Origin of the sequence: Streptomyces composti (assembly GCF_012034205.1) — a bacterium.
Classification (GTDB): domain Bacteria; phylum Actinomycetota; class Actinomycetes; order Streptomycetales; family Streptomycetaceae; genus Streptomyces; species Streptomyces composti.
This window is the reverse complement of sequence record NZ_JAATEM010000002.1, coordinates 1-56,943: the sequence shown is the minus strand read 5'-3', so window position 1 is coordinate 56,943 and position 56,943 is coordinate 1. Positions and strand designations below refer to the sequence as shown.

Genomic DNA, 56,943 nt, shown 5'->3' with positions numbered 1-56,943 from the left:
GGGCTCCACGATCCGCCCGTCCCGGCCGAGCCGCAGCGCCAGCCGGCGCAGGGACGCCGGATCGGGGGTGCGCAGGGTGATCCGCAGACCGCCGTCGGGCAGCTCCTCGGCGCTGTCGTGCGGGTAGTACTCGGCGACCCAGCGCCCGCCGGGGCCGACCTCCACCACCACCTCCGGGTCCTCCGCGGCCGGCTGCACCAGCCCCGCCGAGAGGTCCCGCAGCTCGATCTCGGGCGGCTGTGACGGCTCGTCCAGAATCTTGATCTCGGCGACCCGGTCGAGCCGGAAGGTGCGGCGCGCCTCGGAGCGGCGGCACCACGCCTCCACATACGTGTGGCCGACGCTGACCAGGCGGATGGGGTCGATCTCCCGCTCGGTGACCTCGTCGCGGGCGGGCGAGTAGTAGCGGATCCACAGTCTGCGCCGCTCGGAGATGGCCCGGTCCACGTCGGCGAAGACGCCGCCCTCGGACTCGAAGGTCACCGACAGCCGGGAGCTGGCGCCTGCCGCCTCGCCGGCCGCCGCCTCCACCTTGGCGGTGGCCCGCAGCAGCGCCTGGCGGTCGCTCTCCCTGAGGCCGGGCAGTGTGGCGACGGCGCGGGCGGCGACCAGCAGGGCGGTGGCCTCGTCGGCGGCGAGCCGCAGCGGCTCGGCCGTCTCCGCGCCGAGGGCGGCGGGGTTGTGCCACCAGATGCGCTCGCCGTCGGTGTCGATGTCCAGCAGATCGCCGCCGCGGAAGCTGGTGCCGCACATGGGCAGCACGTCGAGGTCGGAGACCAGCTCGTCCTCGGTGATGCCGAAGGCGCGCGCCACGTCCTCGATCCGGGCGCCGGGCCGCTCCCTGAGGTAGGTCACCAGGGACAGCATCCGCCGGGTCTGGTCGATGGCGTTCACGGTCCTGGCCGGTTTGCCTGCCACGTCTCTTTCCGCTCCCCCTCAGCCCTTGGCGACGGCGCGCAGCCGGTCCACCACGTCGGCCCGCAGCTCGGCCGGCTCCAGGACCACCACATCGGGGCCGAACTCCACCAGCCAGGCGTCCAGGCCGTGCCCGTACGGAATCTCCAACTCGTCCCAGCCGTCGCCGCGTTCCCGCACCGCGGTGGCCTTCGCCCGAAGGGGGTAGCCGGCGCCGGAGCGCAGCAGGATCCGCGCGGAGCGGTCGGCGATCTCCCCCGCCCAGCTCGCCACCGTCTCGCGCACGGTGACGACGTCGGGCACCGGGGCGGTGAAGCGGCCGGTGCGGGAGCGGACCTTGCCGGTGATCCTGGAGAGCCGGAAGACCCGCTCGGCCCCCCGGTCGCGGTCCCAGCCGGCCAGGTACCAGTGGCCGCGCCAGCACTCCAGCGCCCAGGGCTCCACATGCCGCTGCTCCGGCTGGGCGGCGGTGGCCTTGCGGTAGTCGAAGACGACCGGGCGGCGGTCGCGGCAGGCCAGCATCAGCGGTTCGAACGCGGCCTCGTGCACCGGGATGCGCGGCTCCAGGGCGCTGTGCGCGCCGTACGGGTCGACGTCCTCGGGGAGTCCGGCGGCGCGCAGCTTCTGCAGGGCGCCGCTGGCCGCTCCGGCCAGCCGGGCCTGCTGCCACACCTTGGCGGCGAGTCCGAGGGCGGCGGCCTCCTCGGCGTCCAGGGTGATGGGCGGCAGCCGGTTGCTGTCGCGGCGGGCCAGGTAGCCGGCCTCGCCGTCGAGGTTCTCCACAATCTCGATGACCAGCCCGAGTTCGCGCAGATCGTCCTTGTCGCGCTCGAACATGCGGTTGAAGGACTCGTCGCTGCCCGCCTCGAGATAGGCCTCGATGGACTCACGCAGCTCGCGCTTGGTGAGCGGTCGCCGCGTCCCGAGCAGACACAGCGCCAGGTTCATCAGCCGCTCGGCCTTGGCAATGGCCATCGACGCCCTTCTCCCTATGGTGCTTACGACCGATGACCGTACCGCTCCGCGGTGTCGCGGCAAAAGCGGAGGGCCCATGCCCGATCAGGCATGGGCCCCGGATGATCGGCTTCGATCAGACTCCGAGCAGATCCACCACGAAGATCAGCGTCTCACCAGGCTTGATCGCCGGGGTGGGGCTCTGGTTGCCGTAGGCGAGGTGCGCCGGGATGGTCAGCTGGCGGCGGCCTCCGACCTTCATGCCCTGCACGCCCTGGTCCCAGCCCTTGATGACCCGGCCCGCGCCCAGCGGGAAACGGAAGGGCGTGCCGCGGTTCCAGCTGGCGTCGAACTCCTCGCCGGTGCTGAAGGCGACGCCCACGTAGTGCACGGTGACCGTGTGGCCCGCCTGCGCGACCTCTCCGTCGCCCTCCCAGATGTCCTTGATCTCGAGGTCCGCCGGGGGCTCGCCGCCCGGGAAGTCGATCTCGGGCTTGTCGATGCTCACGTCAATAGCTCCTGCTTGTCTGCGGAAAGGCGAACACACCCAGTCTTGCATCCCGCCGGGGTCAGAGCTTGGCGAGGATGTCCACGGTGAAGACCAGCGTGGAGTCCTTCTTGATCCCGCTGCCCTGCGGCGGGTTGTCGCCGTAGCCCAGCTTCGGCGGGATGACGATCAGGACCCGGCTGCCGACCTTCTTGCCGGTCAGGCCCTGCGACCAGCCCTTGACGACCTGCTGCAGCGAGAACGAGGTGAGCTGTCCGCGCTTGTACGTGGAGTCGAACTCCTTGCCGCCGTCCCACAGCACGCCCTTGTACTGCACCAGCACGCTGTCCTGGGCGCCGACCTTCTCCCCGTCGCCCTCGATGACGTAGTTCGCCACGAGCTCCTCGGGCGCGGCGGCGTCGGGCACCTTGATGGAGGGGGCCTTGCCGTCGGTGTTGGTACCGACCTTGGGCAGGCCGATGTCGTCCTGGGCCACCTCCGAGCCCTCGGCGCTGCTCCTGGCGTTGAAGGTGCCCTGCACGTCCACCACGAACACCAGCGTGTCGGTGCCCTTGATGCCGGCCTGCGGGTTGCCCTGCTTGCCGTAGCCCCAGGTGGGCGGGACGGCCATCTCGACCCGGCTGCCGGCCTTCTTGCCGATCAGGCCGTAGCGCCAGCCGTCGATGATCTGGCCCTGGGTGAGCGGGAGGGCGAGGCGGGCTCCGCGGTCGTAGGAGTTGTCGAAGACCTTGCCGGTGGCCCAGATCTGGCCGAGGTAGTTGGCCACCACGTAGTCGTTCTCGGCGACCGTGCGGCCGTTGCCGGCGATGACGGTCTTCACCGCGAGGTCCTTGGACGGCTCTCCGCTGCCCTTGGCCACGGTCGGCTTCTCGTCGAACCCCGTGCCGGCGGTGATGGCGGGCAGCGGGCCGTCCACGATCTTCGGCGGGGGCGCGGCCGAGGTCTCGGGCGCCGACGGCTCGGCGCTATCGCTGGCCTTGCCCGAATCACCCTTGTCGTCGCCGCAGGCGGCGAGGGTGACCAGTCCGGCGGGAACGGCAATGAGGAGTGAGCGTCGGCGCACGGTGGGGGCCTCGTAATCGTCGATCTTGTCAGTGGCGTGCGCGCAACTCTACGCAGTGAGAAGGGCGCCGCACGGTGTAACGAACGGCGCCCCTGTCACGTTCCGGAGATTTTCGTCTCCCTTGACGCTCCTGTCCCACGTGGGTCCGACGTGTGTCCCACGAGCGGGTGACGCACGTCCCTGCGTCTCACACGCCGGTGCCTCACATGCCGGCGATCAGCTTCTCCACCCGGTCGTCCACCGCGCGGAACGGGTCCTTGCACAGCACGGTCCGCTGTGCCTGGTCGTTGAGCTTGAGATGCACCCAGTCGACCGTGAAGTCGCGGCGCTGCTCCTGGGCGCGGCGGATGAAGTCGCCGCGCAGCCGGGCCCGGGTGGTCTGCGGGGGCACCGATTTGGCCTCGAAGATCTTCAGATCGTTGCAGATCCTGGCGGCCTGGCCCTTCTTCTCCAGCAGGTAGTACAGGCCACGACGGCGGTGGATGTCGTGGTAGGCGAGGTCTATCTGGGCGACCCGCGGATGCGACATGGTCATGTTGTGCTTGGCGCGGTAGCGCTCGAGCAGCTTGTACTTCATGACCCAGTCGATCTCGGTGTCGATCCGGTCCAGGTCCTCGGTCTCGATCGCCTCCAGGGTGCGTCCCCACAGCTCCAGCACCCGCTCGACGGTGCCGGTGCGGATGCCGCGGCGCTCGCAGAAGTCCAGCGCCTTCTCGTAGTACTCGCGCTGCACCTCGAGCGCGCTGGCCTCGCGTCCGCTGGCCAGGCGCACCTTGCGCCGGCCGGTGATGTCGTGGCTGACCTCGCGGATCGCCCGGATCGGGTTCTCCAGGGTGAGGTCCCGCATCACCGTACCCGCCTCGATCATGCGCAGCACCAGGTCGGTGGCGCCGACCTTGAGCAGCATGGTCGTCTCGGACATGTTCGAGTCGCCGACGATGACGTGCAGCCGGCGGTAGCGCTCGGCGTCCGCGTGCGGCTCGTCGCGGGTGTTGATGATCGGCCTGGACCGGGTCGTCGCCGAGGAGACGCCCTCCCAGATGTGCTCCGCCCGCTGGCTGACGCAGTACACCGCGCCGCGCGGCGTCTGCAGCACCTTGCCGGCGCCGCACAGCAGCTGCCGGGTGACCAGGAACGGGATGAGGATGTCCGCGAGCCGGGAGAACTCCCCGTGCCGGGCCACCAGGTAGTTCTCGTGGCAGCCGTAGGAGTTGCCCGCCGAGTCGGTGTTGTTCTTGAAGAGGTAGACGTCGCCCGCGATTCCCTCCTCGTGCAGGCGTCGTTCGGCGTCCACCAGGAGTCCTTCGAGAATGCGCTCGCCGGCCTTGTCGTGGGTGACCAGTTCGGTCACGTTGTCACACTCGGGTGTGGCGTATTCCGGGTGTGACCCCACGTCGAGATAGAGGCGGGCGCCGTTGCGCAGAAAGACATTGCTGCTTCGGCCCCATGACACGACACGGCGGAAGAGGTACCGCGCCACCTCGTCAGGCGACAGGCGGCGCTGTCCCCTGAACGTGCACGTGACGCCGTACTCGTTCTCCAGCCCGAAAATGCGGCGGTCCATGATGGAACATTACGCCCGATCCCCCGAACTGAAACGGGGTTCGGCGGCTCGGTTCGGATCATTTTCCGAACCGGCGGCCACCACCGCTCCCCTGGCGGGACCTGCCAATACCCTCCTGGTGACGGCCAAAACCAGCGAGGACACGCCACCCGCGGCGGCCGGCAGGGCGAAGCCCCACTGGGCGCCGCCCGCCTCCACGACGGGCCCGGCGAGGCCGGTGCCGGCCGAGGCGCCGACCGTGAAGGTGGTCACCAGCCAGGAGAACGCCTCCGTCACCGTGCCGCGCGGCGCGTGCCGGTCGACCAGCACGAAGGCACAGGCGATGGCGGGCGCGAGGAACAGACCGGCGACCACGGCGAGCAGCGTCATGGCCACCGCGCCGGGCATCAGAGTCAGCGGCAGGTAACAGACCGTCAGCATCGCGACCAGGATCTGCAGTCGCCGTCCGGGCGGACCACTCCACTGCCGGGCCCCGTACGCCATGCCGCCGATCAGCGCGCCCAGGCCGATTCCGGCCATCAGCCAGCCGTACACCCGGTCCCCGCCGTGCTCGTCCGCGTACGGCACCGAGGCGACCGTGATGGACCCCAGGGCCATCCCCACGCAGAGGAAGGCCCCGAGCAGCGCCAGCAGCCCCGGAGAGCGCAGGGCGCCCAGCCAGTGGGCCTCACGGGGTGCCGAGCGCCAGGTGCGGGAGGGCGGCGAGACGACCACGGAGAGCGCGCCGAGCACGCCGACGGCGTTGATCAGCAGCAGGGCGGCCTGGGCGGACCACAGGGAGACGCACAGGGTGACCAGGAGCGGTCCCACGGTGAACATCACCTCCTGGGCCACGGCGTCCATCGCGTAGGCGCGGTGCACCTGCTCCTCGCGGGGCAGCACCGAGGACCACAGGGCGCGCAGGCCGCCCTCCAGGGGCGGCGTGAACAGCCCGGCGGCGGCCACGGCGGCGTAGGCGAGGGCCTGCGGCTGGATGCCCGCCCAGGCGAAGACCGCCATCGCCAGGGCCGAGAGCACGGCCGCGGGCAGCTGCACGCGTGGCTGGCCGCGCAGGTCGACCAGGCGGCCGAGGACCGGCTGGCCGACGGCGTTGAACAGGCCGTAGACCGCGGCCAGCGCGCCGGCGAGGCTGTACGAGCCGCCCTCCGCGCGCACGAAGAGCACGACGGCGATGGCGGCGGTCGCGTTCGGCAGGCGGCCGACGAGCGTGCCCACCAGCAGCCGGGTGGCGTGCCGTGCCCGGAGGACGTCCAGGTATCCCGTGGCCATGCCGGCCCTCCGCTCACCAGGTTTTACGTATAACTTCCGTCTCCATACGTACCATGGCGCCTGTTCGCCAGTCCATACGAGAGCAGCCCTTCAAGAGCACCCTCTTCGAGAGCAGCCCTTGCGAGGTACGAGAGAGAGCGGCCCGACGGTGCCACGAGCCAGTACGCGCCCCACCAGCCGGGATGTCGCCCGGGCCGCGGGTGTCTCGCAGGCCGCGGTGAGCCTGGTGCTCGGCGGCAAGTGGAAGGGCAGGGTCTCGGCGGCCACCGCGGAGCGGGTGCGGGCGGCCGCGGCGGAGCTGGGGTACCGGCCCAATCTCGCGGCGCGGAACCTGCGGCTGGGGCGGACGCGGACGGTGCTGCTGGTGGTGCCCGCGCTCACCACGGAGTTCTTCGCCGGTGTATACACCGGGGCGGCGCGGGTCGCCGCGCGGCACGGGTTCGGGGTGGTGCTGTATCCCTCACCGGAGGGCATCGGGCCGGCGCGGGACCCCTTCGCGTCGGCGCAGGCCGCTCTGGACGGGGTGATCGCCTCCTCGATGGCGGCGGATGCGGTGAGCGCCCTCCGCGGGGATCACGGGCGCGGGGGCGGCGGGGGCGGGGACCAGCTGCCGCTGGTGATGCTGGACAGCGACCCGGAAGGGCCGGGGACGGCGACGGTCAATCTCGACATCGCGGACGGGGTGCGGCAGGTCGCGGAGCATCTGCTGGGGCTCGGCCACCGGGACTTCCTGCATCTGGCGGCCGATGTGCCCTCGTGGACGTTCGAGGTGCGGGCGCGGGAACTGGCGGCGCGGCTGGCGGAAGTGCCGGGGACGCGGCTGCGGACGGTGCGGTCGCCGATCTCCATCAAGGGGGCGGAGGCGGCGGTACGGGGTGCCCTGGAGGGCGCGGAGCGGCCCACGGCGGTGGTGTGCGACGACGATCAGCTGGCGGCGGGGACGTACAAGGCCGCGCGGCGGGTGGGGTTGCGGATCCCGGAGGATCTGTCGGTCACGGGCATCGATGATCTGGCGGTGGCCACGGCCATCGATCCCGAGCTGACGACGGTGCGGCTGGATGCGGAACTGTTCGGGGAGCGGGGGATGCGGGCGCTGCTGGCGGTCCTGGAGGGCGAGGAGCCCGAGCAGGGGGACATTCCGGTGAGGCTCATCGTGAGGGGGTCCACGGCGCCGGTACGGGCCTGAAGAGGCGCATGCCGGTCAGCGCCTCGCCCCGCCGGCGCCGGCCGATGAAGCCGGCGAGCCCGCTCACTCCGTGGGCGGGGTGGGCGGGCTCGCGGGGTCAGGGGTCACTCGGAGGAGTCGCCCTTGCCGGGAGAGGCGGAGTCCGAGGAGGAGGGGGCGCCCTCTTCCAGGAGGCGGACGAGCTGGCGGCCGGTGATGCGGCGGAACTTGCGCTTCTGGGGGCGGGTGCGGTCGAGGACCGCCACTTCCAGGCGCTCGGCGGGGATCTCCCGCTCGCTGCCGTTGGTGTCGCGGGACAGGGCCTGGACGGCGAGGTGCAGGGCCTCCGCCAGGGTCATGCCGTCGCGGTGGCGCTGGTCCAGGTAGCTGCTGATCTGCTCCGCGTTGCCGCCCACCGCCACCGAGCCGTGCTCGTCGACGATGGAGCCGTCGTGCGGCAGGCGGTAGATCTGGTCCTGCTCGGGGGTCTCCCCCACCTCGGCCACGACCAGCTCGACCTCGTAGGGCTTCTCCCCCGCGCTGGAGAAGATGGTGCCCAGGGTCTGGGCGTAGACGTTCGCCAGGCCGCGGGCCGTCACATCGGCCCGGTCGTAGGTGTAGCCCCGCAGGTCGGCGTAGCGGACACCGCCGATGCGGAGGTTCTCGTACTCGTTGTACTTGCCGGCCGCGGCGAAGCCGATCCGGTCGTAGATCTCGCTGAACTTGTGCAGCGCGCGGGACGGATTCTCGCCGACGAAGACGATTCCGTCGGCGTACTGCAGCACCACCAGGCTGCGTCCCCGGGCGATGCCCTTGCGGGCGTACTCCGCCCGGTCGGCCATCGCCTGCTGAGGTGAGACATAGAACGGCGTCGACACCGGTTACCCGTCCCTTTCTGTCGAAGTCACTGGATCACCCACACCACACGGACGTCGCGGCCGGCTACAGCAGCGCCGCCCTCGGCCCGTCCGGCTGCTCCAGCCGCCGCTCCAGCACGGACCGGGCGATCTCGGAGGACTCGTCCTCGGTCAGCCGGCGGAAGCCGTCCTCGGTGATCACGGTGACGATCGGATAGATCCGGCGGGCGACATCGGGACCACCGGTCGCCGAGTCGTCGTCGGCCGCGTCGTACAGGGCCTGCACCACCAGCGTGGTGGCCTCGTTCTCGCTGAGATCGTCCCGGTAGAGCTTCTTCATCGCGCCGCGGGCGAAGATCGAACCCGAGCCGGTCGCCGCGAAGCCGTGCTCCTCGGAGCGGCCGCCGGTGACGTCGTAGGAGAAGATCCGCCCCTTCTCCCGGTCCACGTCGTACCCGGCGAACAGCGGGACCACGGCCAGGCCCTGCATGGCCATGCCCAGATTGGAGCGGATCATGGTCGACAGCCGGTTCGCCTTGCCCTCGAGGGACAGCTGCACGCCCTCGACCTTCTCGAAGTGCTCCAGCTCCAGCTGGAACAGCTTCACCATCTCCACGGCGATGCCCGCGGTGCCGGCGATGCCCACCGCGGAGTACTCGTCGGCCGGGAACACCTTCTCGATGTCCCGCTGCGCGATCACATTGCCCATGGTCGCCCGCCGGTCACCGGCGAGGACCACGCCGCCGGGGAACGTCACGGCGACGATCGTCGTGCCGTGCGGCGCCTCGAGGGCGCCCTGAACCGGCGGCAGCGACCTCCTGCCCGGCAGCAGCTCCGGCTGGTGCTCGGAGAGGAAGTCCATGAAGGAGGAAGACCCTGGCGTCAGGAAGGCAGCTGGCAGACGCCCGGTGTCACGAGAGTTGGCTTCCACGCGATTCCTTCCACGTAGCGGCAGCCCGCCTGATGGCATCGGGCCGGTCCTGAACTGCCCCAGCGCGGCCTGCTGCTGAAGCACAGTACGCCACGGACCCTACCCCTCTCCTGGCAGTGATCCACATGCGCTGCGGGCGCTGACAAACATATGCAACTACCGCCCGCCCAGGGGCGGTCGGTCCCTCACATCCGGCACATCCGGTCCCGGCGGGCACGGCGAGAGGCCGGTGCCGGCAGCGCGCGGACCCGAAGCCCGCCGCGCACTGCCGGCACCGCACCCGAGGCCCGCCACCCACTCCATGCCCCCGTGTCTTGGTTTCGAAGGTGAAGTGAGCCGCCGACCTTTACTGTCCGCCCTTTTGCACGAAGGAGCGCACGAAGTCCTCGGCGTTCTCCTCGAGCACGTCGTCGATCTCGTCCAGCACGGAGTCCACGTCGTCGGAGAGCTTCTCCTGCCGCTCCTTGAGGTCCTCGGAGGCCTGCGTCTCCGCAGCCTGCTCCTCGACCTCCTCCGTGGACCGCGTGGCCTTCTGCTGTCCGCCGCCGGTGTCCTTGGTCGCCATCACCCTCACCCCGCTCGGTTAGCCCGACACAGTTGCTCGGTCAAGATCAGACCCTACAAGCCGGGTCCGACAACGGCCCCGTAGTTGCTCCAACGTACGGGGACCACCTCGATGATTCCCGGACGGGGGTGTTTCCACCCTGTCCGGCCGGACCTTCCGGGGAGCCCGGGTACCCAGGATTCCCCCCGGGCCGCCGTCTCACCCCCCGGACAACACCCTGACCAGGTCCTCGGCCGTGCGGCAACGGTCCAGCAGCTCCTTGACGTGATTACGCGTTCCGCGAAGCGGCTCCAGGGTCGGCACCCGCTGCAGCGAGTCCCGTCCCGGCAGATCGAAGATCACCGAGTCCCAGGAGGCCGCCGCCACGTCGTCCGCGTACTGCTCCAGACAGCGCCCGCGGAAGTACGCCCGGGTGTCCTCCGGAGGCTTCGTACGGGCCCTGTCCACCTCGCTCTCGTCCAGCAGCCGCTTCATCCGCCCGCGGGCCACCAGACGGTTGTACAGGCCCTTGTCGGGCCGTACGTCGGCGTACTGCAGGTCGACCAGATGCAGCCGCGCCGCGTCCCAGTCCAGGTTGTCCCGGCGCCGGTAGCCCTCCATCAGCTCCCGCTTGGCGACCCAGTCCAGCTCGCCGGCCAGGCTCATCGGGTCGTTCTCCAGGCGCGTGAGGGTGTCCTCCCAGCGGGCCAGGACGTCCTTGGTCTGCTCGTCGGCGTCGTCCCCGAAGCGCTCCTCGACGTACTTGCGGGACAGCTCGTAGTACTCCATCTGGAGCTGCACCGCGGTGAGTGTGCGCCCGCTGCGCAGCGTGACCAGGCGCTTGAGCGTCGGGTCGTGCGAGACCTGGTGCAGGGTGCGCACCGGCTGGTCCACGGCCAGGTCGACCGCGATGAAGCCGTCCTCGATCATGGACAGCACCAGCGCCGTGGTGCCGAGCTTGAGGTAGGTCGAGATCTCGGAGAGGTTCGCGTCGCCGATGATCACATGCAGCCTGCGGTACTTCTCGGCGTCCGCGTGCGGCTCGTCGCGGGTGTTGATGATCGGGCGCTTGAGCGTCGTCTCGAGGCCCACCTCGACCTCGAAGTAGTCCGCGCGCTGGCTCAGCTGGAAGCCGTGCTCGTGGCCGTCCTGGCCGATGCCGACGCGTCCCGCGCCCGCGAAGACCTGGCGGGAGACGAAGAAGGGCGTCAGGTGGCGCACGATGTCCGAGAAGGGGGTCTCCCGCTTCATCAGGTAGTTCTCGTGCGTGCCGTAGGAGGCGCCCTTGTTGTCGGTGTTGTTCTTGTAGAGGTGGATCGGCTGGGCACCGGGCAGCTGGGCGGCGCGTTCCGCGGCCTCGGCCATGATCCGCTCGCCGGCCTTGTCCCAGAGCACGGCGTCGCGCGGGTTGGTGACCTCGGGGGCGCTGTACTCCGGATGGGCGTGGTCGACGTAGAGCCGGGCACCGTTGGTGAGGATCACGTTGGCGAGGCCGATGTCCTCGTCGGTGAGCTGGCTGGCGTCGGCGGCCTCCCGGGCCAGGTCGAAGCCTCGCGCGTCGCGCAGGGGGTTCTCCTCCTCGAAGTCCCAGCGGGCCCGGCGGGCCCGGTGCATCGCGGCCGCGTAGGCGTTGACGATCTGGGACGAGGTGAGCATGGCATTGGCGTTCGGGTGGCCGGGGACGGAGATTCCGTACTCCGTCTCGATGCCCATTACTCGCCGTACGGTCATGCGGCCCTCCTTGCCCGGCGGCGTCCCCGGTCGGGGGCGCCGCAGTACCGCTGGCGCTCGGGTGCGTGTGCGGTGCCCGTCCCCGCACTGCGCGACGCGGCGGTACGGAAGAGCCTAGAACGCCTCTGCGCCGGCGGGGAGATCATTTGCGTCATTGCTGTGCTCCAGCCGTGGGCCCGAAAAGCAGTCGGCTGCGGGTACCCGCCGAGGGCACCCGCAGCCGCCCTGCGTTTTACAGGTACTGACCGGTGTTCGCCACCGTGTCGATGGAGCGTCCGGTGTCCGCGCCCTGCTTTCCGGTGATGAGGGTGCGGATGTAGACGATCCGCTCGCCCTTCTTTCCGGAGATCCGGGCCCAGTCGTCCGGGTTCGTGGTGTTCGGCAGGTCCTCGTTCTCCTTGAATTCGTCCACGCAGGCCTGGAGCAGATGGGAGACGCGGAGACCCTTCTGGTTCTTCTCGAGATAGTCCTTGATCGCCATCTTCTTGGCGCGGCCCACGATGTTCTCGATCATGGCGCCGGAATTGAAGTCCTTGAAGTAGAGGACTTCCTTGTCGCCATTGGCGTAGGTGACCTCGAGGAAGCGGTTCTCCTCGGATTCCGCGTACATCTGTTCCACGGCGGTCTGGATCATGCTCTGGACCGTCATGGCCTTGTCGCCGCCGTGCTCGGCGAGGTCGTCGGCGTGCAGCGGGAGCCGCTCGGTGAGGTACTTGCCGAAGATGTCCTTGGCGGCTTCCGCGTCCGGACGTTCGATCTTGATCTTCACGTCGAGCCGGCCGGGCCGCAGGATCGCGGGGTCGATCATGTCCTCACGGTTGGAGGCACCGATCACGACCACGTTCTGCAGCCCCTCCACGCCGTCGATCTCGGCGAGCAGCTGCGGGACGATGGTGTTCTCCACGTCCGAGCTGACGCCGGAGCCGCGGGTGCGGAAGAGGGACTCCATCTCGTCGAAGAAGACGATGACGGGTGTGCCCTCGCTGGCCTTCTCACGGGCCCGCTGGAAGACCAGGCGGATCTGCCGCTCGGTCTCGCCGACGTACTTGTTGAGCAGCTCCGGGCCCTTGATGTTGAGGAAGAAGCTCTTGCCGGCGGCCTGGCCCGTCACCTCGGCGACCTTCTTGGCCAGCGAGTTGGCGACGGCCTTGGCGATCAGCGTCTTGCCGCATCCGGGCGGGCCGTAGAGCAGCACGCCCTTGGGCGGGCGCAGTTCGTGCTCCTTGAACAGGTCGGGGTAGAGGTACGGCAGCTCGACGGCGTCACGGATGGCCTCGATCTGGTTGCTGAGACCACCGATCTGCTCGTAGCCGATGTCCGGGACCTCCTCGAGAACGAGCTCCTCGACCTCGCTCTTCGGGACGACCTCGTAGACGTAGCCGGAGCGGGGCTCCAGCAGCAGGGCGTCACCCGCGCGGATGGTGGCGTCCAGCAGCGGCTCGGCGAGCCGCACCACCCTCTCCTCGTCGGTGTGCCCGAGCACCAGGGCGCGCTCGCCGTCCTCGAGGATCTCCTTGAGGGTGACGATCTCGCCCACGCGCTCGAACTCCATGGCCTCGACCACGTTGAGCGCTTCGTTGAGCAGCACTTCCTGGCCGCGCTGCAGCTCGTCGAGCTCGACGTTGGGGCTGACGTTCACGCGGAGCTTGCGGCCACCGGTGAAGATGTCGGCGGTGCCGTCCTCGTTGGCCTGCAGGAAGACCCCGAAACCGGCCGGGGGCTGCGCGAGCCGGTCGACCTCCTCCTTGAGGGCCACGATCTGGTCCCGGGCCTCACGGAGCGTGTTGGCAAGTCGTTCGTTCTGGGCGGAAACGCCGGCCAGGTTGGTCTGCAGCTCGACGATCCGCTCTTCGAGAATTCTCGTGTGTCGCGGAGAGTCGGCGAGCTTGCGTCGCAGGACGGCGATCTCCTGCTCAAGGTAGGCGATCTGCCCGGCCGGGTCGTCGGACCCGCGTCCCGGGCGGATGCCGCGGTTAGTGTCGTCGTCGTGGGCTGCCACGGTCCTCACCTCCTCCAAGGGGAGCTGGACGCTTCCAGACCCTACCTGGGCGGGTGTCGATTGAAACCCCTAGATCACAAAGACGGTCGGGGTGTGTCTGATCTTCACCCTTGCGCTCTCCCTCACGCCAGGGGAATACCCACGGAAGTCGATCGGAACCCAGGCAGAGGTAGGGTCGAGGTGTTCAACACCCGTCGGAGCTGGCCGGATTCCCGTGCCGCTCCGCCACCCGAGACGGCAGGAGAGATGAGCGTGCAGCAGCAGGCCGGTGGCGGCACCGAGGCCCTGGAGGTCTGGATCGACCAGGACCTGTGCACCGGCGACGGCATCTGCGCCCAGTACGCGCCGGAGGTGTTCGAGCTGGACACCGACGGTCTGGCGTACGTGAAGGGCGCGGACGACGAGCTGCTGCAGGAGAAGGGGGCCACAACGCCCGTACCGCTGCCGCTCGTCACGGACGTGATCGACTCGGCGAAGGAGTGCCCGGGCGAGTGCATCCACGTACGCCGCGTTTCGGACAGTGTCGAGGTGTACGGTCCCGACGCGGGGTGACGGCCGGGGCACCGTCGGTCATCGCCGCCCGGCATCCCGCACCGGCGTGCCGCCGGTGTCTCATACCCGCCGGGCGTCGGCCGGGCCGGAGCGCACGAACGCGCCGTCGTCCCACTGCCACTTCACCGTCTTGCGCACATCGGGGCAGCAACGGGGCACGTCGGACGAGGAGTAGCCGAGCACGGTGGCACCGATGACGCCGTTGCGCACGGTGAAGTCGTCGACGTTGGTCTGGTCCCCGGGATCGACGAGGGTGGCCACCACGCGCGGTTCGCCGCTGCCGGGGGCCTGGGTGAGGACGTAGAGGCCGTCGGGCGGGGTGCCCATGGGCGAGTCGCAGTGGACCGCGGCGACCGTCTCCGGGCGTCCGTCACCGTCCAGGTCCCCGGACGCCTTCTGCTTCACGACGGCCTTCACCGGGCCGCAGTCGAGCGGGAACTCCACGGCCCCGGGATCGGGCGGGGCGACGTGCGCCGGGGCGCTCTTCGGCTCGGCGCCGGGGGTCTGGGCGGCGGTGGCGGCGTCCGGCTGGAGGACCGAGGAGAGCGCCACGACTCCGGCGACGGCCGTTGCGGTGGCGACCCAGTGGATGGGGCGGGTGTGCGTGTGGGCGAGCTCCGGAACGGCGGATGGCTGCACGAGGAGTGTCTCCTGTGAGGGCTGTGCCGGTGGGGGTGGCCAGCATGGTGCCACACGTCACAGCCGGTGGGAACGGCGGGGTGCGCAGTTGTGCTGCGCACGTCCGCGGCGAGCGCCGGATCGCTTCCGCAACGCGGCGGCGCCGTGCCGCAGTTCCCCGCCCGGGGGCGGAACTGCGGCACGGCGCCGGTGGGTTGACGGTGCGCCGGACGGCGTCAGCGAGCGGTGCCTCCGCCGGCGTTGGGGCCCGTGTAGTCCTCGCCGTAGGCGCCCTTGGCGGGGCGGCGGCGGCGCATGGGCGGCTCGACGCCGTCGGCGAGGCGGCGGGCCGTGAGCAGGAAGCCGGTGTGGCCGATCATCCGGTGGTCCGGGCGCACGGCCAGGCCCTCGATGTGCCAGTTGCGGATCATCGTCTCCCAGGCGGTCGGCTCGTTGAAGCAGCCGATCTCGCGGATGGACTCCACGGTCCGGGCGAGCTGGGTGGTGGTGGCGACGTAGCAGCACAGGATGCCGCCCGGGACGAGCGCCTTGGAGACGGCCTCCAGGCACTCCCAGGGGGCGAGCATGTCGAGGATGACCCGGTCGACGTCGGTGTCGGACAGGTTGTCCTGCAGGTCGCCGACGGTCAGCTGCCAGGCCGGGTGCGGGCCGCCGAAGTAGCGCTCGACGTTCTGCCGGGCGATCTCGGCGAAGTCCTCGCGGCGTTCGTAACTGTGCAGCATGCCCTGGTCGCCGATGGCGCGCAGCAGGAAGCTGCTGAGCGAGCCGGAGCCGACGCCGGCCTCGACGACGCGCGCGCCGGGGAAGATGTCGGCGAAGGCGAGGATCTGCCCCGCGTCCTTCGGGTAGACGACGGCTGCCCCGCGGGGCATGGACAGGACGTAGTCGGGGAGCAGGGGGCGCAGCGCGAGGTAGGCGACGTTCCCGGTGGTGCGGACAACGCTTCCCTCGGGAGCGCCGATCAGTTCGTCGTGCGGGAAGGAACCCTTGTGGGTGTGGAAGTTCTTCCCGGCCTCGAGCGTGAACGTGTAGTGGCGGCCCTTGGGGTCGGTCAGCTGTACCTGGTCCCCGACCTTGAAGGGCCCGCGGCGGCGGGCGGCACCGGTCGGTTCGGACATGTGACCAAGCCTAACCGCTCGCCGCGGCCGCTCCGACCACGGTTCGGCCGGGCCGGGCCGGGCGCGGTTCAGCTGGGCCGGGCCATGGCCTTGACGAAGGCCCGCTCCACGTCGGCGGCGCTGAGCACGCCGTAGATCTCTCCGGTCTCCTCGACGACCAGGTACTCGGTGGCGGGGGTCGCCCGCAGGGCGTCGAGGAGGTCCTCGCCGGCCAGCTCGGCGGAGACCCGCATGCCGTCGGTGAGGTCCTGGGCGAGGGTGCCGACGGGGACCCAGGGGCGGCGGTGCTCGGGCACGCCGACGATGGCGGCCTCGCGGACGATGGCGACGGGGCTGCCCTCTGCGTCGACGACGACCAGGGCGCGGGCCCCGGCGGCGTTGGCGCGGCGCAGGGCCTCGGACAGCGGAGTGTCGGTCTCCACCGGGACGGCCCTGCGGGTGAGGGTGCGGGCGCGCAGCTCGGGCAGGTGCTCGCGCAGCCGGGCCATGCGCAGGCTGTTGCCGGCGCCGGTCCAGATGATCGCGGCGAGGATCGCGGCGAGCAGGGCGTCCAGCACGGTGTCCATGCCGACACCGTCCTCGGCGTCGGAGCCCAGGGCGCCGGACTGGGTGACCAGCGGCAGCCCGATCAGCACGGAGACGGCGAGGGCGCGGCCGACCCAGGCGGCGGCGACGGTGCCGGTCATGGGCTTGCCGCTGATCTTCCACACCACGGCGCGGAGCATGCGCCCGCCGTCCAGCGGGAGGCCCGGCAGGAGGTTGAAGGCGGCCACGATCAGGTTGGAGATCATCAGGCCGGCCAGCAGGACGCCGGGGACGGTGCCGGGGTCGACGGCGAGCAGGGCCAGGTAGAAGAGGCCGGACAGCACCAGCGACAGCAGCGGGCCGACGAAGGCCAGCACGAACTCCCGGCCCGGGGTCTCGGCCTCCTTCTCGATCTCGGAGACACCGCCGAAGAACTGCAGCTGGATCCGGCGGACCGGGAGCTTGAAGCGGAGGGCGGCGAGCGTGTGTGCCAGCTCGTGGACCAGCACGGAGGCGTAGAACGCGACCGCGAAGAACAGCGAGACCAGGTAGCTGGCGGCCCCGAGCTCGGGGAGCACGCGGTCGACCTGCCCGCCGAACACCCAGGTGATCAGCACGGCGACGAGGAACCAGCTCGGCGCCACATACACCGGCACACCGAACGGCCGCCCCATCAGCAGCCCGCCGCGCCGCGACGGCTCGGGCGCGCTCCCCTTCCCGCCCGTGTTGCCGGAGTGCGCGGGGGTGCGCCCGGACCGGCCGGAAGGACCGCCCGTGGGCCCGTCGGCGCCGGCGGGTCCTGCACCGGTAGCGGTGTGCCGGGGCGCGGAGCCCTGGGTGTCGCCCCGCCCGGAGGACGAGGCGCCCTGGTCACGGTGCCCGCCGGTCTGCGGCTCGCGCGGCGGCACGGCACCGGACCCGGCCGCATCGGCCTGGCCGGCGTCGGGACGCGGCGCGCCCTGCCCTTCGGAACCGGCGCCCTGGCGCGCGCCCTGCCCAGGGTCGCCCGCGCCTCCGGTTCCGGAGCCTGCCGTCCCGTCGCCGGGCGCACCGTCCGCACGCCGGGCGACGGCGTCCGACGAGGTCCCGTCGGACGGCGTGGCGGGGGCAGCGGCCGCCCGGGCGTCGGACCGGCCGTCCGTGCGGGCAGTGGCCGCGTTCCGCGCGGGCGTCCCGTCGGCGGGTGGAGCGATGCCGGCGTCCCCGCCGCCGGGGATGCCGCCGGGCCCGTTCCCGGCCGGGGTCCCGGACGGCTCGGCGGTACCGGCCCCGGTGTGCCGGGGGCGGGACACCTCGTCCGTCGGCGCGGCGGAGTCGTCAGGGCGCGCGGTGCCGCGTTCGGTGCCGGCGGACGTCCCGTCCGGCCGGCGGGCGGCGGCGCCCTCGCTCCCGGTCGTGGCGGCCGGGTCCGGTCCGGTGTCCCGCCCGGCGGGGCCGGTGCCGGTCTTCTCGTCATGGCGGGCGTTCGGCGCGGGGCCGCCCGCGCCGGACTGCTCGGCGGCCGGGGGCACAGGGGTGGCCGGGTCGGGGGCCGGAGGGATGGGCTCGTGGTGGTGCTCGGCCGACTTGTCGTTGCCGGGCCGCGGCTGCCCGCGCCCGCCGCTTACGTCCACCGGTGTCCCCTCGTTCGCTGCGTCTCCCGCGCCTGCCGGACGGGAGGGTCTCGAGTCGATGGTATGCGGCCGTCGCCGCCCGTCTCGCCTCGGCACCCCTGTCGTTCTCCGCCCGCGACCGCGCCTCTCGCTCCCCTCCTTTCCCTCCTCGCCCCGGAGTACCCCTCCGTACGTCCGCGTCCTGCCGGCTCCCGCCGCGTCCCGTTCCACGGGCGCCCGCGTCACTGTCGGTGGCGGGTCGTATGGTCTGTGGTCATGGAGACGAGCACCGAGGACGCGCAGCAGTGCGACGGGAGCGCGGTCGTGCCGCGGGACGAGCCGGACGTGCCGGCCGGGGTCCCGGCCATACCGCCCGCCTCGCTGTCCCCCTCGCGTGCGAGCGACTTCATGCGCTGCCCGCTGCTGTACCGGTTCCGGGTCATCGACCGGCTGCCGGAGAAGCCCACCGAGGCGGCGACCCGGGGCACGCTGGTGCACGCGGTGCTCGAGCGGCTGTTCGACGCCCCGGCGGCCGAGCGGACCGCGCCGCGGGCGAAGGCGCTGATCCCGGCCCAGTGGGACCGGCTGCGCGAGTCCCGGCCGGAGATCCTGGAGCTGTTCGCCGACGACCCGGAGGGCGAGCGGCTGTCGCGCTGGCTCGCCGAGGCGGAGGCGCTGGTCGAGCGGTGGTTCACGCTGGAGGACCCGAGCCGGCTCGAGCCCGCGGAGCGGGAGCTGTTCGTCGAGGCGGAGCTGGAGTCGGGGCTGGTCCTGCGCGGCATCATCGACCGGGTGGACGTGGCCCCGACCGGCGAGGTCCGCATCGTCGACTACAAGACGGGCAGGGCGCCCCGCCCGGAGTACGCGGAGGACGCCCTGTTCCAGATGAAGTTCTACGCACTGGTGGTGTGGCGGCTGAAGGGCGTGGTCCCGCGCCGGCTGCAGCTGGTGTATCTGGGCAGCGGCGAGGTGCTCACCTACGACCCGGTGCCGGCCGATCTGCAGCGGGTGGAGCGCAAGCTGCTGGCGCTGTGGGAGGCGATCCGGCGGGCGACGGAGACGGGTGACTGGCGGCCGCGTCCGACGAAGCTGTGCGGCTGGTGCGACCACCAGGCGCTCTGCCCGGAGTTCGGCGGCACTCCCCCGCCGTATCCGCTCCCGGTGAGGGCGGCCGGGTCCGGCGGGCCTCAACAGGGCAGAATGGGGCCGGACTAGCGAGAAGGAGACTTACGTGGCCATCCGCGTCCTACTGGTCGACGACCAGCCGCTGCTGCGAACGGGTTTCCGGATGATCCTGGAGGCCGAGCAGGACATCGCGGTCGTCGGCGAGGCCGGTGACGGCCTCCAGGCTCTCGACCAGGTGCGTGCCCTGCAGCCCGATGTGGTGCTGATGGACATCCGCATGCCGCGGATGGACGGGGTGGAGGCGACCCGGCAGATCACCGGCCCGGAGCGGAACGGCCCGGCCAAGGTGCTGGTGCTGACCACCTTCGACCTGGACGAGTACGTGGTGGAGGCGCTGAAGGCGGGGGCCAGCGGCTTCCTGCTGAAGGACGCCCCGGCCAACGAGCTGGTCCAGGCGATCCGGGTGGTGGCGGCCGGTGAGGCGATGCTGGCGCCCAGCATCACCCGGCGGCTGCTGGACAAGTACGCGACGCATCTGCCCTCGGGCGAGGAGCCGGTGCCGGACACGCTGCACACGCTGACCGACCGTGAGGTCGAGGTGCTGAAGCTGGTGGCGCGCGGCCTGTCGAACGCGGAGATCGCGGCGGATCTGTTCGTCAGCGAGACGACCGTGAAGACACATGTGGGGCATGTGCTGACCAAGCTGGGCCTCAGGGACCGGGTGCAGGCGGCGGTGTACGCCTACGAGAGCGGGCTTGTGCGTCCCGGCACGCAGTGACGAGACCCCGGATCCGGGCGCCGGAGACGGTCGCTGCGAGCCGGAACAGAACAGCGCGACTCCCGCGACCTCCGCGACTGCTCGGAACGGTTCAGAACGAGGCAGGCGCCCCTTCCCGCGGGAAGGGGCGCCTGTTGCCGTTGCCGGGCCGTGGCCCGCTCAGACCTCGCTCTTGCTGATCTCCCAGAAGCGGAAGACGGTGGAGGCGTCGAGGCAGTACTCGAGTCCGGCGACGCCGTCGCGGACGACCGCGTACTGCTTGCCCTGCCACACCGGGAGGACGGGCAGTTCCTCGGCGACGATGTCCTGGAGCCTGCTGAAGTCCTGGTCGGTGGCGGAGCGGTCACCCTCGGCGGCGGTGCTGGGGATCAGCGAGCCGGTGATGGTGTCGTTCTCGTAGTTGTTGTTCAGGACGTTGCCCTCGCCGAAGAAGGGGCCGGTGAAGTTGTCGGCGTCGGGGTAGTCCGGGACCCAGCCCTTGACGTAGACGCCGTACTTGCCGGCCTCGATGTCCTTCTCGTACTGCTCGAAGTCGACGGACTTCATCTGGGCGTCGAACAGGCCGGAGGCGTTGAGCTGCTTGGCGATCGCGGCGAGTTCCTGGTCGGTGGCCGGGCCGTAGCGGGACGGGGTGGACCACAGGGTGAGCTTCACCTTGCCGGTGATGCCCTCACCGGCGAGCGCCGCGGCGGCCTTGGCCTTGGAGGGACGGTCGCCGTAGGTGTCGAAGAAGGCGGTGTTGTGGCCGCTGATGCCGGCCGGGATGATCGAGTACAGCGGGGTGGCGGTGCCCTGGTAGACGTCCTGGATCAGGGCGTCGCGGTCGATCAGATGGGCGATGGCCTTGCGCACGCCGAGCTTGCCGGTGACCGGGTGGTCCATGTTGAACACCAGGTGCTGGACCTCGGCGCTGCTGCCCTCTATGACCTCGATGGCGCCGGTGCCGTCGTCGGACTTCTCCAGGTCGGAGATGGCCTGGGCGGTGAGGCCACGGTAGGCGACGTCGACCTCGGCGTTCTGGACAGCCTTCTTCAAGGCGTCCTGGTCACCGTGGAAGAACTTCAGCGTGACGCCGCTGTTCTTGGGCTTGGCGGTGCCCTTGTAGTGCTCGTTGACCGAGAAGACGGCTTGCGTGTCGGTGAAGGAGTCCAGCTTGTAGGGGCCTGAGCCGACCGCCTTGCGGTCCTCGCGCAGCCCGTCGGCGTCGTACTCGCGGTGGTTGACGATGGAGCCGGCACCGGACGCGATCTTGCTCGGGAAGGTGGCGTCGGGCGTGTTGAGGCGGAAAACGACGGTCTTGTCGTCCGGGGTCTCCACCTTCTCCAGGCTCGGGAACATGATCGCCGGGCCGTCGGGGTCGTCGATCTTCAGCATGCGGTCGAAGGAGAACTTGACGTCCTTCGAGGTGAGCGGGTCACCGTTGCTGAACTTCAGCCCGTCCTTGAGGGTGCACGTGTAGACCTTGGTCCCGGTGCCCTGGAACGAGCATTCCCGGGCCGCCTCCGGCTGCGGCTCGGTGCCTCCCTTGGGGAAGCTGAGCAGCGACTGGAAGACGTTGTTGAACAACAGCCAGGAGCCCGGGTCGTAGCCCGATGCGGGGTCGGTGGCGAGGACGTCGTCGGACATGCCGACGACGACGTTGTTGCCGTCGTCCCCCGAGTCGCCGTTCTCCGATCCGCAGCCGGTCAGCAGGCCGGAGGCGAGTACTGCCGCGATCGGCAGGACCCGCCACTGGTTGCGCAGGTTCACGTGTGTGCCTTGTCGTTCGTTGCTTCGGATCCCGGGCCACGTCCTTGCCCGGGACCAGGACGGTCCGTCAGCCGCTCACTCCGCGGCCGAGCTCCCACAGCTGGAGCGTGGAGGAGGAGTTGAGCGCGTAGGCGGTGCCGGTGATGTCGCCACGTGCGGCGACGTACTGGTTGCCCTGCCACAGCGGCAGGACCGGCACGTCCTCGGCCACGGTGTTCTGCATCGCCGTCAGGCTTCCGGCCGCTGCCAGCCGGTCGGCCTGGCGGCGCGACTGGGGAATCAGCTTCTTCTGGATCTCGGCGTTGGAGTACGGCGAGTTGAGGAAGTTGTCCTTGTCCAGGAAGGGGGCGAGGAAGTTGTCGGCGTCGGGGAAGTCGGGGAACCAGCCCATCCCGTAGACGTCGTACTTGCCCTTGAGCTCGGCGGGGCGGAAGGTCGCCCAGGGCTCGCCCTTGATGTCCGCCTTGAACAGGCCGCTGTCGTTGAGCTGCTTCTGCAGCTGCTCGAACTCCTTCTTGGTGGCCGGCCCGTAGTGGTCCGTGGTGTAGTGCAGCGTCAGTTCGACCGGGGTGGAGATGCCGGCCTGCTCCAGCAGGGCGCGGGCCTTGGCGGTGCTGGGCTCGCCGTACTTGTTGAAGAACGCGTTGGAGTGGCCGGTGACGCTGGCCGGGACCAGGGAGAACAGCGGCTCGGCCTGGCTGCCGTACACCTTGGAGACCAGTTCGCCGCGGTTGACGATCTGGGCCATGGCCTGGCGGACGGCCTTGCTCTTGACCGGCCCGGCCTCGGTGTTGAAGCCCAGGTAGCGGATCTCCAGGCCGGGCAGCTCGACCAGGTCGATGTCGTCGCCCGCGTTGCCGGAGAGCTTCTTGATCTGCTCGGGCGACATGGTGCGGCTGATGACGTCGATGTCATCCTTCTCCAGCGCCTCGCCCATGGCCTCGGCGCTGTCGAAGGAGACCATCACGACCTTGTCGTTGTTCACCTTCAGCGCGCCCTTGTAGTCGGGGTTCTTGGTGAAGGTGGCGCGGACCAGCTCGTCGTTCTTCGCCTCGATGTCCACGGTGTAGGGGCCGGAGCCGTCGACCCGGAAGCCCTCGCGCAGCTTGTCCTTGGCGTAGTCGTCCGGGTCGACGATGCCGGCGACGGGGGTGGACAGCTTGTACGGGAAGGTGGCGTCGGCGGTCCTGAGGTGGAAGACGACCTCGCGCTCGCCCTGGGTCTCCACGGTGTCGATGGTGTTCAGCAGGGCGGAGACACCGCTGTCGGCCTTCAGGGAGCGCGCCCGGTCGATGGAGTACTTCACATCGGCGGCGGTGACGGGGTCCCCGTCGGCGAAGGTCAGACCGTCGCGCAGGGTGCAGCTGTAGCGCTCGTTGCCGGCGTCGGTGAAGCCGCAGGACTCGGCCGCCTCGGGCACGGGCTCGCCCTCGCCGCGCGGCTGGACCATCAGCGTCTGCACGGTCTGGCGGAGGATGTTCCAGGTGTCCACGCCGTAGGCGTAGGCGGGGTCGAGGGGTGCCGGTGCCTCCTCGGAGGCGGTGAACCGGTCCGTGGTGCCGACGACGATCGCGTCGCCGTCGGTGCGCCCGCTCTCGGTGTCACCACAGGCGGCGATCACCGGTGCGAGCAGGCCGAGTGCGGCCGCAGGCACCAAAGTCTTCCGGTTCATGCTCGGGTTTCTCCACAGCTGTCGATTCCGTGTATCCGGCATGCAGGGGTGGCGCAGCGGACCACGGCGTTGGGGCGATGTTCTCGCGATGAGATTAGTCCGCACCCGCAGAAGGGTTCGCAGTCACCGGAGTTGGGCCCTCATCACGCAGCGGAACCGGGTGTGAACGCACCGGTAAAGGTTCCCGGGGAAGGATCAGAACAACGGCCACCCAATCGGGACACAAGGGCACACCGGTGACCGCCGAAAAGGGGCGGACAGCACATGCCGCCCCCACCCTCGACCGCTGTGAACGTGGTGAAAATCACAGGAAAAACAGGGTCGGTGGTACCGGAAATCATCCGCCGCCGAGGGGCCGAATTTCCTCGCACGGATGTGCTGACGGCCAGGGCGTGTTCGGCTGGAAATTACTGGCACAAGGCCGGTTGCACGCTGGGTGAACGGTCAGGGCATTTCCGTCATCAGGCCGTGCAGGAATGACAGGTTCACGACTTCCAGCGAGGGAACGACGGTACGCCCTGCGGCGGGCAGGATCGGCGCGACGGAGGGCACGGCCACGACCTGGCATCCTGCCGCCTCGGCCGAGGCCACTCCGGTCGCGGTGTCCTCGACCACGGCACACCGCATCGGGTCCACTCCGAGACCTGCGGCGGCCGCCAGGTAGGGGTCGGGGTGCGGCTTGGTGCGCGGGACCTCGTCGCCCGCGACCGACAGCGCGAAGTGGTGCGGGCCGAGAACGGAGAGCACACGGTCGATGATGCGCCGGTGGGAGGCGGAGACGAGCGCCGTGGGGATCTCGTACTCGCGCAGTTCGGCGAGCAGCCGGGCGGCGCCCGGCATCAGCGGCAGGGCCCGGTCGATGCGCTGCTCGAAGCCGTCGTTGAGCAGCACCGCGAGTTCCTCGAGCGAGATGTCGGCGCCGGTCGCCTCGATCAGGAACCCCGCACTGCGGGTCATCGGCCCGCCGACCACGACATGGCGCCAGGATTCGTCGAGGGTGTGGCCGAGGGAGGCGAAGACCTCGCACTCGACGTCCCACCAGAAGCCCTCGGTGTCCACCAGCGTGCCGTCCATGTCGAGGAGCACGGCCTGCAGGGCAGAGCCCTCGGCCGTCCGGGTACCGAGCGCGGGGACCGTACTGGTCATCCACGTACCTCCTTCACAGGGACGATCAGGCCGGTCCCCGTGCGGGAACCGGCCTGCAGTGGACCGACCAGTGTACGTCGTGTGCCGGAGGAACGCCTCTTGTCGCACGTCGGGCCCCGCTGACGGGGCCCGTGCGCGGTCTCAGCGGGCGTTGAAGTACTTGGCCTCCGGGTGGTGGATCACGATGGCGTCGGTGGACTGCTCGGGGTGCAGCTGGAACTCCTCGGACAGTTGCACGCCGATGCGTTCCGGCTGGAGCAGGTCGGCGATCTTGGCGCGGTCCTCCAGGTCGGGGCAGGCGCCGTAGCCGAGGGAGAAGCGGGCGCCCCGGTACTTCAGGGCGAACATGTCCTCCATCTCCTCGGGGTCCTCCCCCGCGAAGCCCAGCTCGGAGCGGACCCGGGCGTGCCAGTACTCGGCGAGCGCCTCCGCCAGCTGCACGGACAGCCCGTGCAGTTCCAGGTAGTCGCGGTAGGCGTTGGCCTCGAACAGCCGCGCGGTCTCCTCACCGATGCGGGAGCCGACGGTGACCACCTGGAGCCCGACGACGTCCCGCTCGCCGGACTCCTCCGGGCGGAAGAAGTCGGCCAGGCACAGCCTGCGGCCGCGACGCTGGCGCGGGAAGGTGAAGCGGGTGCGCTCGTTGCCCTGCTCGTCCAGGATGATCAGGTCGTCGTCCTTGGACACGCACGGGAAGTAGCCGTAGACCACGGCCGCCTCCAGCAGGTTCTCCCGCTGCAGCTTGTCCAGCAGGCCGCGCAGCCGGGGCCGGCCCTCCGTCTCGACCAGCTCCTCGTAGGTCGGGCCCTCGCCGGTGCGGGCCTGCTTCAGCCCCCACTGGCCCTTGAACAGGGCCCCCTCGTCGATCCAGCTCGCGTACTCCTTGAGCTGGATGCCCTTGACCACGCGGGTCCCCCAGAACGGCGGGGTGGGCACCGGGTTGTCGGTGGCGACGTCGGACCGGACGTGCCCGGCCTCGGGGCGCTCCTCCACCTCGACGGTGGCCGCGCGGACCCGGCGCGGGCGCAGCTCGGGCAGCTTGGCGCCGGGCACACCGCGCTTGATGCCGATGAGGGCGTCCATCAGGCGCAGGCCCTCGAAGGCGTCGCGGGCGTAGCGGACCTCGCCCTGGTAGAGCTCGTGCAGGTCCTGCTCGACATACGCGCGGGTGAGGGCGGCGCCGCCGAGGATGACCGGGTAGCGGGCGGCGAGGCCGCGCTGGTTCAGCTCCTCGAGGTTCTCCTTCATGATCACCGTGGACTTCACCAGCAGGCCCGACATGCCGATCACATCGGCCCGGTGCTCCTCGGCGGCCTCCAGGATCGCCGAGACCGGCTGCTTGATGCCGAGGTTGACCACGTTGTAGCCGTTGTTCGACAGGATGATGTCGACCAGGTTCTTGCCGATGTCGTGCACGTCGCCGCGGACGGTGGCCAGCACGATGGTGCCCTTGCCGGCCTCGTCGGTCTTCTCCATGTGCGGCTCGAGGTGGGCCACCGCGGCCTTCATCACCTCGGCGGACTGGAGCACGAACGGCAGCTGCATCTGACCGGAGCCGAACAGCTCGCCGACGACCTTCATGCCGTCGAGCAGCGTGTCGTTGACGATGTCCAGGGCCTTGCGGGTCTTGAGGGCCTCGTCGAGGTCGTCCTCCAGGCCGTTGCGCTCGCCGTCGATGATGCGCCGCTTCAGGCGCTCGTCCAGCGGCAGCGCGGCCAGCTCCTCCGCCCTGCCCGCCTTCAGGGACTTGGCGGTGGCGCCCTCGAAGAGCTGCATCAGCTTCTGCAGCGGGTCGTAGCCCTCGCGCCGCCGGTCGTAGATCAGGTCGAGCGCGGTGTCGACCTCCTCCTCGCTGAACCGGGCGATGGGCAGGATCTTGCTCGCGTGCACGATCGCCGAGTCCAGGCCCGCCTTGACGCACTCGTCGAGGAAGACGGAGTTCAGCAGAATGCGGGCGGCCGGGTTGAGGCCGAAGGAGATGTTGGACAGGCCGAGCGTGGTCTGCACGCGCGGGTGCCGCCGCTTGAGCTCGCGGATGGCCTCGATGGTGGCGACGCCGTCCTTGCGGGACTCCTCCTGCCCGGTGCAGATGGTGAAGGTCAGGCAGTCGACGAGGATGTCCTCCTCGCGGATGCCCCAGTTGCCGGTGAGGTCGGCGATCAGGCGTTCGGCGATCTCGACCTTCTTCTCGGCGGTGCGGGCCTGGCCCTCCTCGTCGATGGTGAGCGCGATCAGGGCGGCGCCGTGCTCCTTGGCGAGCCGGGTGACCTGCGCGAAGCGGGAGTCGGGTCCGTCGCCGTCCTCGTAGTTGACCGAGTTGATCACGGCGCGCCCGCCGAGCTTCTCCAGGCCGGCCCGGATGACGTCCACCTCGGTGGAGTCCAGCACGATCGGCAGGGTGGAGGCGGTGGCGAAGCGGCCGGCCAGCTCGCGCATGTCGGCGACGCCGTCGCGGCCGACGTAGTCGACGCACAGGTCGAGCATGTGCGCGCCCTCGCGGATCTGCTCGCGGGCCATCTCCACGCAGTCGTCCCAGCGGCCGTCCAGCATGGCCTCGCGGAACTTCTTGGAGCCGTTGGCGTTGGTGCGCTCGCCGATGGCCAGGTAGGAGGTGTCCTGGCGGAACGGCACCGACTGGTAGAGGGAGGCGGCGCCGGGCTCGGGCTGCGGGTCGCGTTCCGGCGGGGTCACCCCGCGCACCCGCTCCACCAGTTGGCGCAGGTGCTCGGGGGTGGTGCCGCAGCAGCCGCCGACCAGGGACAGTCCGTAGTCGCGGACGAAGGCCTCCTGGGCGTCGGCCAGGCCCTTGGCGTCGAGCGGGAAGTGGGCGCCGTCCTTGGTGAGGACGGGCAGGCCGGCGTTGGGCATGCACAGCAGCGGGATGCGCGAGTGCCGGGCGAGGAAACGCAGGTGCTCGCTCATCTCGGCGGGCCCGGTCGAGCAGTTCAGGCCGATCATGTCGATGCCGAGCGGCTCCAGCGCGGTCAGCGCGGCCCCGATCTCGCTGCCGAGCAGCATGGTGCCGGTGGTCTCGAAAGCCATGGAGGCCAGCAGCGGCACCTCGGTGCCGGTCGCCTCCATCGCCTTGCGGGCACCCAGGATGGAGGCCTTGGTCTGCAGCAGGTCCTGGGTGGTCTCCACGATCAGCGCGTCGGCGCCGCCCGCGAGCAGGCCCTCGGCGTTGGCCTGGTAGCCGTCGCGGATGGTGCCGTAGTCGATGTGGCCCAGGGTGGGCAGCTTGGTGCCGGGGCCGATGGAGCCGAGCACCCAGCGGGTGCGGCCGTCGCGGGCGGCGTGCTCGTCGGCCACCTCGCGGGCGATCCGGGCACCCGCCTCGGACAGCTCGTACACCCGGTCGGAGATGTCGTACTCCGCCATCGCGGTGTGGTTGGCGCCGAACGTGTTGGTCTCGACGCAGTCGACGCCGGCGTCGAAGTACTCGGAGTGGACCGAACGGACGATGTCGGGGCGGGTCAGGTTCAGGATCTCGTTGCAGCCCTCGAGGTTCTGGAAGTCCTCGAGCGTGGGGTCCTGGGCCTGGAGCATGGTGCCCATCGCTCCGTCGGCTACGACCACTCGGGTGGCGAGCGCCTCGCGGAGTCCGGACACGCGGGTCCTGCTGTCGGCGGAAGGGGTGGGCGGCAACGAGGCCATGGAAGGGGCTCCCTCTGAGTGCGACGGCTGTCGGCTTTGCGCCTGCCCGGAAGTCACGGGGGGACTTCCCCGGCGGGGCGCACGCCGTCAGGGTATCCGGGACCGCGCCCTGATGTTCAGAGCGTCCACGGGGCGGACGATGATGGCCGGCGGCGGTGTGTGCGGCAGCTGACGCAACGGATCTCGCACGACCATTAGCGAGAGGTCGGCATGGACCGGTAGTGTTCGACATTGCCGAACAGCGGCAGCGACGTCGCACGTCGACGCTCGAAGGGGACGGAGGCAGTACGGCGATGGCACGGAACATCCAGTCGCTCGAACGGGCGGCGGCGATGCTGCGGCTGCTCGCGGGCGGCGAGCGACGGCTCGGCCTGTCGGACATCGCCTCGTCGCTGGGCCTCGCCAAGGGCACCGCCCACGGGATCCTCCGCACCCTCCAGCAGGAGGGCTTCGTCGAGCAGGACGAGGCCTCCGGCCGCTATCAGCTGGGCGCCGAGCTGCTGCGCCTCGGCACCACCTACCTGGACGTGCACGAGCTGCGGGCGCGGGCGCTGGTGTGGACGGACGACCTGGCCCGCTCCAGCGGCGAGAGCGTCTATCTGGGCGTGCTGCACCAGCAGGGCGTGCTGATCGTGCACCACGTCTTCCGGCCCGACGACAGCCGGCAGGTGCTGGAGATAGGCGCCATGCAGCCGCTGCACTCCACGGCCCTGGGCAAGGTGCTCTCCGCCTACGACCCGGTGGCGCACAGCGAGGCCGTCGAGGCCGACCGCAAGGCGTTCACCGAGCGGACCGTGTGCGACCTGGACGCCTTCGAGAGCATCCTCGACCTCACCCGGGCGCGCGGCTACGCGGCGGACGTGGAGGAGACCTGGGAGGGCGTCGCCTCGATCGCCGCGCCGATCCACGACCGGCGGCGCATGCCGGTGGGCGCGGTGGGCATCACCGGCGCCGTGGAGCGGGTGTGCCGGCCCGACGAGGAGGGGGCACTGCGCCCCGAGCTGATCGCGGCGGTGCGCGACTGCGCCCGCGCGGTGTCGCGGGACCTGGGCGCCGGACGCTTCTGAGCGGACCCGGCACCCGCGTGACACCGGGACCGGAACGCGGGCGGCACGAGGACCGGAATGCCGTACGGCGTTCCGGCTTCAGTCGTACTCTGAGACAGACATATCGGACACAGGGTGACAGGCCCGCCCCGTAGATCAATACCTCACGGCAATCAACAACGATCGCACTTTCGACAACCAGACTCTTGACGCACGTCTTACGCCGGGCAAGACTCCCGTCCATCGGTCGGCATTGTCGAACACCTACCGGCAATACGCGCTAGAGTGTGGCAACGCCAAGGGCCGGCATCGCTCTCACCCTCGAGGGCGCCGCTCCCCGGTGGGACCCGGGGGTCGGCTTCCCTGGACGTAAGGACAAAGGAGTCGCGGGTGTCCAGCTCCGACATCTTCATCGGCGAGACCATCGGTACCGCCATACTCATCCTGCTCGGCGGCGGCGTCTGTGCCGCCGTGACGCTGAAGGCCTCCAAGGCCCGTAACGCCGGCTGGCTCACCATCGCCTTCGGCTGGGGCTTCGCCGTCATGACGGCGGTGTACATCGCCGGCCCCCTGTCCGGCGCACACCTCAACCCGGCCGTGACCCTCGCCCTCGCCATCAAGGACGGCGAGTGGTCGAACGTTCCGACCTACTTCGCCGGAGAGTTCCTCGGCGCGATGATCGGTGCGGCGCTGGTCTGGGTGGCCTACTACGGCCAGTTCCACGCCCACCTCACCGACAAGGAGATCGTCGGCGGTCCGGGGGCGCAGGCCACCGCCGCCAAGTCGGTCGAGGCCCAGGAACAGGGCGCGGGCCCGGTGCTCGGCATCTTCTCCACCGGCCCGGAGATCCGCCACGCGGTGCAGAACCTGGCCACGGAGATCATCGGCACCTTCGTTCTGCTGCTGGCCGTGCTCACCCAGGGCCTCAACGCCGAGGGCAACGGCCTCGGTGTCCTCGGCGGTCTGATCACGGCGCTCGTGGTCGTCTCGATCGGTCTGTCGCTGGGCGGTCCGACCGGCTACGCCATCAACCCGGCCCGCGACCTCGGCCCCCGTATCGTCCACGCCCTGCTGCCCCTGCCCAACAAGGGCGGCTCCGACTGGGGCTACGCCTGGATCCCGGTGGTCGGTCCGCTGATCGGCGGCGCCATCGCGGCCGGCATCTACAACGTCGCCTTCGCCTGAGCTTCAGTAGAAGCGCCGTACGTACAGCCCCGTAATCAAGGAACCCCCAGGAGCACACAGTGACCGACGCCCACACCGCCGGCCCGTTCATCGCAGCCATCGACCAGGGCACCACCTCGTCCCGCTGCATCGTCTTCGACCGCGACGGCCGCATCGTCGCCGTCGACCAGAAGGAGCACGAGCAGATCTTCCCCAAGCCGGGCTGGGTCGAGCACGACGCCACCGAGATCTGGACCAATGTGCAGGAGGTCGTCGCCGGTGCCGTGGAGAAGGCCGGCATCACCCGCGACGACATCAAGGCCATCGGCATCACCAACCAGCGCGAGACCACCGTGCTGTGGGACAAGAACACCGGTGAGCCCGTCCACAACGCCATCGTCTGGCAGGACACCCGCACCGACGCCCTGTGCAAGGAGCTCGGGCGCAACGTCGGCCAGGACCGCTTCCGCCGCGAGACCGGCCTTCCCCTCGCCTCCTACTTCGCCGGTCCCAAGGCCCGCTGGCTGCTCGACAACGTCGAGGGTCTCAAGGAGCGCGCCGAGGCGGGCGACATCCTCTTCGGCACCATGGACACCTGGGTCATCTGGAACCTGACCGGCGGTGTGAACGGCGGGCGGCACGTCACCGACGTCACCAACGCCTCCCGCACCCTGCTGATGAACCTGCACACCATGCAGTGGGACGAGAAGATCGCCGAGTCCATCGGCGTGCCGACGGCGATGCTCCCGGAGATCCGCTCCTCCGCCGAGGTCTACGGCGAGATCAAGGGCGGCAAGCTGGGCGAGCTGCTCGGCGGCATCCCGGTCGCCTCCGCGCTCGGCGACCAGCAGGCGGCGCTGTTCGGCCAGACCTGCTTCTCCGAGGGCGAGACCAAGTCGACCTACGGCACCGGCACCTTCATGGTGATGAACACCGGTGACAAGCTGATCAACTCCTACAGCGGCCTGCTGACCACGGTCGGCTACCAGATCGGCGACCAGAAGCCGGTCTACGCCCTGGAGGGCTCCATCGCCGTCACCGGCTCGCTGGTGCAGTGGATGCGCGACCAGATGGGGCTGATCTCCACCGCCGCCGAGATCGAGACCCTCGCACTCTCGGTCGAGGACAACGGCGGCGCCTACTTCGTGCCGGCCTTCTCCGGCCTGTTCGCCCCGTACTGGCGCGCCGACGCCCGCGGTGTGATCGCCGGCCTGACCCGGTACGTCACCAAGGCGCACCTCGCGCGCGCCGTCCTGGAGGCCACCGCCTGGCAGACGCGGGAGATCGCGGACGCCATGACCAAGGACTCCGGAGTGGAACTGACCGCTCTCAAGGTCGACGGCGGCATGACCTCCAACAACCTGCTGATGCAGACGCTCTCGGACTTCCTGGACGCCCCCGTGGTGCGCCCGATGGTCGCCGAGACCACCTGCCTCGGCGCCGCATACGCCGCCGGCCTCGCCGTCGGCTTCTGGAACAGCACCGACGACCTGCGCGCCAACTGGCGCCGGGCCGCCGAGTGGACACCCCGCATGGACGCGGAGACCCGCGACCGTGAGTACAAGAACTGGCTCAAGGCCGTCGAGCGGACCATGGGCTGGCTCGAGGACGAGGAGTAAGAACCCGACATGACCACTCAGTCCACCCTGCAGTCCATACCTGCTCTGGGCACGCGCCCGGCCTCCGGCTCGAACCCGAGCCGGGCCGAGACCAGGGAGCAGCTTGCCAAGGCGTCGTACGACCTTCTCGTCATCGGCGGCGGCATCCTGGGCATCTCCACCGCCTGGCACGCCGCGCAGTCCGGCCTCAGGGTGGCTCTGGTGGACGCCGGCGACTGGGCCGGCGCCACCTCCTCCGCCTCCTCCAAGCTGCTCCACGGCGGTCTGCGCTACCTGCAGACCGGCGCGGTGAAGCTGGTGGCGGAGAACCACTTCGAGCGCCGTGCGGTCTCACGCCAGGTGGCCCCCCACCTGGCGAATCCGCTGACCTTCTACCTCCCGGTGTACAAGGGCGGGCCGCACGGCGCGGCGAAGCTCGGGGCGGGCGTGTTCGCCTACTCCGCGCTCTCCGCCTTCGGAGACGGCGTCGGCCACCTGCTCAGCCCCGCCAAGGCCGCGCAGGACGTGCCCGAGCTGCGCACCGAGAACCTCAAGGCGGTCGCCGTCTACGGCGACGACCAGATGAACGACGCGCGCATGGCGCTGATGACGGTGCGGGCCGCGGCCGACGCGGGCGCCGTCGTGCTCAACCACGCCGAGGTCACGGGGCTGCGCTTCACCCGGGGCCGGGTCACCGGCGCCGAGCTGCGCGACCGGCTCTCCGGCGACGAGTTCGGGGTGAACGCCCGCCTCGTGCTGAACGCCACCGGACCGTGGGTCGACCACCTGCGCCGGATGGAGGACCCGAACGCGGCTCCGTCCATCCGCCTGTCGAAGGGCGCGCACCTGGTCCTGAAGCGGACCTCGCCGTGGCGGGCCGCGCTGGCCACCCCGATCGACAAGTACCGGATCACCTTCGCCCTCCCCTGGGAGGACATGCTGCTGCTCGGCACGACCGACGAGGAGTACGAGGGCGACCCGGCCGAGGTGGCGGTCACCGAGAAGGACGTCTCCCAGATCCTGGACGAGGCCGCCTTCTCCATCCGTGACCAGCAGCTCGAGCGTGACCTGATCACCTACTCCTTCGCCGGTCTGCGGGTGCTGCCGGGCGGTCCCGGCGACACCGCCAAGGCCAAGCGGGAGACCGTGGTGACCGAGGGCCGGGGCGGCATGCTCTCCGTGGCCGGCGGCAAGTGGACCACCTTCCGCCACATCGGCCGGACGGTGATGCGCAAGCTGCAGACGCTGCCGGGCCGGCCGCTGGGCGACGACTTCGAGCCGATCGGCGCGCTGCCGAAGAAGGTGCCGCTGCCCGGCGTCGCCAACCCGCGCGCCGTCGCCCACCGCCTCCTCGTCGACCACCCGGCGCCCGGTCCGCGGATGGCCGCGGACACCGCGAAGCACCTGGCCACCCACTACGGTTCGCTGGCCTTCGACATCGCCCGTCTGGCCAACGACGACCCGGCGCTCGGCCGGCGCATCCACCCGGACGCGCCGGAGATCTGGGCGCAGGTCGTCTGGGCCCGGGACCACGAGTGGGCGGAGACGGTGGACGACGTGCTGCGCCGCCGCACCACCCTGACCATCCGGGGCCTGGCCACCGACGAGGTCCGCGCGGACGTGCAGGAGATCCTGGACAAGAAGCAGGCGTGAGTCCCCGGCTCCCCCGCACGGGAGCCGGACCGGGGCGGCCCCTCGCCGACGGGGCCGTCCCTTCGCCGTCCTCGGGGGCCGCTCACCACCGGCCCGCCCCCGCACGGCGCGGGCCGGACTCCGTTCGGGACGGCCGGGTCGGCCGGTGCCCGCCACCCGGTGTTTCCGTGCCCTGTGCAGGGGCAGTGATGGGGCACTCCCCCTGCGAGGGGGCTGCGGGCGTCCCCTCCGCACGCCGTAAGGTTGGGGGGTACGTGAGGGCTCGTCGGAAGGAGGCCGTGGGTGATCGAGCTCGAGGGGGTTCCCGAGCTGGTCGACCCGGTCATGGTGGCCGCGTTCGAGGGCTGGAACGACGCCGGCGACGCCGCCTCGACCGCGGTCGCGCATCTGGAGCGGGAATGGAAGGGCGAGGTGTTCGCGGCGCTGGACGCCGAGGACTACTACGACTTCCAGGTGAACCGTCCCACAGTGTTCATGGAGGCCGGTGTCCGGAAGATCACCTGGCCGACGACAAGGTTGTCGGTGGTTCGCGTCGGCGGCGACAAGCCGCGCGACCTGGTGCTGGTCCGGGGCATCGAACCGTCCATGCGCTGGCGCTCGTTCTGCAACGAGCTGCTCGGCTTCGCCCACGAGCTCGGCATCGAGCTGGTGGTGATCCTGGGCGCGCTGCTCGGGGACACCCCGCACACCCGTCCGGTCCCGATCAGCGGGACCACCTCCGACGCGGGCCTGGCCCGCCGGATGGACCTGGAGGAGACCAAGTACGAGGGTCCGACCGGCATCGTCGGTGTGCTGCAGGAGGCCTGCACCCACGCGGGCGTCCCGGCGGTGTCGCTGTGGGCTGCGGTGCCGCACTACGTCTCCCAGCCGCCCAACCCGAAGGCCACGCTGGCGCTGCTCAACCGGCTGGAGGACCTGATCGACGTGCGGATCCCGCTGGGCGAGCTGCCCGAGGACGCGCGCGCCTGGCAGGTGGGGGTGGACCAGCTGGCCGCCGAGGACAGCGAGGTCGCCGAGTACGTGCAGACGCTGGAGGAGGCCCGGGACACCGCGGAGCTGCCGGAGGCGTCGGGTGAAGCGATTGCCCGCGAGTTCGAGCGCTATCTGCGGCGCCGGGACGGTTCCTCGGGCCCGTCCGCGGGCGGGCACGCCACGGCGGACGGCGCGGACGGCCCGGCCTCCTACCGGCGGGAGAACCCGGGCGGACGCACCCGCCCGCCCAGGCCGTCGCAGCAGGACTCCGACGAGGAGGAGTCCTCGGAGGACTGACCGCCGGCGGCCGCCGGACCGCGCGGACAGACGAGTGGGGCGCCCCGTCCCGGACGGGGCGCCCCACTCGTCTGCAGTCCTGCTGGTGCTGGTGCTGGAAGGTTTCCCTACAGGGCGACGCCCAGCAGGGCGTCCACCGCGCGGGAGACGACGCCGGGCGCGCCGGTGTCGGTGCCGCCGGTCTCCTCCTGCCGCACCACCCAGCGGTCGACGGCGGCCAGCGCGGCCGGGGCGTTCAGGTCGTCGGCGAGGGCGTCGCGGATCTCCTCGACCAGCGCGTCCGCGGGCGGGCCGTCGGGGCGGGAAACCGCCGCACGCCAGTGATCGAGCCGGGTCACCGCGTCCCGCAGAACCTGGTCGGTCCACTCCCAGTCGCTGCGGTAGTGGTGAGCGAGCAGCGCCAGCCGGATGGCGGCGGGGTCGACGCCCTCACGGCGCAGCTGGGAGACGAAGACCAGATTGCCCTTGGACTTGGACATCTTCTCGCCGTTCAGGGCGACCATGCCGGCGTGCACATAGGCCTTGGCCATGGGGAACTCGCCGGTGAGCACCTGGGCGTGGGAGGCGCCCATCTCGTGGTGCGGGAAGACCAGGTCGGAGCCGCCGCCCTGGACGTCGAAGCCCATGCCGAGGTGGTCCAGGGCGATCGCCACGCACTCGATGTGCCAGCCGGGGCGGCCCCGGCCGAGGGAACCGCCGTCCCAGCTGGGCTCGCCCTCGCGGGCGGCCATCCAGAGCATCGGGTCGAGGGGGTTCTTCTTGCCGGGCCGGTCGGGGTCCCCGCCGCGCTCGGCGGACAGCATCCGCATGGCGGCGGCGTCGAGGTGGGAGACCTCCCCGAAGTGCGGGTCGGACTCCACGGAGAAGTAGATGTCGCCCTCGAGCTCGTAGGCGGCGCCGAGCTGCCTCAGCCGCTCCACCAGCGGGACGATGCCGGGTATGGCCTCCACGGCGCCTATGTAGTGGCGCGGGGGCAGCATCCGCAGGGCCGTCATGTCCTCGCGGAAGAGCGCGGTCTCCCTCTCGGCGAGGACCGCCCAGTCGACGCCGTCGCGCTGGGCCCGCTCCAGCAGCGGGTCGTCGACGTCGGTGACGTTCTGGACGTAGTGCACCTGCCGCTTGTTGTCGAGCCACACGCGCTGCACGAGGTCGAACGCGTTGTAGGTCGCCGCGTGCCCGATGTGGGTGGCGTCGTACGGGGTGATGCCGCAGACGTAGATGCGGGCGACGGGGCCGGGGTCCAGGGTGACCGGACCGCCGGTCGCGGTGTCATGGATCCTCAGGTCGCGGCCCTGACCGGGCAGGGCGGGGACGTCGGAAGCGGGCCAGGCATGCATGCGTCGAGCCTAACCGGACCGCAGTTCCGGATACGAACCGGAGGCGGCCGGATGACCAAACCGGCGGTCTTGCGCATCGCCGTCTTGTGTGCTGCGGCAGCGGCCCCGCTCAGACCGGCGGCCAGGGGATGGCGGGCCAGTCGCCGCCCGGCTCCGGATGACGGCCGGTGCTGAGCAGCGCCTCGACGCGGGCCCGGGTCTGCTCGATCTCGGCGGGGGTGAGCAGCGGGGCGAGCCGGGCGGCGAGCGGACCGCCGTCCGCGAGCGCCTTGCCGAGCCCGTCGAGGACCTCGAGGGCCTCCGGCGTCAGCGGCTCACCCGCCCAGCCCCACAGCAGGGTGCGCAGCTTGTTCTCGACGTTGAAGGTGACGCCGTGGTCGATCCCGTACAGCCGGCCGTCCTCGGCGGGCAGCAGGTGGCCGCCCTTGCGGTCGGCGTTGTTGATCACCGCGTCGAGGACGGCGATCCTGCGCAGCCGCTCGTCGTCGGCGTGCACGAGGAGCGCGGTGCGGCCCTCGCCGACGTCGGCGAGGCCGATCGCCTTCCAGCCCGGTTCCGGTTCCTCGGCGTCCACCAGGGCGAGCAGCCCGGCGTCCGGCGTCGCCTTGATCCACAGCTGGCACATGCCCTCGCCGTACGGGCCGTCCCGCAGCACGGTCGGCGGGACCAGGCCCCAGCCGGTCGCCTCGGAGACCTCGTAGGCCGCGACCTCCCGTCCGGCGAGTGTGCCGTCGGGGAAGTCCCACAGCGGCCGCTCCCCCGCGACCGGCTTGTAGACGCAGGCGGCCTCGCGGCCCTCGTGGCGGACGGTGCAGTACAGGGCGGCGTTCGACGCCTCACGGATACGGCCGCGCACGGTCAGCTCGCCGTGGGCGAGCAGCTCCCGGGCGGCCGGGCCGGCGGGCGTCACGCTCCCCGGCGGTATCCGTTCTGGCGCGGACATACGTGTCCTTCCGGGTCGAGCGGGAGGCTGCACAGCGGGCACGGCGGCCGCCCGGCGTTGACGACGTCGAGGGCGCGCTTGGCGAAGGCCCGGGCCTGGGCGCCGGTGAGCCGGACGCGCAGCATCGGGGGGCCGTTCTCCTCGTCCTGGAGCAGCCGCTCCTCGGCCTCGGCGAGATCCTCATCGGACTCGGCGTCCAGCTCGACCAGGGCCTGCGCCTCGACGATCATGCGCTGCTCCTCGCCGTCCCAGGCCAGGGCCATCGTGCCGACGCGGAACTCCTCCTCCACCGGGGTGTCCAGCGGGGCGGTGTCGGTGATCTCGGCCGGTGCCACGGCCGGCACCGCGGCGCTGCCGCCGCTGCGCCGGACCACCTCGTCGAGCAGCTCGTCCATGCGCTCGGCGAGCGCGGCGACCTGGGTCTTCTCCAGGGCCACGCTGGTCACCCGGGAGCCGGCGGAGGCCTGGAGGAAGAACGTACGGCGCCCGGGCAGTCCGACCGTACCGGCCACGAAGCGGTCCGGTTGGTCATAGAGGAACACCTGACGGGACACGTCCTGTCTCCATTGCGAGTCGTGGGTGTGGTGGGTGCTGTGGGTAGGGATGCGAGTCGGGGGTACGGGCGGTCTGTGAACTCGAAGGCGGACAGTGCTGCAACCGCTTCACCCTACTGCGGCCGACGATCACGGTGCGCCCGCGCCGCCCCCGACCGTGGCGTCGTCGGCGGGCGGCCCGTCCTTCGGCACCAGCGAGGCGAAGTCGCCGGTGTCGCCGAGGCGGAGCAGGAAGGGACGCAGCCGGGTGTAACGGATCGCGGTGACGGAACACGGATCCACGGAGATCCGCTGGAAGAGGTCGAGATGAAGTCCGAGTGCGTCGGCGACGAGGGACTTGATGATGTCCCCGTGCGAACACATCAGGTACACGGCGTCGGCACCGTGGTCGCGCTCCACCCGCGCGTTCCACTCGCGGACCGCCTCGGCGGCGCGGTGCTGCATCGCCCGCATGGACTCCCCGCCGGGGAACGCCGCGGCCGTCGGGTGCGCCTGCACCACCTCCATCAGCGGCTCGTCCTTCAGCTCGTCGAGCTTGCGGCCCGACCAGTCGCCGTAGTCGCACTCGGAGATGCGGTCGTCGGTGTGCGCGGCCAGGCCGGGGCGGGCCTCGAGCAGCGGCCGGACCGTCTCCCGGCAGCGCTGCAGCGGGCTGGTGACGACCTCGGCGAGCGGCACCCCGGCGAGCCGTGCGGGCAGGGCGGCGGCCTGTGCGGCGCCGCGTTCGTCGAGCGCGACACCGGGCATCCGGCCGGCGAGCACGCGCTCGGTGTTGGCGGTGGAACGTCCGTGCCGGACCAGCAACAAGGTGGGCATGCGGCCCAGGGTAGGCGCAGTGCGCGGGAGCGGGGCGGGGTGGCGGCCGGGCCGAGGGTGCGGCCGGTGAGAGGAGCGGGTGCTTCGTGATCGTCGACTGTGCCGTCTACCGGCAGGGGCGCCGTGCGGAGGGGGACGGGGACTTCTCCTCCGCGCTCGCCGAGGCGCGGTCGGCGGGGGGCTTCGTGTGGATCGGGCTGCACGAGCCGGCCGAGGACGAGTTCGACGCGGTCTCGCAGGAGTTCGGCCTGCATCCGCTGGCCGTCGAGGACTCCCTCAAGGCGCATCAGCGGCCCAAGCTCGAGGTGTACGACGACTCGCTGTTCCTGGTGCTCAAGCCGGTCGTCTACGAGCCCCGGAGCGACACGGTGTCCTCCGGGGAGATCATGGTCTTCCTCGGTGACGCGTTCGTGGTGACGGTCCGGCACGGGGAGGGCGCGCCGCTCCGTGCGGTGCGCAAGCGGCTGGAGCAGGAGCCGGAGCTGCTGGGCAAGGGACCCACGGCCGTGCTGTACGCGATCGCCGACGCCACCGTCGACCACTATCTGGAGGTCGCCACCGAGCTGGGGACCGATCTGGAGGAGCTGGAGGCGGAGGTCTTCTCCCCGGACGGCGGTGGCTCGCGGCACACCGCCTCGCGGATCTACAACTTCAAGCGGCAGATCCTGGAGTTCCGGCGGGCGACGGGCCCGCTGACCCTGCCGATGAACCGGCTGGCGGGGGTGGGCGTCTCCGGGGTGAGCGTGCCGTTCGTGGCGGAGGAGGCCCGGCCGTTCTTCCGTGACGTGCACGACCACCTCACCCGGGTGAACGAGTCGGTGGAAGGGCTGGACCGGCTGGTGTCGGACATCCTGTCGGCGCATCTGGCGCAGATGAGCGTGCGGCAGAACGACGACATGCGGAAGATCTCGGCCTGGGCGGCGATGGCGGCGGTGCCGACGATGATCGCCGGGGTGTACGGCATGAACTTCGAGCACATGCCGGAGCTGCGGTGGGGGTGGTCGTATCCGGCGGTGATCGTGCTGATGGCCGGGCTGGAGGTGCTGCTGTTCCGGCTGTTCAAGAGCCGGGGGTGGCTGTAGGGGTGGCTGCGGGGGCCGCTTCGGGAGGGTCAGGCGAATTCCGGTTCGGGTCCTGCGGGGCCGCCGAGGGCGTTGCGGCGGGCCGGCATCCTGAGGGAGACCATGCGGCGCCATCCCGCGACGCGTTCGAAGAGGTACACCGCGCGGATGCCGAGGGCCAGGAGCGCGGCCCTGGGCCTGGACCAGCCGAGGATGCGGCCCATGTGGGCCATCACGGCGAGGCTGACGTCGCGGTAGATCCGGATCTCGGCGAGGGCGCAGTCGCGCAGGGTCCGCCGGATGGTACGGCCGTGTCCGGCGCGGGCGAAGCGGAGCAGTTCCTCGTGGCAGTAGGCGAGGTGGTTGTCCTCGTCGTTGGAGATCATCTTGACCGCCCGGCCCAGGTCGGGGTGGTCGGCGAAGTGCTTGCGCAGCAGCTGCATCTGCTCGGAGGCGCGCTGCTCGGTGACCCTGCTGTGGGCGAGGTAGGTGACGATGTCCTGGACGGTGAGGGGCTCGTCCCGCTTGAGCTTGTCGTGGGCCAGGCCGATGCCGCTCCGTTCGAGGAGCATGGTGTAGTCGGTCTCGGGCGGTACGGGGACGGGGTCCAGGCCGCGCTTCTTCATCAGGGCGTTGAAGATGCGGCCGTGCTTGTCCTCGTCGGCGCCGTGGCGGGTGATCCTGGGGGCCATCTCGCGTTCGGTCTCGGGGACGAGGGCGGCGATGCGGGCGTTCTCCCAGCCGCCCTGGGACTCGCCGCTGGCGGCGATGGAGCAGAACAGCGCGAAGGATTCGTCGTTGTCGAGGATCTCCTGGAACAGACTCCTGGCCGAAAGCAAGGGGACCAGCCACCTCTCCGCCGATGCGCAAGCCGGGCGAGGAACGAGTCAAATGCCCAGGGGGCGGGCACCGCAACAGGCGGGGCGGACAACTCCGTCGAATGGAGGAGGGGGTGGCGGCGCCGGGGCGTAACCGCGGGGGATCCCGGGCGTTGTACTGTCTGACGGCCGTGGCGGGGTGGGCCCCCGAGCCCCCACCACGGCCGTGGGGTTCTTCTGGTCGCTGTGGTGGCTGCGGCTATGCCAGCCCGGCGCGTTCCAGGGCCTCGGTGCCGGCGCGGAGGGAGGCGAGGCGCTCCTGGAGGGTGAAGCCGGCGGGGGCGAGGGTGAGGGTGGTGACTCCCGCTTCGGCGTAGGCCCTCATGCGGTCGGCGATGCGGTCGACCGAGCCGAGGAGCGTGGTCGAGTCGATGAGGTCGTGCGGGACGGCGGCCGCGGCGCCCTCCTTGTCGCCGGACAGGTACTTGTCCTGGATCTCGGCGGCTTCCTTCTCGTAGCCCATGCGCCGGGCGAGCTGGTTGTAGAAGTTCTGCTTGCGGCTGCCCATGCCGCCGACGTAGAGGGCGGTGTAGGGACGGAAGGTGTCGGCGAGGGTGGTGATGTCCTTGTCGTCGCCGGTGGCGAGCGGGACGGTGGGACAGATGTCGAAGCCCTCGAGGGTCTTGCCTGCCTTCTCGCGGCCCGCGCGGATGTGCTTGACGGCGGTCTCCTCGAGGTGGTCGGCGGAGGGGAAGATCAGCAGGGCGCCGTCGGCGATCTCGCCGGTCTGTTCGAGGTTCTTCGGGCCGATGGCGGCGATGTAGAGCGGGATGTGCTCACGCTGGGGGTGCACGGTGAGCTTGATGGGCTTGCCGGGGCCCCCGGGGAGGGGGAGCGTCCAGTGCTCGCCCTCGTAGGTGAGGCGCTCGCGGGTCATGGCCTTGCGGATGATCTCGACATACTCGCGGGTGCGGGCGAGGGGCTTGTCGAACTTGACGCCGTACCAGCCCTCGGAGACCTGGGGGCCGGAGACGCCGAGGCCGAGGCGGAAGCGGCCGCCGGAGAGGGAGTCGAGGGTGGCCGCGGTCATCGCGGTCATCGCGGGCTGGCGGGCGGGGATCTGGAAGATGGCCGAGCCGACGTCGATGCGGGTGGTCTGGGCGGCGACCCAGGCGAGGACGGTGGCGGCGTCGGAGCCGTAGGCCTCGGCGGCCCAGCAGACCGAGTAGCCGAGCCGGTCGGCTTCCTGCGCCACGGTGAGGTTGTCCGCGTCCATTCCGGCACCCCAGTAGCCGAGGTTGATCCCGAGCTGCATGGCCGTCTCCCCTTACCGATGAGTAACGTGGCTTGTGCGGGCAGCGTATACCGCCGACGGCCCGGCTGGGGTACGCGCTCGGCTGCGCCCGCTGCCCGGCGGGGGCACGCAGGGCCGGCGCGACTCGCCCAGGGCCGGCCCTCACCCCGGGCACCCAGGCGGCTCGGGGTCACTGACGGCGTGGGGGCCATCGCTCGGCACCCGCTCGCCGCGTCTCCGATCTCGCGCGGCCCTTCAGGCGCCTATCACTTGATGCGCATCTTGCTTGGACCGGTCCGTGAGGGGTGGCCGTGGAAGCGGTGAAAGAAGGCCACCGCCGCCGGTCACAGCAACACGCATCTGTCTCTCCATGAGTGGGAACGGAAGTGCCGCAATGCGCCGCCGCACCCACGTCCGGGGAGGAGCGCCCCGGACGACCCGACAGGCGGAGCCGTCTCCTACAAGCACCGCCGAGAATATGATCACAAATACGAAATTCTGCGCAGACAAGCCGGGCATTGGGCAGTTCGGCGGAGCGCCAGGGGCTTCACCGGGGCCGCAACGGAGGGGTGGCCGGGCCGCACGGTGTTGACGCACGCGCCTGCGGGAAGGGGAATTGGCTTGTCCACAGGCACCCACAGGCACGGTTCTGGCCAGTAATCTCGGCGTTCATGGAGCAGAGGCATCTCGGCCGCACCGGCCTGCGCGTGTCCCGGATCGGGCTCGGGACCCTGACCTGGGGTCGGGACACCGACGAGCACGACGCCGCGGACCTCCTGAAGACCTTCTGGGAAGCGGGCGGAACCCTCGTCGACACCGCGGACGTGTACGGCGACGGCGAGGCCGAGTACCTGCTCGGAAAGCTGATGGCCGGTCTGGTGCCCCGCAGGGACCTGGTGATCTCGACCAAGGCCGGCAGCGTCCCGGACCCCGACCGCCGTTTCAACGGCTCCCGCGGTCACCTGCTGTCCGCCCTGGACGCCTCCCTGGAAAGGCTCGGCACCGACCACGTCGACGTATGGCATGTGCATGCGTACGACCCGGCCACGCCCCTCGAGGAGACCCTCCAGGCCCTGGACATCGCCGTCGGCAGCGGCCGGGCCCGCTACGCCGGGGTCTCCAACTTCTGCGGCTGGCAGCTGGCCAAGGCCGGCACCTGGCAGCTGGCGGCGCCGGGCGCCCGGACCCGGCTGGCCAGCACCCAGATGGAGTACTCGCTGCTGCAGCGGGGCGTGGAGCGGGAGGTGCTCCCGGCCGCCATGGATCTCGGTATCGGGCTGCTCCCCTCCTCGCCGCTGGGGCGCGGCGTGCTGACCGGGAAGTACCGCAATGACGCGATGCCGCCGGACTCCAGGGGCGCCTCGGAGCATCTGGCTCCGTTCGTCGCCCCCTATCTGGACGAGACGGCCGGGCGGATCGTGGACGCCGTGGCGACCGCGGCGGACGGTCTGGCGGTGACCCCGCTGCAGGTGGCCCTCGCCTGGGTGCGCGACCGCCCCGGAGTGACCGCCCCCATCGTCGGCGCGCGCAACGCACAGCAGCTCACGGCGGCATTGTCAGTGGAGGCGCTTAGTCTTCCTGACGAGATCTGCCGGGCGCTGGACGACGTGTCGGCGCCCGTGCACCGGTATCCCGATCATGACTGGAGCACGCTGTGACCACGCCCGAGACTCCCGAGGACGCCGAGCCGGCCGAGGGTGAGCAGCTGTCGGAGGCCGAGGCCGAGCTGCGGGCCCAGCGGATCGAGCGGGAGCGCATCGAGCGGCGCAAGGCGGAGAAGGGGCGCATCGAGGCCGGCGCCAAGCTGAGCGGCAGAGCCGCCGATCTGCTGGCCGCGGTGCGGGCCGTGGAGAGCGGGGAGAAGCCGCCGGCCACGGTGTTCGAGGAACCCGCGCCCGCGCCCCGGCGTCCCGCGCCCGAGCCGGCGCGGCGGATGCCGGCGCCGACCGCCGGGGCCGAGGCCGCCCCGCAGGTCGTCGAGGCGGTGCGCGGGGTGCTCGCGGAGGGTGGCGCGCCCGAAGGGCTCGCCGTGCAGGCCGCCGAGGTGCTGGGCGAGGGCGCCGGGGAGCTGCTGCGCGCGGATCCGTGGCAGTTGCTGCGGGTCTTCGGGGTGCGGCCGGAGCAGGCGGACGCGTTCGCGCGGGCGCTGCTCGGCGGCGACGCGTCCCCGGGCGACGAGCGGCGGGGCCGGGCGGTCACCGTGTGGCTGCTGGAGCAGGCGGCGCTCGCCGGGCACACGGCGCTGGAGATGCCGGCGCTGGTCAGCGCGCTTCAGCGGCAGGGGGTCCCGGACGCGGACGGGGCGGTGCGCGGTGCCGTCTCCGAGGGGGACGTGCTGGTCTTCCAGGACGCCCTGGAGGCGCCCTCCGAAGGCGAGGAGGAGGTGCCGGTCCGGGTGCTGGTGGGGCTGGAGCGGTATGCGCTGGCCGAGGAGAGCCTCGCCGACGGGCTGGCCCGGCTGGTCGACTCCGTGCCGAAGCGGGACGGGTCCGCCGAGGAGTGGGAGTCGGCCGCCGCCGAGGCGGAGGGTTCGGCGGGTGAGCTGATCCGTGCCGTCGCCGGTCACGGGCTGGTGCTGCACACCGGTGGCGAGGCGGCGCGGGCCGAGCCGGCGGCGCTGCTGCGCACCGCTCACGGCATGGGGCTGCGGGCCTGGGCCGCCGTGCACAGCCCTCTGGGGCGGGCCCGGTTCGCGGCGCTGCTCGGCGAGGACGGACCGGGGGTGGCGACGGTGCCCGGGCTGCTGGCCGGGGCCGAGGGGCCCGGGCGGGACGCCGACGGGACGCTCGAGGTCGATCTGCTGGTGGTGCTGGACGCGCCACAGCTGGACGTGGAGGCGGCCGCGCTGCTGGCGGAGTCGCTGCCGGACGGCGCGCGGCTGGTGCTGTCCGGGGATCCGGGGATGCTGTGGTCGGTGGGGCCCGGGCGGGTGTTCGCCGATCTGCTGGCGGCGCGGGTGTGTCCGCAGATCGCCTCCCGGCGTCCGGATCCGGGGCCGCTCGGCGAGCTGGTCTCCGGTGTCGGCGCCGGGGAGCTGCTCCAGGTGGAGGCGCCCGGCAAGGAAGTGGTGATCGTGCCGGTGCGGGACGCGGGCGAGGCGGTGCACCGGACGGTGCAGCTGGTGGTGGACTCGGTGCCCCGCGCCCTGGGCGTGCCGGCCGAGGAGACGCAGGTGATCACGCCGGGCCACGGGGGCGCGGTGGGGACACGGGTGCTGAACGCCGCGCTGAAGGAACGGCTGAATCCCGGTCCTGGCCGGTTCGGCGGGTTCGATCCGGGCGACCGGGTGGCCTACTCCCCCGCTCCGGGGCGGATGCTGCCCGGCCGGGTGGTGAAGGCCGACGCCGCGGGTCTGCATCTGGACTGCGCCGGTGAGGAGATCGTGGTGCCGAAGGAGCGGGTGGAGCGCTCCGTGCGGCACGCCTGGGCGCTCACCGCGCACCAGGCAGTGGGCTGCCGCTGGCCCGCGGTGGTCGTGGTGCTGCCGGGGGACGCGGTGCCGGCGCTGAGCCGCCCGTGGGTGTACACGGCGTTCAGCCGGGCCGACCGGCATCTGTCCGTGGTGCACGGGGTGGAGCAGGCGCTGCCGAGGGCCGTGGCCGAGGTGCCGGCCAAGCCGCGGACCACGCGCCTGCCCCATCTGCTGGCCCCGCAGGTCGCCGCCACCGGCTGACCGGAGGACGTGGACGGTGGCCGCGGGCGGGCCACCGTCTCGTCAGCGGTCGGTGTCGAGGGGGTCCAGGTCCTCGTCCTCGTCCAGGGCCGCGTCGCCCACGCCGGATGCGTCCTCTTCCTCTTCCTCTTCCTCTTCCTCGTCTTCGTCGTCCTCGCCCTCGTCCTCGTCCTCGTCCTCGTCCTCGTCGAGGTCGTCCTCGTCCTCGTCGAAGACCGCGCTGACGTCGAAGCGGCACACCACCTGCTCCGGGTCCACCTGCTCGAAGGGGGCCTCCAGCCACTCCCCCGGCTCCGGCGGGTCGTCCGACGCCGTGACCCAGAGGGTGGAGTCGCCCTCCTCGAGACCGAACTCCTTGTGCCGGGAGGCGATCTCGTCCGGCTCGAACTCGCCGAAGAGGATGCCGAGCGCACCGTGCACGGTGCTGGAGGCCTGGGTGGGCTCGCCCTCGTCCGCCGCCTCGATCCGCTGGGCGTGGGCCAGCAGCCGCTTGGGCTGCGCGACGGTGTAGTCGCGGCGGATCAGCACGCTGAGGGCGTTCGGCTCCTCGGGGCCGGTGTAGGGCGGCAGCGCGCCGTCCCCGCCGGGGATCTCGAAGGGGGTGACCTCGTCGTAGCGGTCGTAGAGCAGTTCGTCGTACGCCTCCGCGGCCGCGGCCAGCTGGTTGAACGCCTCGTAGACGGCCGGGTCGTCGTCCCCCGACCTGCGTTCGACCGCGGCAAGGTGGCGGTCGAGCGCGGTCTTGACCGCCTCGGCGGCGGCGCGTACCTCGGCAGCGGTGGGCTGCGCAGCATCAGACATAGTGCAGACGCTATCCGTACCGGGCCCCGGACCGCACAATAGATGCGATGCCGGAATACGAATTTGTCGACGTGTACGTGCCGCGCGGGGTCTCCCGCAAGGAGACGACTCGTCTGCTGACGGACCATGCCGAGTACGGTCACTGGGAGTTGTACCGCCTGACCCTGTTGCGGGACGGCAGTCGCAGGGTGCGGCTGAGACGGCGGATCATCCGCCAGGTGCGCGCCACCTGGTGAGACCAGGGGCCCGCAGCGTCGCCGCGGGCCCCTGACGTGTGCCCGGAAGCACCGGGGCGTGCCCCGGTCAGCGGGCCGTGCGTGCCTTGCGGTAGAGGATGGCGCCGCCGAGCAGCGCGCCGGCCCCGAGCGGCAGGGCGAGGCCGACCGGCAGGTCGCTGCCGGTGTGGGCCAGCTGGGTCTCGGCCGCGGGCTGGATGTCGGCGCGGGAGGCCGGCTGGTCGCCGCCCTCCGGTGAGCGCCCGGTGTCGTCCGGGGTGGACGGGGTGCCGGGGGCGGACGGACCGTCCGGCCGGCCGGGGCGCTCCGGCTCCTCGGGGCTGCCCGGCTCGCCGGGCTGTCCGGGCGTGCCGGGGGAGTCGTTCGCGCAGCCGTTGCCCTCGGCGGTGTTGCCGGCGCCGAGGACGTCGATGGTGTTGCCGCAGACGTTCACCGGGACGTGGACGGGTGCCTGCACCTGATTGCCGGAGGCGACACCGGGCGAGCCGGCGGCCTTGCCGTCCGCGTGCGCGCCGCCGTGTGCTCCGGAGCCGCCGTTGCCGTCTGCCGCGGAGCCCCCCTCGTTGACGCAGACGTTGCCCATGGCCGGGTTGAGGATCCCGCCGACGTTGACGGTGTTGCCGCAGACGTTGACCGGAACGTCCACCGGTGCCTGCACGGAGTTGCCGGAGAGCACGCCGGGCGAGCCGGAGGCGGTGCCGTGTGCTCCGGAGTCCGCATGGGCGGCCCCTCCCGCGGCGGCGATGACCCCGGTCGCGGCCGCCACGGTCATCAGTCCCTTGCGGGTGACCTGTCGCATAGTCGATGTCCCTGTCTTCGGAAAGTTCCCACGTTCGTCAAGACCGGTCGGCCCCGGAGCGCATGGCGCGCGTTCCGGGGCCGACGGGTTCAGAACCCTGAAATGACTCGCCCTAACGGGCGGTGCACAGGGTCACAGGTTGGCGCAGGTGTTGCCGAAGGCGGGGTTCAGCAGCCCGATCACGGAGACCGTGTTGCCGCAGACGTTCACGGGGACGTGGATCGGGGCCTGGATCACGTTGCCGGACAGGACGCCCGGGGAGTGCACAGCGGCACCCTGGGCACCGGAGTCCGCAGCGGCCATGCCCGCGCCCGCGAGAACCAGCCCACCGGTGGCAGCCGCGACAGCGACGACCTTCTTGATCATTATTCCTCCTTGTTGGCAATGCGACCCCAAGTTGCGGATCACACCGGGAATAACGAAGGAGGGGTAATGAGGCTACGAGCTTATGGTCGCATTCACCCGTACCGGTCAACTCCGGACATCTGCCCGATTACTGGAGGTGTCCGCGGGTCATGAGGCGTCCAGGAACCGGTCGAGGACGCGGACGCCGAACTTGAGACCGTCAACCGGCACCCGCTCGTCCACGCCGTGGAACATCCCGGCGAAGTCCAGCTCCGGGGGCAGTTTCAGCGGGGCGAAGCCGAAGCAGCGGATGCCGAGATCGTCGAAGGACTTGGCGTCGGTGCCGCCGGAGAGCATGTAGGGCACGGCACGTGCGATCGGGTCCTCGGCGCGCAGGGCGGTCTGCATGGCGTCGACCAGCCTGCCGTCGAAGTCGGTCTCCAGCGCCTTGTCGGCGTGCACGTCCTCCCGCTTCACCCGCGGGCCGAGGATGCGGTCGAGGTCGGCGAGGAACTCCTCCTCGTAGCCGGGCAGGAAGCGGCCGTCGACGTGGGCGGTGGCCTGTCCGGGGATGACGTTGACCTTGTAGCCGGCTCCGAGCATGGTGGGCGCCGCCGAGTTGCGCAGCGTGGTGCCGATCATCCGGGCGATGCCGCCGAGCTTGGCGAGCGTCTCGTCCATGTTCTCCGGGTCGAGCTCGGTGCCGAGCGCGTCGGACAGCTCGTCCAGGAAGGCCCGCACGGTCTTGGTGACGCGCACCGGCCAGGTGTGCCGGCCCAGGCGGGCGACGGCCTCGCACAGCTCGGTGATGGCGTTGTCGGTGTTGGTCATCGAGCCGTGCCCCGCGGTGCCCTCGACGGTGAGCCGCATCCAGTGCATGCCCTTCTCGGCGGTCTCCACCAGGTACAGGCGCAGCTGCTCGTTGACGGTGAAGGAGAAGCCGCCGACCTCGCCGATGCCCTCGGTGACGCCCTCGAAGAGCTCCGGGTGCTCGCGCACCAGGTACTTGGCGCCGTAGGTGCCGCCGGCCTCCTCGTCGGCGAGGAAGGCGAGCACGATGTCGCGCGGGGGCTTGCGGCCGCTGCGCAGCCGGTCGCGGACGACCGCGAGGGTCATCGCGTCCATGTCCTTCATGTCGACGGCGCCGCGTCCCCATACGCAGCCGTCGGCGATCTCCCCGGAGAACGGATGGTGGGTCCAGTCGTCGGCGTCGGCCGGGACGACGTCGGTGTGGCCGTGGATGAGCAGCGCGGGCCGGGAGGGGTCCTCGCCCTCGATCCGGGCCACCGTGGAGGCGCGCCCCGGGTGGGACTCGATGATCTGGGGTTCGAGCCCGACCTCGGCGAGCTTCTCGGCGACGTACTCGGCCGCCTTGCGCTCACCGGGGCCGGAGTGGTCGCCGTAGTTGCTGGTGTCGATCCGGATCAGCTCGCGGCAGAGGTCCACGACCTCGTCCTCACCGGTGACGCTCCTGGCCGTGTCCGTCTCGCTCACGTGCTTCCTCCCGCTGTCACTGCTGGTGGGCTGTGGGTGCTCCCCACATCCTCTCCCCGCGCCGCCCGGCGCCCAAGCCCCGGCCCGGGCGCGGCGACCGGGGTCTTCGGGCCCGGGGGTGATCGGGCCACCGGGGAACACCTGGTAATGTTTACGTCGTCGCCGCGGGGGGAAACCCGCGCGACAGACACCTTGTCCGGGTGGCGGAATGGCAGACGCGCTAGCTTGAGGTGCTAGTGCCCTTTATCGGGCGTGGGGGTTCAAGTCCCCCCTCGGACACATGAGACGAGGGCCGCGACCGCGAAGGTCGCGGCCCTCGCGCGTTGCAGGCATTGCAGGCGAGGCGAGCGTGCCGCGGAGGGTGATCATGACCACGCGTTCCTGTCCGTGCGGGCTGCCCGCGGCGTACGAGGAGTGCTGCGGCCGGTACCACGCCGGGGCGGCGGCGCCGACCGCCGAGCTGCTGATGCGCTCGCGCTACAGCGCCTTCGTCCGGCGGGACGCCGGCCATCTGCTGCGGACCTGGCATCCGCGCACCCGGCCCGAGCGGATCGGCTTCGACCCGGGGATGCGCTGGACGGGTCTGGAGATCCTCGGGACGACGGACGGGTCCGCGTTCCACAGCACCGGGACCGTCACCTTCCGGGCGTTCTACCGGGGCGGCTCGCTGCACGAGCGCAGCCGGTTCGAGCGGGTGGACGGCGCCTGGGTCTACGTCGACGGGGATGTCCTGAGCTGACCCCGGACACCTCGAGCCGACCCCGGACACCGGGCGCCTACGGCGCCAGGATGTCCAGCTCCTGGAGCGCGCCCTCGGTGATCTCGCGGGTCAGGCGCTCCGCGCGCTCGGCGTCACGTGCGCGGACCGCCTCGGCGACCTGGACGTGCAGGGTGACGGCGGCCGGGTCGGGGTCGGGGAACATCACGTCGTGGTGGGTGCGGCCGGCCAGGACCTCGGCGACGACGTCGCCGAGCCGGGCGAACATCTCGTTGCCGGACGCGGTGAGGATGACGCGGTGGAAGGCCACGTCGTGGAAGAGGTAGCCCTCCAGCTTGTGGCCGCGTGAGTGGGCGACCATGCCGAGCGCGGCCTCGGTGAGTTCGGCGCACTGCTCGGCGGTGGCGTTCTCGGCGGCGAGCCGGGCGGCGACCGGTTCGACGGCGGAGCGCAGCACGGTGAGGGAGCGCAGCTGGCGGGGGCGGTCGGCGCCGGCCAGGCGCCAGCGGATGACCTGAGGGTCGTAGACGTTCCACTCGCAGGCCGGAAGGACGGTCACGCCCACCCGCCGCCGGGACTCGACCAGGTGCATGGACTCCAGTACGCGCACCGCCTCGCGCATCACGGAGCGTGACACGTCGAAACGCTGAGCCAGCTCGTCGGTGCGCAGAACGCTGCCCGGGGGGTACGTGCCCGCCGTGATCTCGGGGCCGAGGGTGTCCAGTACACGGCCGTGCAGCCCCCGGCCCGTGGTGCTCATGCACTCAGAGTACGAGGCGGATCACGGAATCAAAAAGTCAGACTTATTTGTCACAGGCTCTTGAATTCGTCGTACCTAATAGGTTTCAGTGTGCGTCGACATCACGTGTCGACGAAGACAGCGGACAGTGAGGCAGCGGATGAACACCCCCCATGTCGTCGTGGTCATGGGCGTCGCGGGCACCGGCAAGACCACCATCGGTCCTCTGCTCGCCGCCCGGCTCGGCGTCCCGTACGCCGAGGGCGACGACTTCCACCCGCGGGCCAACATCGCCAAGATGTCGGCCGGCACCCCGCTCACCGACGAGGACCGGTGGCCGTGGCTGGACGCCATCGGCGACTGGGCACAGGGACGGGCCGGGCTCGGCGGGGTGGTCAGCTGCTCGGCGCTGAAGCGGTCGTACCGCGACCGGCTGCGCAGTGCCGCACCGGGCGTGGTCTTCCTGCATCTCACGGGTGACCGCGCGCTGATCGAGGACCGGATGTCGCACCGGAAGGGCCACTTCATGCCCACGGCGCTGCTCGACTCCCAGTTCGCCACGCTCCAGCCCCTGGAGCGGGACGAGACCGGAGTCGCCGTGGATGTGACGGGCAGCCCGGAGGAGATCACCGCGCGGGCGGTCGCCGCCCTCGCCGAACTCCCCGAGCCGGCCGCATGAGCCCGGCCGGCCGCTTATCCCCGGGGTGCTCCCCCACCACCCCGGACTCCTCCCCCCGACTCCCCGTACCTGCAAGGGATCCACCGTGACCAGACTCAGCGCCGAGATGCTGGCAGCGGACGCACCCGAGCCGATCACCTCGGCCGGCCACGCTCAGCTGGGCATCGCCGTCCTGGCGGGCATCGCCGTCATCGTCCTGCTCATCACCAAGTCCAAGCTGCACGCCTTCCTGGCGCTGACCATCGGGTCACTGGCACTCGGCGCGTTCGCCGGGGCGCCCCTGGACAAGGTCATCACCAGTTTCAGCACCGGGCTCGGCTCCACCGTCGCCGGTGTCGGCGTCCTGATCGCGCTCGGCGCGATCCTCGGCAAGATGCTCGCCGACTCGGGCGGCGCCGACGAGATCGTGGACACCATCCTCGCCAAGGCGGGCGGGCGTTCCATGCCCTGGGCGATGGTGCTGATCGCCTCGGTGATCGGTCTGCCGCTCTTCTTCGAGGTCGGCGTCGTCCTGCTGATCCCGGTCGTGCTGATGGTCGCCAAGCGCGGCAACTACTCGCTGATGCGCATCGGCATCCCGGCGCTCGCCGGTCTGTCGGTGATGCACGGGCTCGTTCCGCCGCACCCCGGTCCGCTGGTCGCCATCGACGCGGTGAACGCCGACCTGGGTGTCACCCTGGCCCTGGGCGTGCTGGTCGCCATCCCGACCGTGATCATCGCCGGACCGGTCTTCTCGAAGTACGCCGCCCGCTGGGTGGACGTGCCGGCGCCCGAGCGGATGATCCCGCAGCGTGCCTCGGAGGACCTGGAGCGGCGGCCGGGCTTCGGCCCGACCCTGTTCACCATCCTGCTGCCGGTCGTGCTGATGCTCGCCAAGGCGCTGGTGGACATCGTGATCGACGACCCGGAGAACACCGTCCAGCGGATCTTCGACGTCATCGGCTCCCCGCTGATCGCCCTGCTCTCGGCGGTGCTGGTCGGCATCTTCACGCTGCTGCGCCCGGCCGGCTTCGGCAAGGAGCGCCTGTCGCCGCTGGTCGAGAAGAGCCTCGCCCCCATCGCGGGCATCCTGCTGATCGTCGGCGCGGGCGGCGGTTTCAAGCAGACGCTGATCGACACCGGCGTGGGCCAGATGGTCCTGGAGATCTCCGAGGACTGGTCGATCCCCGCACTGCTGCTGGCCTGGCTGATCGCGGTGGCGATCCGGCTGGCGACCGGTTCGGCGACCGTGGCGACCGTCTCGGCGGCCGGTCTGGTGGCGCCGCTGGCGGCCGACATGTCCACCACCCACGCGGCCCTGCTGGTCCTCGCGATCGGCGCCGGCTCGCTCTTCTTCAGCCATGTCAACGACGCCGGGTTCTGGCTGGTGAAGGAGTACTTCGGGCTCAGCGTCGGCCAGAACATCAAGACCTGGTCCGTGATGGAGACGATCATCTCGGTGGTCGCCGGAGGGATCGTGCTGCTGCTGTCCCTGCTCATATAGCGGCTCATACAGCGGCGGCCGGACAGCTCTGCGAGGACCTCAGGCACACCCGCCCGGCCGTGGCGGCAGCCGTCGCGCTGCCCCGCGGCCGGGCGTCGTTCATGGCCGCCACAGCGGGTGCTCGCGCCGCGCCCACTCCCGGCTGACGAAGCCGGTGCGCAGGCCGCGGCGGGCCTCCGGGTCGGCCAGCGCCATGCCGATGTGCCCGGCGAGGACGATGCCGATGGTGAGCGCCAGCCAGTCGTGCACGAAGGTCGCGCTGGTGCGCCACATCAGCGGGGTCAGGTGGGTGAACCACATCATCAGGCCGGTGCCCAGCATCACCAGCGTGGCTCCGGCGATCCAGGCGGCGTAGAGCTTCTGACCGGCGTTGAACTTGCCGGCCGGGCGGGCGGAGGGGCGTTTGTCGCGGCGCAGCGCGGCGCGCAGCCAGGCGCGGTCGTGCGGGCCGAAGCGGTCGAGGCGGCGCAGGTCGGCGCGGAAGGCGCGGGAGGCGAGCCCCGCGAGGAAGGGCAGCGGCAGGGCGAGCCCGGACCACTCGTGCACGGTGACCACCAGGGCCCGGCGGCCCACGAGCTGGGCGAGCTGCGGAACGTACAGGCAGGCGGCGGTGAAGACGCACAGGCCCGTCAGGGCGGCCGTGGTGCGGTGCACCCACTTCTGTGCGGGGCCGAAGCGCCGTACGGTCGCGGGGGCGGCGGGCGGTGCGTCGGTCCGGGGGCTCATCATCCGCTCGTGGGCTCGTCGTCGCGTCCGTTGGAGCGGCCGACCCAGGCGTCGATGTCGTAGCCGCGTCCCTCCCAGTAGCCGGGCACGACCTTGTCGGTGACGGTGATGCCGGAGAGCCACTTCGCGGACTTGTAGAAGTACATGGGCGCCACGTAGAGGCGGACGGGACCGCCGTGGGCGTGGCCGATCTCCTCGTCCTGCATCCGCAGGGCGACCAGCACGTCGGCCCGGCGGGCCTGGCCGAGGGTGAGGCTCTCGGAGTAGGCGCCGTCGAAGCAGGTGAAGCGCACCGCCTTCGCCTCCGGGCGTATTCCGGCCGCGTCGAGCAGCGCCGACAGCCGTACGCCCTCGAACGGGGTGTCGGGCACTCGCCAGCCGGTGACGCACTGGACGTCCCGGACCAGGCGGGTCTGCGGCAGGGCCCGGAGGTCGGCCAGGGTGTAGGCGGCGGGGCGGTCGACCAGGCCGCCGACGGTGAGGCGGTAGTCGGCGGGGCTCTTGCGGGGCACCGAGGAGGTGACGGAGTAGTAGCGGAAGCCACCGCCGTTGGGGAGCAGGTCGGTCAGGCCTGTGGGGTCCTTGTCGGAGGCCGCGGCGAGGAAGGACTCCAGGCCGCGCTGGAGCGGCGGCGCGGCGAGCACGCCCAGGGCGCCGAGGCCGAGGGTGCCGAGCACCACGCGGCGGCCGACCGGCCTGCCGCGGGCGTCGGGCTCGTCCCGGTCCTGGTCCCGGTCCTGGTCGTCGGGTGGCGGTGCGGGGTTCACCTCGTCGGCGGAGTTCACCTGTTCATTCGAGCACCCGCGTCCCCTCGTCGGCCAGGGATCGCGGGTGCTCGTCAGGATTCCGTAAGCGCCGAGAGCCGCCGGCGGCCGGCGGCAGCCTGCCTACTGGGTGCTCCCGGCCGCCTTCTCCAGCTGGAACGCCTCGTTGCCGAGGCCGATCCGGGCGTGGGTCCCGGGGGCGTGGCGGCGCAGGACCAGGCCCTGGACCAGGCCGGCGAGCAGGGCGAGGCCGATGACGCCGGGCAGGATCCAGCGCAGCGAGGAGTCGGGGCCCGCGCCGACCAGGACGTCGAAGTCCTTGACGGTGTAGCCGGCGATCGCGACCAGGGCGAGGCCGGCCAGGCCGGAGGTGACCAGCCGCCAGGCCTGGGCTCCGGCGGCGCCCCGACGGACGAAGAAGGTGACCACGGACAGGGAGGCGAGGGCCATCAGCACGATCACGCCGAGGGCCCCGATGTTGCCGCCCCAGGTGAACAGGTGGAGCACGGGCGCGGTGGGGTCGCCGACGGGCTTGTCGTCGGTGAGCGCGAAGGCCAGGACGAGGACGGTGGCGATGACGGTCTGCAGCAGCGAACCGGTGCCGGGGGCGCCGCTGCCGCCGCTGGTGCGGCCGAAGGCCGCGGGCAGCAGGCCCTCGCGCCCCATGGCGAAGGCGTAGCGGGCGACCACGTTGTGGAAGCTGAGCATGGCCGCGAACATGCCGGTGACGAAGAGGATGTGCAGTGCGTCGGTGAAGGTCGCGCCGAGCCGGGCCTCGGTGAGGAAGAACAGCAGTCCCGCGCTGTGCTCGCGGGAGGCGGCGACGACGCCCGACGGGCCGGTGGCGACGGTGAGCGCCCAGCTGCTGATGGCGAAGAAGACGGCGACGCCGGTGACGGCGAGGAACATCACGCGGGGCACCAGGACGTGCGGCCGGTTGGTCTCCTCGGCGTAGACGGGGGCCTGCTCGAAGCCGAGGAAGGCGGCGATGCAGAAGCACAGCGCGGTGCCGACGCCGGCGCCGGTGAGGGTGCCGGGGTCGAAGGCGTGCAGGGACAGGCCCTCCCTGGCGGGGTCGGCGACGGCGGCGACGTCGAAGACGACCACCAGCAGGACCTCGATGACCAGCAGCACGCCGAGGAGGCGGGCGTTGACGTCGATCTTCAGCCAGCCGAGCACGCCGACGGCGAGCACGGCGGCGAGCGCCGGTATCCACCAGGCCACCTCGAGGTCGGCGTAGGTGGCGAAGAGCCCGGAGACCTCGAAGCCGAAGATGCCGTAGATGCCGACCTGGAGGGAGTTGTAGGCGACGAGGGCGACCATGGCGGCGCCGGCTCCCGCGGTGCCGCCGAGGCCGCGGGAGATGTAGGCGTAGAAGGCGCCGGCGTTGTGCACGTGCCGGCTCATCTCGGCGTAGCCGAGGCTGAACAGCACCAGCACGGTGCCGAGCACCACGAAGAGCAGCGGCTGGCCGATGATGCCCATCACCGCGAATGTTGTGGGCATGACACCGGCGACGACCATCAGCGGGGCGGTCGCCGCGAGGACGGAGAGCAGCAGGCCCCCCGTGCCGAGGCGGTCGGCGCGCAGTGCGCGCTCCTGCCCCTTGAAGGTGCTGATGCCCTCGGCTGTGGCTCTGCTGGTGCTCGAACTGTCCGTCGTCATCGGGAGTCCGTCCTTGGGTCGGTTACGGGGGCTTGGGTCGGCTACGGGGCAGGGGGTGCGGGGCTAGCTCGCGCCGAGGACCGTCGCCCGGGCGGTGCGGAAGGCGGTCAGCGGATCGCGGTCGGGGTAGGACCAGGGGGCCGGGGTGGCGTGCTCGCCGATGCGGTGGAACAGGGCGGCGGCCTCGGCTCCCCGCCCCTCGCACACCTTGGCGTGGGCGAGGAAGTTGAGGTCGATCAGCCGGCGCGGGTGGTCCTCGTGCTCCCACTCGAGCCACCAGTCGAAGGCGGCCTTCATCACCTGCCGGGCGCGGCGGTCCGCCCAGTGGCCGGAGGCGGCCGGGTCGGCGGGCTCGTGCCCGGCGGCGGCGAGGGCTCGGTAGCGCTCGGCGTGGGCGATGACGGGGAGGACCGCCAGCGGCGAGTCGGCGGGGGCCTGCTCGGCGGCCCAGCCGGCGAAGTCGTAGACCTCGTGCAGCGGGTCCCGCCCGGCGTCCACCCGGCGCTCGGCGAGCCAGGCGACCATCAGGTGGTGGGCGTGGTGGTGGTCGGGGTGGCGGGTGCGGACCTGCTCGAAGAGCCGGACCACGTCGCCGTCGGCCCCCTGGGCACACTCCAGCAGGAGCAGGCCGAGCCAGGGGGTGGGATCGGCCGGGACGAGTCCGGCCGCGCGGTGGCAGGCCTCGCGGGCGCGCGCGGGCTTCTCCTTGCCGCGTAAGGCGCTGCGGACCTGGGCGAGGGCGAGCAGCACGGCGGCGTCGGCGGACTCCGGTTCGGCGAGCAGCCAGTCACGCGCCCAGGCGGCGCAGTAGGACTCGGCGGCCAGGACGGTGATGCGGTGGCCGCGCCGGTCCCAGTCGTCCCCCGTGTGGACCAGCAGCGAGCGGGTCTGCTGCCAGCGCCCCTGGGCCAGTGCGGCTCGGGCGGTGACGAGCTCGGCGTCGTCGAGGGCCTCGTCGAAGGACTGCGCCGCACGTCTGCGACCACGGCCGAGGGGAGGCGGGGGTGGGGGCACCGCGGGACTTCCTCACGCGCTCTTCTGGTGGCTCGGTCCACGGCGGCGGTCGGTCGGCAGTGGTCGGCTGCCGTCCGCCATGGACTGATCACGGACAGCAAACCGGCAGCCAACGGTGGCCGTCAAGGGCACCTCCGTTGTTACACGCGTCAACTCCTGTGACTGGCGGGACTGTTGTGGCGCACTCCGCCGCACATCCTCATG

Annotated in this window: 49 protein-coding genes and 1 tRNA gene (1 of these 50 only partly in view); 17 read left to right on the top strand and 33 right to left on the bottom strand. The window is 71.3% G+C overall.

Annotation, left to right across the window (positions count from 1 at the left end; genetic code table 11):
- The 6 genes from HCJ93_RS01900 to HCJ93_RS01875 form a co-directional block, all read right to left on the bottom strand.
- Nucleotides 1–918, bottom strand: the 5' portion of a protein-coding gene (locus HCJ93_RS01900) for a helix-turn-helix transcriptional regulator (RefSeq protein WP_167990475.1). Its footprint begins 78 nt before the window's first position; 918 of the gene's 996 nt are visible here — the first part of the coding sequence; its start codon is at nt 916–918; its stop codon lies off the left edge, out of view.
- An 18-nt stretch (nt 919–936) separates the two neighbouring features.
- On the bottom strand, nt 937–1,890 hold the full coding sequence (locus HCJ93_RS01895) for a helix-turn-helix transcriptional regulator (protein WP_167990474.1): 954 nt from the start codon (nt 1,888–1,890) through the stop codon (nt 937–939).
- Nucleotides 1,891–2,005: 115 nt separating this feature from the next.
- Nucleotides 2,006–2,377 (bottom strand): FKBP-type peptidyl-prolyl cis-trans isomerase, encoded by a 372-nt coding sequence (locus tag HCJ93_RS01890; RefSeq protein ID WP_167990472.1) that lies wholly within the window; start codon nt 2,375–2,377, stop codon nt 2,006–2,008.
- A 61-nt stretch (nt 2,378–2,438) separates the two neighbouring features.
- The gene (locus tag HCJ93_RS01885; RefSeq protein ID WP_167990471.1) at nt 2,439–3,440 is read right to left on the bottom strand and encodes an FKBP-type peptidyl-prolyl cis-trans isomerase; all 1,002 of its coding nucleotides are present in this window, start codon (nt 3,438–3,440) and stop codon (nt 2,439–2,441) included.
- 202 nt (nt 3,441–3,642) lie between these two features.
- Complete coding sequence (gene pafA, locus HCJ93_RS01880) at nt 3,643–5,004, bottom strand: Pup--protein ligase (protein WP_167990469.1); 1,362 nt, start codon at nt 5,002–5,004, stop codon at nt 3,643–3,645.
- 9 nt (nt 5,005–5,013) lie between these two features.
- On the bottom strand, nt 5,014–6,273 hold the full coding sequence (locus tag HCJ93_RS01875) for an MFS transporter (RefSeq protein WP_167990467.1): 1,260 nt from the start codon (nt 6,271–6,273) through the stop codon (nt 5,014–5,016).
- 148 nt (nt 6,274–6,421) lie between these two features.
- Here HCJ93_RS01875 and HCJ93_RS01870 point away from each other — a divergent pair, with 148 nt between their 5' ends.
- Nucleotides 6,422–7,459 (top strand): LacI family DNA-binding transcriptional regulator, encoded by a 1,038-nt coding sequence (locus HCJ93_RS01870; protein WP_167990466.1) that lies wholly within the window; start codon nt 6,422–6,424, stop codon nt 7,457–7,459.
- A 104-nt stretch (nt 7,460–7,563) separates the two neighbouring features.
- Here HCJ93_RS01870 and prcA read toward each other — a convergent pair whose 3' ends face one another.
- The 5 genes from prcA to arc form a co-directional block, all read right to left on the bottom strand.
- Nucleotides 7,564–8,316, bottom strand: a complete 753-nt coding sequence (prcA, locus tag HCJ93_RS01865) for a proteasome subunit alpha (protein ID WP_167990464.1) — start codon at nt 8,314–8,316, stop codon at nt 7,564–7,566.
- A gap of 64 nt (nt 8,317–8,380) precedes the next feature.
- Nucleotides 8,381–9,226 carry a proteasome subunit beta gene (gene prcB / locus HCJ93_RS01860; protein WP_167990462.1) on the bottom strand — a complete coding sequence of 282 codons (846 nt, stop codon included), beginning with the start codon at nt 9,224–9,226 and terminating at the stop codon, nt 8,381–8,383.
- A 346-nt stretch (nt 9,227–9,572) separates the two neighbouring features.
- Nucleotides 9,573–9,791: a ubiquitin-like protein Pup gene (locus HCJ93_RS01855; RefSeq protein ID WP_019757212.1), complete on the bottom strand. Its 219-nt coding sequence runs from the start codon at nt 9,789–9,791 to the stop codon at nt 9,573–9,575.
- Between the two features lie 198 nt (nt 9,792–9,989).
- Nucleotides 9,990–11,501, bottom strand: coding sequence for a depupylase/deamidase Dop (gene dop / locus HCJ93_RS01850; protein ID WP_373563543.1), 1,512 nt, complete (start codon nt 11,499–11,501; stop codon nt 9,990–9,992).
- Nucleotides 11,502–11,733: 232 nt separating this feature from the next.
- Nucleotides 11,734–13,500, bottom strand: coding sequence for a proteasome ATPase (gene arc, locus HCJ93_RS01845; RefSeq protein WP_167990460.1), 1,767 nt, complete (start codon nt 13,498–13,500; stop codon nt 11,734–11,736).
- A gap of 246 nt (nt 13,501–13,746) precedes the next feature.
- Between arc and HCJ93_RS01835 the strand changes: the two genes are divergently transcribed.
- The gene (locus tag HCJ93_RS01835; RefSeq protein WP_167990458.1) at nt 13,747–14,052 is read left to right on the top strand and encodes a ferredoxin; all 306 of its coding nucleotides are present in this window, start codon (nt 13,747–13,749) and stop codon (nt 14,050–14,052) included.
- Between the two features lie 60 nt (nt 14,053–14,112).
- Here HCJ93_RS01835 and HCJ93_RS01830 read toward each other — a convergent pair whose 3' ends face one another.
- The 3 genes from HCJ93_RS01830 to HCJ93_RS01820 form a co-directional block, all read right to left on the bottom strand.
- Complete coding sequence (locus HCJ93_RS01830; protein ID WP_167990457.1) at nt 14,113–14,691, bottom strand: hypothetical protein; 579 nt, start codon at nt 14,689–14,691, stop codon at nt 14,113–14,115.
- Between the two features lie 215 nt (nt 14,692–14,906).
- Nucleotides 14,907–15,809: a tRNA (adenine-N1)-methyltransferase gene (locus tag HCJ93_RS01825; RefSeq protein WP_167990455.1), complete on the bottom strand. Its 903-nt coding sequence runs from the start codon at nt 15,807–15,809 to the stop codon at nt 14,907–14,909.
- A 68-nt stretch (nt 15,810–15,877) separates the two neighbouring features.
- Nucleotides 15,878–17,551 carry a site-2 protease family protein gene (locus tag HCJ93_RS01820; protein WP_167990823.1) on the bottom strand — a complete coding sequence of 558 codons (1,674 nt, stop codon included), beginning with the start codon at nt 17,549–17,551 and terminating at the stop codon, nt 15,878–15,880.
- Nucleotides 17,552–18,202: 651 nt separating this feature from the next.
- Between HCJ93_RS01820 and HCJ93_RS01815 the strand changes: the two genes are divergently transcribed.
- Both HCJ93_RS01815 and HCJ93_RS01810 read left to right on the top strand, forming a co-directional pair.
- Entirely contained in the window at nt 18,203–19,141 is a 939-nt protein-coding gene (locus HCJ93_RS01815; RefSeq protein WP_167990454.1) for a RecB family exonuclease, read from the top strand.
- A 16-nt stretch (nt 19,142–19,157) separates the two neighbouring features.
- The gene (locus HCJ93_RS01810; RefSeq protein ID WP_167990452.1) at nt 19,158–19,829 is read left to right on the top strand and encodes a response regulator; all 672 of its coding nucleotides are present in this window, start codon (nt 19,158–19,160) and stop codon (nt 19,827–19,829) included.
- Nucleotides 19,830–19,988: 159 nt separating this feature from the next.
- On the opposite strand, the gene HCJ93_RS01805 is transcribed toward HCJ93_RS01810, so the two are convergent.
- From HCJ93_RS01805 to metH, 4 genes are all read right to left on the bottom strand, one after another.
- Nucleotides 19,989–21,578: an ABC transporter substrate-binding protein gene (locus tag HCJ93_RS01805; protein WP_167990450.1), complete on the bottom strand. Its 1,590-nt coding sequence runs from the start codon at nt 21,576–21,578 to the stop codon at nt 19,989–19,991.
- 67 nt (nt 21,579–21,645) lie between these two features.
- Nucleotides 21,646–23,250 carry an ABC transporter substrate-binding protein gene (locus HCJ93_RS01800; protein ID WP_167990449.1) on the bottom strand — a complete coding sequence of 535 codons (1,605 nt, stop codon included), beginning with the start codon at nt 23,248–23,250 and terminating at the stop codon, nt 21,646–21,648.
- A 444-nt stretch (nt 23,251–23,694) separates the two neighbouring features.
- Nucleotides 23,695–24,396 (bottom strand): HAD family hydrolase, encoded by a 702-nt coding sequence (locus HCJ93_RS01795; protein WP_167990447.1) that lies wholly within the window; start codon nt 24,394–24,396, stop codon nt 23,695–23,697.
- 141 nt (nt 24,397–24,537) lie between these two features.
- Complete coding sequence (metH, locus tag HCJ93_RS01790; protein WP_167990445.1) at nt 24,538–28,050, bottom strand: methionine synthase; 3,513 nt, start codon at nt 28,048–28,050, stop codon at nt 24,538–24,540.
- Nucleotides 28,051–28,343: 293 nt separating this feature from the next.
- Here metH and HCJ93_RS01785 point away from each other — a divergent pair, with 293 nt between their 5' ends.
- The 5 genes from HCJ93_RS01785 (at nt 28,344) to HCJ93_RS01765 (ending at nt 34,780) form a co-directional block, all read left to right on the top strand.
- Nucleotides 28,344–29,117: an IclR family transcriptional regulator gene (locus HCJ93_RS01785; protein ID WP_167990443.1), complete on the top strand. Its 774-nt coding sequence runs from the start codon at nt 28,344–28,346 to the stop codon at nt 29,115–29,117.
- Between the two features lie 369 nt (nt 29,118–29,486).
- Entirely contained in the window at nt 29,487–30,281 is a 795-nt protein-coding gene (locus HCJ93_RS01780) for an MIP/aquaporin family protein (protein ID WP_167990441.1), read from the top strand.
- A gap of 59 nt (nt 30,282–30,340) precedes the next feature.
- Complete coding sequence (gene glpK / locus HCJ93_RS01775) at nt 30,341–31,879, top strand: glycerol kinase GlpK (protein ID WP_167990440.1); 1,539 nt, start codon at nt 30,341–30,343, stop codon at nt 31,877–31,879.
- Nucleotides 31,880–31,888: 9 nt separating this feature from the next.
- A complete protein-coding gene (locus HCJ93_RS01770) occupies nt 31,889–33,511 on the top strand; it encodes a glycerol-3-phosphate dehydrogenase/oxidase (protein ID WP_167990438.1) in 1,623 nt (540 codons plus the stop codon).
- A gap of 282 nt (nt 33,512–33,793) precedes the next feature.
- On the top strand, nt 33,794–34,780 hold the full coding sequence (locus HCJ93_RS01765; RefSeq protein WP_167990436.1) for a PAC2 family protein: 987 nt from the start codon (nt 33,794–33,796) through the stop codon (nt 34,778–34,780).
- A 107-nt stretch (nt 34,781–34,887) separates the two neighbouring features.
- On the opposite strand, the gene mshC is transcribed toward HCJ93_RS01765, so the two are convergent.
- From mshC to HCJ93_RS01745, 4 genes are all read right to left on the bottom strand, one after another.
- Nucleotides 34,888–36,117 carry a cysteine--1-D-myo-inosityl 2-amino-2-deoxy-alpha-D-glucopyranoside ligase gene (gene mshC, locus HCJ93_RS01760; RefSeq protein ID WP_167990434.1) on the bottom strand — a complete coding sequence of 410 codons (1,230 nt, stop codon included), beginning with the start codon at nt 36,115–36,117 and terminating at the stop codon, nt 34,888–34,890.
- Nucleotides 36,118–36,226: 109 nt separating this feature from the next.
- Complete coding sequence (locus HCJ93_RS01755; protein ID WP_206316699.1) at nt 36,227–37,060, bottom strand: SCO1664 family protein; 834 nt, start codon at nt 37,058–37,060, stop codon at nt 36,227–36,229.
- A complete protein-coding gene (locus HCJ93_RS01750) occupies nt 37,024–37,614 on the bottom strand; it encodes a DUF3090 domain-containing protein (RefSeq protein ID WP_167990432.1) in 591 nt (196 codons plus the stop codon). Before HCJ93_RS01750 ends, HCJ93_RS01755 begins: the two co-directional genes overlap by 37 nt.
- Before the next feature lie 129 nt (nt 37,615–37,743).
- On the bottom strand, nt 37,744–38,430 hold the full coding sequence (locus HCJ93_RS01745; protein ID WP_167990431.1) for a histidine phosphatase family protein: 687 nt from the start codon (nt 38,428–38,430) through the stop codon (nt 37,744–37,746).
- An 86-nt stretch (nt 38,431–38,516) separates the two neighbouring features.
- On the opposite strand from HCJ93_RS01745, the gene corA reads away from it, so the two are divergent.
- Nucleotides 38,517–39,512 (top strand): magnesium/cobalt transporter CorA, encoded by a 996-nt coding sequence (gene corA, locus HCJ93_RS01740; protein ID WP_167990429.1) that lies wholly within the window; start codon nt 38,517–38,519, stop codon nt 39,510–39,512.
- Between the two features lie 29 nt (nt 39,513–39,541).
- Here the strand turns inward: corA and HCJ93_RS01735 are convergent, their stop codons facing one another.
- Together HCJ93_RS01735 and HCJ93_RS01730 are read right to left on the bottom strand one after the other, a co-directional pair.
- Entirely contained in the window at nt 39,542–40,330 is a 789-nt protein-coding gene (locus HCJ93_RS01735) for a ferritin-like domain-containing protein (protein WP_167990427.1), read from the bottom strand.
- Between the two features lie 238 nt (nt 40,331–40,568).
- A complete protein-coding gene (locus HCJ93_RS01730; RefSeq protein ID WP_167990425.1) occupies nt 40,569–41,624 on the bottom strand; it encodes an LLM class F420-dependent oxidoreductase in 1,056 nt (351 codons plus the stop codon).
- A gap of 650 nt (nt 41,625–42,274) precedes the next feature.
- Between HCJ93_RS01730 and HCJ93_RS01725 the strand changes: the two genes are divergently transcribed.
- Both HCJ93_RS01725 and HCJ93_RS01720 read left to right on the top strand, forming a co-directional pair.
- Nucleotides 42,275–43,261 carry an aldo/keto reductase gene (locus tag HCJ93_RS01725; RefSeq protein WP_167990423.1) on the top strand — a complete coding sequence of 329 codons (987 nt, stop codon included), beginning with the start codon at nt 42,275–42,277 and terminating at the stop codon, nt 43,259–43,261.
- Nucleotides 43,258–45,276, top strand: coding sequence for an ATP-dependent DNA helicase (locus tag HCJ93_RS01720; RefSeq protein WP_167990422.1), 2,019 nt, complete (start codon nt 43,258–43,260; stop codon nt 45,274–45,276). Before HCJ93_RS01725 ends, HCJ93_RS01720 begins: the two co-directional genes overlap by 4 nt.
- A gap of 42 nt (nt 45,277–45,318) precedes the next feature.
- Here the strand turns inward: HCJ93_RS01720 and HCJ93_RS01715 are convergent, their stop codons facing one another.
- On the bottom strand, nt 45,319–46,077 hold the full coding sequence (locus tag HCJ93_RS01715; protein ID WP_167990420.1) for a hypothetical protein: 759 nt from the start codon (nt 46,075–46,077) through the stop codon (nt 45,319–45,321).
- 47 nt (nt 46,078–46,124) lie between these two features.
- Between HCJ93_RS01715 and HCJ93_RS01710 the strand changes: the two genes are divergently transcribed.
- Nucleotides 46,125–46,313: a DUF5703 family protein gene (locus HCJ93_RS01710; RefSeq protein ID WP_167990418.1), complete on the top strand. Its 189-nt coding sequence runs from the start codon at nt 46,125–46,127 to the stop codon at nt 46,311–46,313.
- A gap of 67 nt (nt 46,314–46,380) precedes the next feature.
- On the opposite strand, the gene HCJ93_RS01705 is transcribed toward HCJ93_RS01710, so the two are convergent.
- From HCJ93_RS01705 to HCJ93_RS01695, 3 genes are all read right to left on the bottom strand, one after another.
- Complete coding sequence (locus HCJ93_RS01705) at nt 46,381–47,112, bottom strand: chaplin (protein ID WP_167990416.1); 732 nt, start codon at nt 47,110–47,112, stop codon at nt 46,381–46,383.
- Between the two features lie 132 nt (nt 47,113–47,244).
- Entirely contained in the window at nt 47,245–47,478 is a 234-nt protein-coding gene (gene chpH / locus HCJ93_RS01700; protein ID WP_167990415.1) for a chaplin ChpH, read from the bottom strand.
- A gap of 147 nt (nt 47,479–47,625) precedes the next feature.
- Nucleotides 47,626–48,951 (bottom strand): M20/M25/M40 family metallo-hydrolase, encoded by a 1,326-nt coding sequence (locus tag HCJ93_RS01695; protein ID WP_167990413.1) that lies wholly within the window; start codon nt 48,949–48,951, stop codon nt 47,626–47,628.
- 194 nt (nt 48,952–49,145) lie between these two features.
- On the opposite strand from HCJ93_RS01695, the gene HCJ93_RS01690 reads away from it, so the two are divergent.
- Nucleotides 49,146–49,230: transfer RNA gene (locus tag HCJ93_RS01690), tRNA-Leu, on the top strand.
- Nucleotides 49,231–49,318: 88 nt separating this feature from the next.
- Nucleotides 49,319–49,690 carry a YchJ family protein gene (locus tag HCJ93_RS01685; protein ID WP_206316698.1) on the top strand — a complete coding sequence of 124 codons (372 nt, stop codon included), beginning with the start codon at nt 49,319–49,321 and terminating at the stop codon, nt 49,688–49,690.
- A gap of 37 nt (nt 49,691–49,727) precedes the next feature.
- Here the strand turns inward: HCJ93_RS01685 and HCJ93_RS01680 are convergent, their stop codons facing one another.
- Nucleotides 49,728–50,429 carry a FadR/GntR family transcriptional regulator gene (locus tag HCJ93_RS01680; RefSeq protein WP_167990410.1) on the bottom strand — a complete coding sequence of 234 codons (702 nt, stop codon included), beginning with the start codon at nt 50,427–50,429 and terminating at the stop codon, nt 49,728–49,730.
- 139 nt (nt 50,430–50,568) lie between these two features.
- On the opposite strand from HCJ93_RS01680, the gene HCJ93_RS01675 reads away from it, so the two are divergent.
- On the top strand, nt 50,569–51,087 hold the full coding sequence (locus HCJ93_RS01675; protein ID WP_167990409.1) for a gluconokinase: 519 nt from the start codon (nt 50,569–50,571) through the stop codon (nt 51,085–51,087).
- A gap of 85 nt (nt 51,088–51,172) precedes the next feature.
- Nucleotides 51,173–52,570, top strand: coding sequence for a GntP family permease (locus HCJ93_RS01670; protein ID WP_167990408.1), 1,398 nt, complete (start codon nt 51,173–51,175; stop codon nt 52,568–52,570).
- A gap of 99 nt (nt 52,571–52,669) precedes the next feature.
- Here the strand turns inward: HCJ93_RS01670 and HCJ93_RS01665 are convergent, their stop codons facing one another.
- The 4 genes from HCJ93_RS01665 to HCJ93_RS01650 form a co-directional block, all read right to left on the bottom strand.
- Nucleotides 52,670–53,296 carry a cytochrome b/b6 domain-containing protein gene (locus HCJ93_RS01665; RefSeq protein ID WP_167990406.1) on the bottom strand — a complete coding sequence of 209 codons (627 nt, stop codon included), beginning with the start codon at nt 53,294–53,296 and terminating at the stop codon, nt 52,670–52,672.
- The gene (locus tag HCJ93_RS01660; protein WP_309141290.1) at nt 53,296–54,063 is read right to left on the bottom strand and encodes a molybdopterin-dependent oxidoreductase; all 768 of its coding nucleotides are present in this window, start codon (nt 54,061–54,063) and stop codon (nt 53,296–53,298) included. The genes HCJ93_RS01665 and HCJ93_RS01660 overlap by 1 nt, the downstream gene beginning before the upstream one ends.
- A gap of 120 nt (nt 54,064–54,183) precedes the next feature.
- Nucleotides 54,184–55,725, bottom strand: coding sequence for an APC family permease (locus HCJ93_RS01655; protein WP_167990404.1), 1,542 nt, complete (start codon nt 55,723–55,725; stop codon nt 54,184–54,186).
- 63 nt (nt 55,726–55,788) lie between these two features.
- Complete coding sequence (locus HCJ93_RS01650; RefSeq protein WP_167990402.1) at nt 55,789–56,739, bottom strand: hypothetical protein; 951 nt, start codon at nt 56,737–56,739, stop codon at nt 55,789–55,791.
- Nucleotides 56,740–56,943 lie beyond the last annotated feature (204 nt).

Bases quoted from the DNA above. Each gene is read 5' to 3' on its own strand.
- dop (WP_373563543.1), bottom strand. From the start codon at position 11,501: ATGACCGTACGGCGAGTAATGGGCATCGAGACGGAGTACGGAATCTCC.
- HCJ93_RS01835 (WP_167990458.1), top strand. From the start codon at position 13,747: ATGAGCGTGCAGCAGCAGGCCGGTGGCGGCACCGAGGCCCTGGAGGTC.
- HCJ93_RS01785 (WP_167990443.1), top strand. From the start codon at position 28,344: ATGGCACGGAACATCCAGTCGCTCGAACGGGCGGCGGCGATGCTGCGG.
- HCJ93_RS01705 (WP_167990416.1), bottom strand. From the start codon at position 47,112: ATGCGACAGGTCACCCGCAAGGGACTGATGACCGTGGCGGCCGCGACC.
- HCJ93_RS01665 (WP_167990406.1), bottom strand. From the start codon at position 53,296: ATGAGCCCCCGGACCGACGCACCGCCCGCCGCCCCCGCGACCGTACGG.
- HCJ93_RS01725 (WP_167990423.1), top strand. From the start codon at position 42,275: ATGGAGCAGAGGCATCTCGGCCGCACCGGCCTGCGCGTGTCCCGGATC.
- HCJ93_RS01855 (WP_019757212.1), bottom strand. From the start codon at position 9,791: ATGGCGACCAAGGACACCGGCGGCGGACAGCAGAAGGCCACGCGGTCC.
- HCJ93_RS01655 (WP_167990404.1), bottom strand. From the start codon at position 55,725: ATGACGACGGACAGTTCGAGCACCAGCAGAGCCACAGCCGAGGGCATC.
- HCJ93_RS01745 (WP_167990431.1), bottom strand. From the start codon at position 38,430: ATGCCCACCTTGTTGCTGGTCCGGCACGGACGTTCCACCGCCAACACC.
- chpH (WP_167990415.1), bottom strand. From the start codon at position 47,478: ATGATCAAGAAGGTCGTCGCTGTCGCGGCTGCCACCGGTGGGCTGGTT.
- mshC (WP_167990434.1), bottom strand. From the start codon at position 36,117: ATGCATGCCTGGCCCGCTTCCGACGTCCCCGCCCTGCCCGGTCAGGGC.
- HCJ93_RS01730 (WP_167990425.1), bottom strand. From the start codon at position 41,624: ATGCAGCTCGGGATCAACCTCGGCTACTGGGGTGCCGGAATGGACGCG.
- pafA (WP_167990469.1), bottom strand. From the start codon at position 5,004: ATGGACCGCCGCATTTTCGGGCTGGAGAACGAGTACGGCGTCACGTGC.
- HCJ93_RS01895 (WP_167990474.1), bottom strand. From the start codon at position 1,890: ATGGCCATTGCCAAGGCCGAGCGGCTGATGAACCTGGCGCTGTGTCTG.
- HCJ93_RS01795 (WP_167990447.1), bottom strand. From the start codon at position 24,396: ATGACCAGTACGGTCCCCGCGCTCGGTACCCGGACGGCCGAGGGCTCT.
- HCJ93_RS01825 (WP_167990455.1), bottom strand. From the start codon at position 15,809: ATGTCCGAACCGACCGGTGCCGCCCGCCGCCGCGGGCCCTTCAAGGTC.
- HCJ93_RS01715 (WP_167990420.1), bottom strand. From the start codon at position 46,077: ATGTCTGATGCTGCGCAGCCCACCGCTGCCGAGGTACGCGCCGCCGCC.
- HCJ93_RS01815 (WP_167990454.1), top strand. From the start codon at position 18,203: ATGGAGACGAGCACCGAGGACGCGCAGCAGTGCGACGGGAGCGCGGTC.
- metH (WP_167990445.1), bottom strand. From the start codon at position 28,050: ATGGCCTCGTTGCCGCCCACCCCTTCCGCCGACAGCAGGACCCGCGTG.
- HCJ93_RS01800 (WP_167990449.1), bottom strand. From the start codon at position 23,250: ATGAACCGGAAGACTTTGGTGCCTGCGGCCGCACTCGGCCTGCTCGCA.
- HCJ93_RS01710 (WP_167990418.1), top strand. From the start codon at position 46,125: ATGCCGGAATACGAATTTGTCGACGTGTACGTGCCGCGCGGGGTCTCC.
- HCJ93_RS01755 (WP_206316699.1), bottom strand. From the start codon at position 37,060: ATGTCCGCGCCAGAACGGATACCGCCGGGGAGCGTGACGCCCGCCGGC.
- HCJ93_RS01685 (WP_206316698.1), top strand. From the start codon at position 49,319: ATGACCACGCGTTCCTGTCCGTGCGGGCTGCCCGCGGCGTACGAGGAG.
- HCJ93_RS01875 (WP_167990467.1), bottom strand. From the start codon at position 6,273: ATGGCCACGGGATACCTGGACGTCCTCCGGGCACGGCACGCCACCCGG.
- HCJ93_RS01680 (WP_167990410.1), bottom strand. From the start codon at position 50,429: ATGAGCACCACGGGCCGGGGGCTGCACGGCCGTGTACTGGACACCCTC.
- HCJ93_RS01675 (WP_167990409.1), top strand. From the start codon at position 50,569: ATGAACACCCCCCATGTCGTCGTGGTCATGGGCGTCGCGGGCACCGGC.
- HCJ93_RS01770 (WP_167990438.1), top strand. From the start codon at position 31,889: ATGACCACTCAGTCCACCCTGCAGTCCATACCTGCTCTGGGCACGCGC.